Origin of the sequence: Niveispirillum sp. (assembly GCF_052437035.1) — a bacterium.
GTDB lineage: Bacteria > Pseudomonadota > Alphaproteobacteria > Azospirillales > Azospirillaceae > Niveispirillum.
Genome location: NZ_JBQVOH010000001.1, coordinates 338,430 through 394,289, shown reverse-complemented (window position 1 = coordinate 394,289; position 55,860 = coordinate 338,430). Strand labels below are relative to the sequence as shown.

The following is a 55,860-nucleotide window of genomic DNA, read 5'->3' as shown; positions in this document are numbered from 1 at the left end:
GCCGGGCCAGCGTATCGATATCCCCATGCCGAACCAGTCGCAGACGGCACAGGCCGGATATTTCCACGCGTTCGGTGAAACCCCAGCCAGTGCGGCGGATGAGGGGGAGTTGGCGCGGCTTTATTTCAATGTCGCCGCCGAACAGGCACCGGCCCTGCTCCACCTGCTGACCCTGGGCCTGAACCGTTATTTCATCCCGTTCAGCCTGAAATGCCCATCATCGCCGGCGCTTTACGACCGGATCGACACGCTGGTCCTGTACCCGCCACGCCGGTACCTGCCGCTGGTGCTGGAGGTGCTGGACGAAGCCGTGCCCGTGCTGTCGCCCCTGCTGCGTCCGGGGGAGCCGCTGTTCACGCGCCGGTTGCTGCCGGGGCTGGGCGGGGCGGATGATCCGGGAACGGGTGAAAGCTTCGGCCAGTCGCGATGCCGGCAGGTGGCGGCGGGCATCATCGATGCCTGGACCGGCGGCGGGGCGCTGATGGATTGCATCGCGGCGCGGCTGACGGGGGCGGGCCTGCGGCTGGATGCGCTGCATCTGTCGCCGGGGATGGCCGATCTGTACCGGCCCTTGGCGAGGGCGGCATGAACCAGATGCTGGCCAGTGCGCCCCTGGTGGAAGGACGCGGACATTTCCTGCGCTGCGCGGATGAGATCGGCCGTCGCCTGTGCCGCGACGCGCTGCGCACCGGGGACGGCACGCTGAACTGGCTGCGGACCCAGACGGAGCGGCGGGAGAACCTGACGCAGTTCCTGCTGCGGCCCGTGGGTGGTGATCTTTATCAGGGGGCCGCGGGCATCGCCCTGTTCTTGTGGCTGCTGCATCAGCGGACGGGCGACCGGGTGGTGGCGCGCACCGCCGAACAGGCGCTGACCCTGGCCGAAGAACAGGCCGGGGGGCTGGGTTTCTATACCGGTGCCGCCGGCACGGGCGGCGTGATGATCAGCATCGGTCTGGCGCAGGGGCGGCAGGACCGGGTGGAACGCGGGCTGGATCTGGTGGCCCGCGCGGCGGCGGCGGTGACGGGGGTGGACCTGTTGTCGGGGGCCGCCGGTCTGGTGCCCGTCCTGCTGACCCTGGCGCGCACGCAGGCGCGGGCCGACTTTACCGACATGGCCGTCAAGGCCGGGGAGATGATCCTGGCCGCCGCACAGGCGGGGCCGGACGGTCTGTCCTGGCCGGCGGCGGATGCATCGGGGCCAGCCCCGACAGGACTTGCCCATGGCGGCAGCGGCATGCTGCCGGCCCTGGCCAGCCTGCATCTGGCCACGGGTGAGGCGCGCTGGGCAGAGGCGCTGACGGCGGCCCTGCGGTATGAACGGGCGCGGTTCGATCCGGTGCAGGGCAACTGGCCGGATTTCCGCGATGCCAGCGGAAACCCATCCGCCACCCCGGCCTTCGGCGCCTCCTGGTGCCATGGCGCGGCGGGGATCGGGCGGTCGCGCCTGTGGCTGCTGATGGCCGGCGCGCAGGACCCGCTGCTGGAACAGGAGTTGGAGGCGGCGATGGCAGCACTGGTTGCCTTCCTGTCGCGCCCCATGGGGGCAGAGGCGCCGGACCAGAGCTATTGCCACGGGCTGGCCGGGATGGGCGATCTGCTGCTGGATGCCGGGCTGTGGCGCAACCGTGCCGACTGGACCGCGCTGGCCGCCGGCATCGGCTATCGCGGGATCGAACGGCACGGGCTGCCGCGCACCCCCTGGCCCTGCGGCGTGCGGGACGTGGGCGAGGTGCCGGGCCTGATGACGGGCCTGGCCGGGATCGGCCATTATCATCTGCGCCTGCATGACCCGGTGACCACTGGCAGCATCCTGCTGCCCGATCCGTTCCTGGGCACACGCACTATTCCAACGGGAGGAACCACACCATGAACGCCCCCAGACATGGCGCCCGCTTTCCCGGTTCCCCGACAGAAGGCGGCGGCACGGCACGGCTGGTCGTGTCGCACCGCACGGCGCATCTGCTAGATGATGAACAGCGCAAGCGGGCGCGGGAAAAGTTCGATACCTATGTCGACAAGGTGCTGTCCCCCATCACCAACCTGAAACGTCAGAAGCAGGCGCCGGGCGACCATGGCCGCCGCATCCTGGTGGTGGAGGGCGATGCCGGGGAGCTGGAAGCCAAACTGACGGAACGGCCCGACCATCTTCTGGTGGAACGCGAACTGCCGCGCGATATTCCGCACCCCCTGCCCCCCGTGCTGCGCGACCTGCACCGCCGGGTAAAGCCGGAACCCGCCCCCCGGACGGCAGCGGAGAAGAAGGCACAGACGGCCCTTCGCATGACCGTCCTGGCCGATGGGCAACCGGCAGAAGGCGCGCAGGTCGGCGTCTGGTTCGAAACAGGGGGTGAGGATACCAAGCTGGTGCAGGTGGTGGCCGACGCCAAGGGTGTCGCCGTGCTGCCCCATAAGCAAGGCTGGACCCCATCCAAGGGCCTGATCCTGCCCTATGGCAGGGCGTGGAGCATGCTGGTCCCCGCCCCCCATGACGGGCAGGTGGTGCATCTGCCGGCCCTGCCGCAGGGGCCGGTCGGGTGGTGGCAGGCGCTGACCGGCCATCCCAGCTATGATCCGCATCGCGGTGCGGGGCTGCGCATCGGGGTGATCGATACCGGCGTGGGGCCGACCCCGCTTCTGTCGCATGTGCAGGGGCTGGGTGCCTTCATCAATGGGGAGTTCATTCCAGGGACCGCCGCCGCCCATGATGTGCAGGATCATGGCACCGCCACGGTCGGCCTGCTGGGGGCACGTCCGCCGGTGGACAGCCGGGATTTCTGCGGGCTGGTGCCCGGTGCCGATATCGGCGTCGTCCGCGTCTATCCGGAAAATGGCGGGGCCAGCCAGGTGGATATCGCGTCCGCCATCGACCTGCTGTCGCTGGATTTCAAGGCCGACCTGATCAATCTCAGCCTGGGCGGGGCGCCGTCGGCCATCGAGCATGACGCCATCATCGCCGCACGCCTGCGCGGCACGCTGTGTCTGGCATCGGCGGGCAATGGGGAGGGCGGGGCCGTCACCTATCCCGCCGCCTATCCCGAATGCGTGGCCGTATCGGCACTGGGCCTGCTGGGCACCCTGCCCGTGGGCAGTTTCGCGGCCAGCTGGATCCCCGACACGCCCGACCGGTTTACAGCCGGTGGCCTCTTCGTGCCGGATTTCATCAGCGTCGGCTGGCAGATCGATGTCATCGCGCCGGGGACGGGCCTGATCTCCACGATCCCGTCGCGCTATGGTCAGGCCAGCCCCTATGCCGATATGAGCGGAACCTCGCTGGCGGCCCCGCTGACCACGGGGGTTCTGGCCTCCATCCTGTCACGCGACCCGGTCTATGGGGCGCTGCCGCGCGGCATGGGCCGGGCCGATTACGCGCGCTATGCCCTGACCCGGCAGCTGGTCAATCTCGGCCTTGCCCCCTGGTATCAGGGTTGCGGCGCCGCGCACGCGCATCCGGTGTTATGAGGGGCGGCGGCCTGCGCCACCACCTGGGACAGGGCCTTGTGGCCCTGCTGTTCCTGCTGACCCTGGCACAGGGGGCGGGTGCGCAGGGGGCCGGGGGGCCGGATGCGCGCAGCCATCGCCTGCTGGAGGAAAAGCGGGTGGTGATGGCCGCCGACAATATCTATCCCCGCACCCATTTCGCGCAGATCATCACCCAGCCGCAGGCCACCCTGTTCCGCCTGACCCAGGGGGTGATCGGGCGCATGCATGGCGAACTGATCGCCTGTTCGCTCTGTACCCAGTTGCCCAACGCGCTGGACGGGTCGCTGGTCACCTACACGGATGAGGCCGGGCGATTGGTGACGCGGGCCGTGTTTGACCTGCTGCCCAATCTGCGCTGGGGAGATGGCACGCCGCTGGAACTGGGCGATCTGGAATTCGGTCTGACGGTGGCCAAGCGCTACCCGCCCCTGATCCTGGACCCGACAGGCATCACGTCGCGCATCCGGTCGATGCGGATGACGGGGGAGCGCCGGCTGGAGGTAGTGTATGACGGGGTGCTGTGCAAGGAACAGCTTTTCGTGCCCCCGCCCCTGCCCCGCCGGCTGGAGGAACCGCTCTACACGGCCGATCCCGCAACCTATTTCCAACGCACGCTCTATTTTACAAAGCGCACCCATCCAGGCCTGTATTTGGGACCCTATGTCATTGAGGCCGAGACGGCGCCCAGCGTGATCCGGCTGCGCCGCAACCCTTACTATGCCGGCCCTGCACCGTATTTTGAGCATATCGACATGCTGTTCGGCGACCCCGCCGCCGCTGAACAGGGGCTGCTGGACGGGACCATCGATATCCTTCTGCCCAAGAGCGTGCGGGAGGATGCGCTGATCCGGTTCACCAAGGAACGGCGCGACAATTTCAAGGTGATCTGGTCGCCCTCCTCCACCCTGACCTGGCTGACCCCCAATTTCGATCATCCGGCCCTGGGCGACCGGCAAGTGCGCGAGGCGCTGTATCTGGCGCTGGACCGCGAGGCCATGGTCCGCGACCTGACGCTGGGCACCTCGCTGGTGGCGCCGGGGTACCTGCATCCGGGTCTGCCGGCCTATACGGCGGGGTTCCCGCGCTATGGTCATGACCCGACACGGGCGGCCTATCTGCTGGACATGGCGGGATGGCGCCAGGACAAGGCAGGGCAGCGCCGCAATGCCGCCGGACAGCCGCTGGAAATGACCGTATCCTATCGCGCCGGCGACCGCAGCGTGGGGCAGGCACTGGCCGCCGCCTGGCGCGCCGCCGGTTTCGCCATCACGCTGAAGGAAGAGACGGACATTATCGGCACCTTCCGGGCGCGCAAATTCGACATGGTGTTGAGCAGCATCACCTATGTCGCCAACTCCCCCTCCATGCCGCTCTATTTCCTGTCCAGCAGCATTCCGACGGCGGAAAATGGCATGCAGGGCCTGAACTTTGCCGGCAACCGCACCCCTAATCTGGACCGGGCGATCGAGCGAATCGACCGTGCCGGATGCACGCGCGAGGACCAGCGGGAAGCGTGGCTGGGCTTTCAGAAGGAACTGATGACCGAATTGCCGCGCATGCCGATGTGGTTCAACAGCGTCGGCACCGTCTTTACCAACCGGCTGGAGGGGGTGGGCAACCCGCCCTTTGGCGATCCGGTGCTGACCGTGCAGCGCTGGCGGCCGAGAATGGCTGCCGCCCCGGCGCGGCCCTGACCAAGCCGCAAGTACATGTGGTTGAATATCTGCAAAGTTTGGGCAATCCTGCTTGATGATGCTGTGCGATGGATGAAAGACTGGGAATGAAGGATCAGGACTGGTCCGGATCGGGCAAGGATAGCCCGTCCCGGTGGCGGGTCAGATGGTGAGCATGATTGATGCCCGGCGCCAGGGACTGACATTGCGTTGGCAGGGCCGTCGCCTAGGCCCGATCCTGCGCGCGCTGATCCCGACCCTGGTCGTCGTCATCCTGATGGCCGGCCTGTACAGCCGCGGCGGACAGACGGTGCAGGACCTGTCGGGCGACAATGCCCTGATTCTGCGCAATATGGAGGCCAGCGTAAGGCTGGCCGATATCGGCAACCGCATGCAGGGGCTAAGCGCGCGGTTCAACTGGATCCTGGTGCTGAAGGCGGCGGAGCGTGAAGGCATCGATGTCCGCGCGGAGCTGGAGAATGCCACCGCCGCGCTGGACAGCGTCATCACCGATATGGAGGCCTATCGCCGCAATGATGCGCGGCCAGAGCAGATCCCCGCCATCAACGACATGCTGAACGAGCTGTCGGATTACCGCAGCGCCGTAACCTGGGTAGGGTCGATGGTCGATCTGGATTATCCCAGCGCAGTCGCCTACCTGGAATCCTTCGGCCAGATGTTCAACCGGGTGCAGAGCCAGCTGGACCGCATGGTCAGCGAGCATGGCAATCAGGCCCGCGAACTGGCCGCTGCCGCTGCGCACCGCGCCGACAATACCATCCAGACCTTCCTATACTTCGCCATCGCCATGTCGGCGGGCGTGGCCCTGGTTTCCTGGCTGATCGGTCGGTATCAGCAGCGGCTGCGCATCGATACCGAGATTTTGCAGGAAAAGGTGGATGCCCGCACCGCCGACCTGCGCCGCGCCAATGCAGAGCTGGAGGCGTCGGCCACGACCTTGAGCCGGCTGGGCCATGTCGGGCGCGACCTGACGGCCACGCTGGACCCGGCGGCGGTCTATGCCGCCCTGGCGCAGAGTGCCGCAGATCTGCTGCCCACCGATGCGTTCGGCATCGCCCTGCTGAACGAGGCGGCGGACGAGGTGGGGTATGTGCTGTTCACGCTGGACGGCGTGGACAAGCCGGACCTGCCCCGCTATCCGCTGAGCCACCCCACCTCGCTGACCGTCAAGGCGCTGAGCAATGGCGCCGATGTCCTGGTGCTGGACGGGGCGGCGGCGGCAACCGCCCCCACCTTGCAGGAAGGCGGGGATGCGCGCATGGCCTCACTGGCCTTCTGCACCCTGGCCTTTTCGGAAAAGGTTCTGGGCGTCCTGACGGTGCAGACGCGACGGGCCGGCGCCTATGGCCCGCGCGAACAGGATATCCTGCGCACCCTGGCCGCCAGTGCGGCCATCGCCATCGCCAATGCCCAGGCCTATCGCCGGCTGGACACCACCTTGACCGAACTGCGCGCCACGCAGGCGCGGCTGGTGCAGCAGGAGAAGCTGGCCTCGTTGGGCGGGCTGGTGGCCGGTGTGGCGCATGAGATCAACACGCCGCTGGGCGTGGCCCTGACGGGCGCCAGCTTCATCGGCAGTCAGTGCGAGGAACTGAGGGAACGGGTCGATGGCCGCACCCTGAAACGCAGCGATCTGGAAGAATTCATCACGATCACCAGCGAAGGCATGCATGTGGTCCTGACCAACCTGACCCGTGCCGCCGATCTGGTTCAAAGTTTCAAGCGCGTGGCAGCCGACCAGTCCAGCGAGGATGCGCAGCTGATCGATCTGGGCCAGTATCTGCGTGAAACAGTGCGTAGCCTGGAACCGCTGCTGCGGCGCAGCCGGATCGGCATGGTGCTGGATCTGGCGGACGGCGTCACGCTGCTGGTGGCGCCGGGGCCGGTGGCGCAGCTGATCACCAATCTGGTGCAGAATGCCGCTGTGCACGCCTTTGCCGACATCGCCGAACCGGTGATCACCATCCGCCTGGCCCCCGTACAGGGCCGCGACGAACCCGTGCGGTTCAGCGTCAGCGACAATGGTGTGGGTATGACGGCAGAGGTGGCGGCCCGCGCCTTTGACCCGTTCTTTACCACGCGGCGCGGCAGCGGCGGCACCGGTCTGGGCCTGCATATCGTCCATAATCTGGCGCAGGCCGCCTTGGGCGGGGATGTAGAACTGACCACGGCGCCGGGGGCCGGCACCCGTTTCACCATCACCCTGCCCCGCACCCCGCCCGCCCGCGCCACCGCCGCGCAATAATACCCTTCGGCGTACAACCCGCGCGGTGGCTTGCCGGAAACTCCCTCTTCTGTTTGGATGATGCTCCTTGTTCACGGGGCAACGTGACAGGAAACCCAACCAGAAGAAGGACGAGCATACGTGACCACACGGAAACTGCCCGCGCTGCTTGGCAGCAGCCTCCTGGCCATCACCCTGGCCACCACCCTGTCAGCCTGTGGCAAGAAGGAAGAGGCCGCGACCGCGCCCGCCGCCACGCCGGCCCCGGCCGAACTGATCGCCCGCAAGGACCTGTTCGGCAATCCCAGCCGTACCGGCGCCAGCATCAGCCCTGACGGCCAGTCCATCGCCTTTCTGGCCCCGCGCGACGGGGTACTGAATATCTGGGTCGCCCCCATCGGGCAGATCGACGCCGCCAAGCCCCTGACCGCCGACAAGGAACGCCCCATCCGCCGCTTCTTCTGGGCGCCCGCCGGGGACCAGATTCTGTATTTGCAGGACAAGGGCGGGAACGAGGATTTCCTGCTGTATGGCGTCAATATCGCCACGGCGGAAACCAAGCTTCTGACCCCGTTCGAGAAGACGACGGTGGAAATCGCCGCCATCTCCACCCAGGTGCCGGACGCCATCCTGATCGGGGTCAACAACCGCAACCCGAAATGGCATGACATCCACAAGCTGGATCTGAAGACCGGCAAGCTGGAACTGGTCATGAAGAATGAGGGCTATGGCGGGTTCGAGGCCGACCGCAGCCTGACCCTGCGCCTGGCGTCCAAGCCGCTGCCCGATGGCAGCCTGCAGATCGAGCCGATCAAGGATGGCAAGATCGGCAAGCCGATCCTGACCATCGCCGCCGAAGACGTGCTGACCAGCGGCGTCACCGGTATCCCGCTGGACGGCAATGTCGCCTATCTGCAATCGACTGCCGGGCGCGACAAGTCGGCCATCTATACCCTGGACCTGGACAGCGGCGAAACCAAGCTGCTGGCCGAAAGCGACAAGGCGGATATCGGCGGGGCCATGACCAACCCTGTCACCGGCGCGCTGGAGGCCTATAATGTCAATTACCTGAAGGATGAATGGCTGCCTGTGGGTGATGCGGTCGCCGCCGATATCGCGTTCCTGAACCAGGAGGCCAAGGGCAGTTGGAACGTCACCAGCCGGTCGCGTGACGATAATCTGTGGACGGTCATCATCGACCGGGTCACCGAACCGGCGGCCTTCTGGCTGTATGACCGCAAGGCCAAAAGCCTGACGCGCCTGTTCACCGTGCGCCCGAACCTGGAGGGCAAGACCTTGGCCCCCATGCAGGCGCTGGAAATCCCGTCGCGCGATGGCAAGGTGCTGGTCAGCTATTTGTCGCTGCCGCCGGGTGCCGATGCCAATAGCGACGGCAAGCCGGAAAAGCCCGTGCCGATGGTCCTGAATGTCCATGGCGGCCCATGGGCGCGCGATGGTTTCGGCTATAACAGCGAGCATCAGTGGCTGGCCAACCGTGGTTATGCGGTGCTGTCGGTGAATTTCCGGGGATCGACCGGGTTCGGCAAGGGCTTCACCAATGCCGGCGACAAGCAATGGGGCCGGACCATGCATGACGACCTCATCGACGCTGTCGACTGGGCCGTCAAGAATGGCATCACGCCCACCGACAAGGTCGCCATCTATGGCGGGTCCTATGGCGGCTATGCCACGCTGTGGGGCATGACCAACACGCCGGAGCGGTTTGCCTGCGGCGTTGATATTGTCGGCCCGTCCAACCTGAACACGCTGCTGGCCAGCGTGCCGGAATATTGGGCCGCCTTCTTTGAACAGTTGGCCCGCCGCGTGGGCGACCCGCGCACCGAGGAAGGCAAGGCCCTGCTGACGGAGCGGTCGCCCCTGACCCATGTCGACAAGATCGCCAAGCCGCTGCTGATTGCCCAAGGCGCCAATGACCCGCGCGTGAAGCAGGCGGAATCCGATCAGATCGTGACGGCGATGAAGGCCAAGAACATCCCAGTCACCTATGTCCTGTACCCGGATGAAGGCCATGGCTTTGCCCGGCCTGCCAACCGCACCAGCTTCTATGCGGTGGCCGAAGGCTTCCTGTCGCACTGCCTGGGCGGGCGTCAGGAACCGGTGGGCACGGACTTCAACGGCGCCTCCATCCAGGTGCCAGAAGGGGCCGATTATGTGCCGGGCCTGAAGGACGCGTTGGCGACGAAGCAGTGACGATAAGGCCCCTACCCGGCTGTTCGCGTCGGGGAGGGGCCTCTTTTAAGGACAGGTCATGACCACCGAACCGCCCTTCCGGTTTCGTCACCGCGTGCGCTATGGCGAATGCGATCCGCAGCAGGTGGTGTTCAATGCCCGTTATGGCGATTTCATCGATATCGGCATCACCGAATATCTGCGCCATCTGATGGGGGGTATCCAGGGGCTGAACGCCTTGGGCCTGGATATGATGGTGGTCAAGCAAACCAAGGAATGGAAAGGCCCGGCGCGGTTTGATGATGTGCTGGAACAATCCATCCGCACGGGGCGGGTGGGCACCACATCCTTCACCATCCTGACGGATTTCACCCTGTGGCCCGATGGGGGCCCAGTGATGGTGGCGGAGACGGTTTATGTGATGACGGCGTTCGGGGTGGCGGAAAAGCGGGCCATCCCCGGCGACCTATCGGCAAGGCTGCTGGCCGGTGTGCCGGGCCGAATAGTCGATCATGCAGGAACGGACGGCGATATTTAGCGGCTGGACGCCGGGGGCAGCCATTCCACGTTCGACACGTCCAGATAATCGCGCATATAGACAGCCAGACGGTCGGCAATGCGGCGCAGGTTCGCCGCCTCTTCCGGCTGTGACTGTTCCAGACGCGCGGCCTCGGCCTGCATCTCGTCTGCTTTGATCAGGATGTCCTGGCGCAGGTCGTTCAGATCCTGGATCGTCATCATGATACCCATAATGAAGCCCGCCTTCTCATCCGGCATGATGGCACAAAAGGCGTCTTTGTAACGCCACAACTATGCAAGGTTGCCGCGAAATGATGAAGTTATGCTTAAGGCATGGATAGTTTCCCGCCGGAACCAGCCGCACCCGCACAAGGGACCTATGCGCAATCAAGGCCTTAGCCCGAAAGGCCTATGCTTAAAGGCAGGGGTCGGCGCCGGCTTCGTCCTGGATTTCGGCGCGTATCTTCGCCTCCAGATTGTCGATCCGGGCCTTCAACGCGTCGATACGGGCCAGCAGGTCGGGCAGGCCCAGGGCGCTGGCGGTCGACAGGGCGGCCACGCTTTCCGACAGGTCGGCGGCGATGGCGGCCAGATCAGGCTCCGGTGTGTCGCCCGGCCCGGTCATTGACCGCCCGCGTAATAGGTGAACAGCGCGATGGAGGCGGCGACGGTGGCGTTCAGGCTTTCGACCTGACCCGTATTGCCGATGGTAAGACGCTGCGCCGGCACCTGCGCCGGCACCCCCTGCCCTTCCTCGCCTAAGATCAGGCGGGCATCTTCGGGCCAGGGGAAGGTGGCGAGATCATCACCACCGGAATCCAGCGCCAGCAGCGGCCCCGCCGCCTGATCCAGCGCCGCCCAGCGCCCACCGCGCACGATGTTCAGCGTGAAGACGGCGTTGCTGGCGGCGCGCAGGCATTTCGGGTGGAACGGGTGAGCCGCTTCTTCCAGCAGGATGACCTTGGACGCACCAAAGGCCGAGGCACTGCGCAGCAGCGCACCAAGATTGGCGGGGTCACCCAGGGCGCAGACCAGTTCCAGCCCCTTTGGCGGGGCGGACAGGTCGGCCTGACCGATGTGCGGCAGGGTGCCCACCAGGATCGGGTAATCCGTCCCCGACACATCCAGTTCCCGGAACAGCTGGCTGGACAGCACCACGGGCTGAATATGCGCGGGCAGCGGCCAGTCGGCGATCCATTCCGGGTGGCGGATCAGGATGCGGGTGAAAACCTCCGGCCAGCGGGTCAGCGCCTCCGGCACGGTCTTCAGGCCCGCCAGCAGGAATTGGCCTGCTTTCCGGATGCCACGGCTTTCCAGCAGCCCGGACCAGGACTTGAATTGCGGGTTCTGGTGGCTGTCGATGTTGTGCATAATCAAAGATGCCTATTTACGCAATGCTACAGAAGATGTTTCGACTGGGGTCTTTAGTCCGTTAGCTTCAAGAAAAACCTCTATGCTTTTCTGAACAAGATCAACACTAGGACCTGGACCGACAGTAAAAATATCAAATACGCCAGACCTATTCATATCCAAAGGCAACTCATAGTACGGTATTATTACACCGCCGCGTTCACGAAATTTTACACCAGCCTTCTTGGTATGCACATATTTATTTGAGAAAGCCCTTATCTCCCCTTCCTCGGAAAAAGCTGGGTCCTTAAATATAGCCAATGCCTTTTCAAAATAATAAGAAGCAGAGATCACAAAATCAAACTCTTCACCAAATTCGTTGTCTTTTTCAACTCTAGAGCCAAATTTATCGACAAACATATTGGCATAAGCTAGCAGCATAGCTTCCAAGATACCCTCTTGGTCCGATCTATCATAAACAACCCTCAATAGATCGTAATTCGACAGCTCAGATATATATTTACTAGAAACGCCTATTGATACTCCCTGATCACCACCATAACCCCGCCATTGGCTAAGTAAATCCCTATTAAAGCAAAAGCTGACCGCACAGACACCCACTTTATCCCCTACAAAATCACACAGGTAATTTATTGCATGTCTAAATTGTTCATTTCTGGATTTATCTTTCACCAGACTATTGGCTTTCCCTTTGAATAAATCCGCCCCATACGCGACTTCCCTCGCATCATTAAGGTACATAACATCGCTAGCCCAAAACGAGCGACTCTCGACAATGGACATCAATGCTTTAACCGAGGTGTAATGATAAACGTAGGGAGCAATATCAGTGTCTATTTTTGCCTTAGCGATTAATGCCTGCTCAACAGGATCAATTTTGCTAATCATTCGCGCCTCGTCGCACATAGGCTGCTGTTCTGTCAGAACCTCTTTACAAGATATACTATTCAGAGGCGCAATCAATAGACATAACTCACTCTCCCAAGACTTCAGCTAAGGAGAGTGAGCATAAAAGAATAGCCCTCACCCCTGGCGATAATTCGGCGCCTCGTTGGTGATGGTGATGTCGTGGACATGGCTTTCGCGCAGGCCGGCATTGGTGATACGCACGAATTTCGGCTTGGTCCGCATCTCTTCCAGCGTGGCACAGCCCGTGTAGCCCATGGAGGCGCGCAGGCCGCCGATCAGCTGATGCACCACGGCACCGATCGGGCCCTTATAGGGCACGCGGCCTTCCACGCCCTCGGGCACCAGCTTCAGGGTGTTGGACACTTCGGCCTGGAAGTAACGGTCGGCGGAGCCACGGGCCATGGCGCCGACGGAGCCCATGCCGCGATAGGCCTTGTAGGAGCGGCCCTGGAACAGGATGACCTCACCGGGGCTTTCATCGGTACCGGCGAACAGGCCGCCCATCATGGCGCAGGAGGCACCGGCGGCGATGGCCTTGGCCAGATCGCCAGAATATTTGATGCCGCCATCGGCGATGACGGGGATGCCGTGCTTCTGGCAGGCCTCAACCACGTCCAGGATGGCCGTCAGCTGCGGCACGCCCACGCCGGCCACGATGCGGGTGGTGCAGATGGAGCCGGGGCCGATACCGACCTTGATGGCATCCGCACCGGCATCGATCAGGGCCAGCGCCGCGTCGGCGGTGGCGACATTGCCGGCGATGATCTGGGTATAGTTCGGCAGGTTGCGGGCGGCGCGCACCTGATCGGCCACCTTCTTGGAATGGCCATGGGCCGTGTCGATGACCAGGACGTCAACGCCGGCATCGAACAGGGCGGCAGCGCGTTCCAGGCCATCGGGACCCGTGCCGGTGGCGGCGGCGGCGCGCAGGCGACCGGCGGCATCCTTGGCGGCATGCGGATGGTTCTGGGCCTTTTCGATATCCTTGACGGTGATCATGCCGATGCAGCGATAGGCATCGTCCACGACCAACAGCTTTTCGATACGGTTCTGGTGCAGCAGGCGCTTGGCCTCTTCCTTGGACACGCCCGGCTTGACGGTGACCAGACCGTCCTTGGTCATCAGCTCGCTGACCGGCTGGTTCGGGTTGCTGGCAAAGCGCACGTCGCGGTGGGTCAGGATACCGACCAGCTTGCCGTTCTCATCCACCACGGGGAAGCCGGAGAAGCGGTAACGGCGCTGAAGCTCCTGCGCGTCGGCCAGCGTGTTGTCGGGGCGCAGCGTGTAGGGGTTCACCACCATGCCCGATTCGAAGCGCTTGACGGCGCGCACTTCGTCAGCCTGACGGCTGATATCCATGTTGCGATGGATGACGCCGATGCCGCCCGACTGCGCCATCGCAATCGCCAGGGCCGATTCCGTGACCGTATCCATGGCCGCCGACAGCAGCGGAATGCCCAACTGGATCGACTTGGTCAGCCAGGTCTTGGTGTCGACCTCTGCCGGCATAACCTCCGACGCGGCCGGCACCAGCAGCACATCGTCAAAGGTCAGGGCTTCGCGGAAACGGTCATTGCTGGACATGAACCTGGCTCTCCCATGGGCGGGCCGGCGGGGCCGCCAAGAAACGGGTTATGGGACACCGAGCCCGCCCGCACCCAATGGCGCAAGCCGGTTCCATGTCCCAGATCAAAAGGTTCGCCGCACTATACACATGCGGGTGCCGTTGGGAAGCTACCAGGGATGGGGGGCCAGGGTTGCCATTTGGGCAAGTCATTGGATGGGGGCGGCATCGGCATCTGCCCTCACCCTCCCAAACGCTGGCGCGTTCGGGCCCCTCCCTCTCCCACTTCGTGGGCGAGGGGCGGAATTCGGGCGTACTTCTATATTTAGCCCCTCGCCCGCTGGCGGGAGAGGGAGGGTGAGGGAGCCACGCCCCAGCTCACACCAGCAACAGCAGCCCGTCGCTTTCCTGAGGGACGCCCAGCGCCGACAGGGCAAGGCCGGCGAAGGTGACGGAAATGTCGATGCGTCCGTCGGCGTCCAGATCGGCATGCAGGGTCGCCCCCTTATACCCGGCGGTGCCGTCATCGGCGGTCCAGGTGAAGCGGCTGGTGCCGGGGCGCCAGCCCCAGATATTCACCTGCTCCCCCTTTTCAAAATCGACGATGGTGGTCCAGGCCACCTGACCGCCGCGCCCGTCGGCAAAGAAGATGTCCTGCCCCGCCCCGCCGATCAGGAAATTGGAGCCGGTGCCGCCATCCAGCACATCGTTACCGGCCCCGCCATTGGCGGCGTCATTGCCGCCGCCTAAGTTGACGAAATCATCCTGCTCGCTGCCGGCGACATTATCGGCACCCACCGTCCCCAGCATCTGCCAGTCCAGATGCGCCACGGGACCGGTATAGGCCGTGGGCGTGGTGGCGACGAAGCTGTTGGTGGTGCTGTTCCAGGCCTGGAAGGTGACGGGTGCGAACAGGGCGGCCTTGGCATCCACCCCGACATTCAGGCCGCTCATGCTGACGGTCTGATGATAGCTGCCGGTCAGGCCACCACCGCTGAACCCCAGGGTCCAGGTGCCGTTGGTCATGGCGATGGCATAGCCGCCGGCGGCACTGGTCTGCCCCAAGACATTGCCATTCACGGCGATCGACACGCCGCCCACCCCTTCGCCGGGATTGTAATAGCCATCGCCGTTCAGATCGTTAAAGACCACGCCGGTGGCATAGCGGGCCTGTCCCGTGGCCGCGAAATTCTGGGTGATCATGGAGGCGTTGTAGCCCGTCATCTCCCCCAATTGCTGGCTGATCCCGATCTCCCGGTAATTGTCGCCCAGGATATTGACGCGGTGGCCGGGACTGAGGAACAGGCCGCGATGCTGCTGCTCGATATAGGCGGCGAGCTGACTGGTGCGGATCTGGCCCGTCGTCCCGCTCCACGAAATATTCTCCCCCCAGGTATAGGCACCGGTGAAGCGGTAGCCGGCGGCGGCCATCCGGTCGCCAGGGCTGGAGCCGTTGATACCGGTATGGCTGAAATTATCGGTCGCCAGCATCCAGTCGCTATGCGCCTCTGCCGCCGCCGCCAGCAGATTGTTGGGGGCCAGCGGCTGCTTAGCGGTGGCGGAGATGGTGCCGGGGTTCAGCCCCTGGTTCAGGTCGATGCCGAAGGCGGCAGCCGCCGCCACGGGATCGGCCCGCGCCCGGTTGATCAAGGTCAGCATGTACAGTTCGTAGGCGTCGAACTCGGCCATCACATCTCTCCTTACCTGCCAATATTGGAAGGGAAGGCAGCGGAAAGGCACAATGGCTCTTTCGGGTGGGAGGTGTGACAAGTGCCGACCTGAGGGCATATCCCAGGCGCGCATTGCAGGGTGGCAGGCTGCGCGTTCGCCATTGTTGCCGGTGAAACGATAGTTTTGACAGCCAACCTGTTGAGGAAGCGGCGGATGAGACCGGTTCATATGCTGGGCGCGCTGTTCGTGATGGCGCTGTGGGGGACCAATTTCGCGGTCTCACGCTATGCGCTGCGCGAATTTTCCCCGATGCTGATGATGGCGATCCGGTTTGCCATCGTGGCGGCCATCCTTCTGCCCTTCGTAAAATTCCCGCGCAACCAGCTGCGCCAGGTCCTTGCCTATGCCTTCGTCCTGGGCGGTGTTCACTTCCCCCTGATGCTGCATGGCATGGTGGGGGCGGAGGCATCGACGGCCAGCATTGTGATCCAATTGCAGGTGCCGTTCGCCAGCCTCTTGGCCGCCTACTTCTTTAAGGATACGCTGGGCTGGCGCCGGGGGATCGGCATGGGCATCGCCTTTGTCGGCGTGGCCGTCATCGCGCTGCGCGGCGGCGGCGGGCAAAGCGACCCGTTCCATCTTCTGCTGATCGTGCTGGCGGCGGCGGCGTTCAGCTTCTCCAACATCCAGGTGAAATGGATGGGGACGGTCGATCCCTATCAGCTGAATGCCTATATGGCGCTGTTCGCAGTGCCGCAGCTGCTGCTCTATTCCTTCGTGCTTGAAAGCGGACAGGTGGAGCAGGTGCTGAATGCCAGTTGGGGTGCCTGGACCGGTATCGCCTATATGGTCATTGCCTCCACCATCATCGCCTATGCCATCTGGCAGCCGATGGTGCGCAGATATGATGTGAACCAGACGGTGCCCTTCCTGATGCTGGTGCCGGTGTTCGGGGTGGCGTCGGGCGTGCTCTGGCTGGGCGAGGCGATGAGCTGGGCATTGATCGTCGGCGGCGTGCTGGTGATCGCCGGCGTCGGCATCATCCTGATCCGCCGGCCCAAGATCGTGGTGGCGCGCAACACGGTGTGAGGCATACAGTGCAAGGCAATAGTGCCTTACAGGGGGGGCATCATGGGCATCATCCTGACCGTCACCGCCAAAGGGCAGGACGAAGGTGAGCGCCAATCACGCCAGCCAGATGGTCGTGCGCTGCCGATGGGCAGGCTTTTCGGGCGACTTCACCGTGAGGGCGAGAGAGCGTTGAGCATCGAGGAATTGAACGAAATCGCGGCAGCCTGTTGGGCCGGCGAACGGTGAGGTTTGACGTGCAAGGGAATTGGCCACTCAACCCATCATCCCGGCGAAAGCCGGGACCCAGGGGCCGCAAACTCAATAGTTTTGCAGAGTCTGGCCAAAATATCGAAAAGCACGGCGCACTTGGCCCCTGGGTCCCGGCTTTCGCCGGGATGACGATAAAGGGATCGTTGGACAGCATGGTCGCCGTATGACCTCTCCCCCCCTCATCCCCTATCCCAGCCCCAACCATGGCCCGCGCCGGACCGACGGGCCGCCGGATATGCTGGTGATCCATTATACCGGCATGCAGGATGGGCCGTCGGCCCTGGCCCGCATGTGCGATCCAGCGGCAGAGGTCAGCGCGCATTACATGATCGAGGAGGATGGCCGCATCTTCCAACTGGTGCCCGACGACCGCCGCGCCTGGCATGCGGGTGCCTCCCGCTGGGCCGGGCAGGATGATATCAACAGTCGCTCCATCGGGATCGAGCTGGTCAATCCCGGCCATGAATGGGGATACCGGCCCTTCCCGGAGGCGCAGATGCGCGCCCTGGCCGATCTTTCCACACATCTTCTGACGCTTTATCCCATCCCGGCCCATCGCGTGCTGGGCCATTCCGATATCGCGCCCTTGCGAAAGCAAGATCCGGGCGAGTTGTTCGACTGGCTGGGCCTGGCCATGGCGGGGGTGGGATTGTGGCCCGACCCGCGCCCCGCCGATGGGACGGCATGGGAAAAGGACGAGATTGCCCGGCTGCTGGAACGTTTTGGCTATCAGGTCGCCCCGGATGGGATTTCATGGGACGAACACCGCGCCCATGGGAAAACATGGGACGACAGCACCGAAGCGGCCCTGTCGGCGTTCCAGCGGCATTGGGTGCCGGCCAGCACAGGCAAAGGCATGGATCGTGAGACGGTCGCGGCGCTGCGCGCCCTGGTCCGAGACTCGGGCATCTGATCGCGGTTGCTTTCCAGACCTCAAGCGCCTACAACCCGCCGGCCAGACGGTCGGATGGTCGCTCTCATGCAATGGGGAAACCCGCATGGGGGAGGAAAGTCCGGGCTCCACGGAAGTACGGTGCCGGGTAACGCCCGGCGGGGGTGACCCCAGGGAAAGTGCCACAGAGAGCAGACCGCCGACGCCAGCAACCCCTTGGGATTGCTGGATTTCGGTAAGGGTGAAAGGGTGCGGTAAGAGCGCACCGCGACCCTGGCGACAGGGTTGGCATGGTAAACCCCACCGGGAGCAAAACCGAATAGGGACGGCACGGGCGGCAACGCCCAGGCGCACTTCCGCGCTGTCGTCCGGGTGGGTTGCGCGAGGTGTCCAGCAATGGGCATCCCAGAGGAATGACCATCCCCCGGATACCATCCACACGTGGGATATGGTCCGGTGGACAGAACCCGGCTTACAGACCGTCTGGCCCTTTACCTTGCATCGCGGCATGATTTATTTACGAATGGTTTACAGGTGTGCGCGCCATCACAGCGGCAACCCGCTGCCACACCTCCCCCTCGGCCCCAAAGCCGCCCAGATTTAGGGCCAAAATCGGCCCCAACCCCACAATATCTAGGCACAAGAACGGGTCGGAAAGCGGGTTTGAAATTTAAATATCACGGTTTTCGAGATATCGCCCAAATTCCCAGGATATTTCGAATTTCTAGTTAACAGAAAAACACCCTGTCCATTCGGGTTATTTTTAAGAAAAGGCAGGCATAGATTGCCTATGCCTTTCAGTCCGCCGCCCAGCGCGAATCAAATCGGAACAAGAAAAACCAAGCATATCTTGGCAGATGGACTTGTTTTTCATCTTTGGGAGCGACTTATCCACAGTTCAAGACTCCCGCTGTGGAAAAACGCCGAATCAGGGCGAGACATTACTATCTCCCCTTTTCTCCCATAAATTCCCATGGTATCCCATAAAGACCCAAAGACAGGGACCATCAGCCCATCCATGCCCAGATGATGCCGCCTTCGAGGCTGTATCGGAAGGGGTGATCGACAGGGCGTTGGAGGGGTCGGCGGGAAATCCGGTGCCGGGGTGGCACCAACAAGGTGGGGCGTGATGGGCTTGTTCCTGTCCACATATGTCAACAAGGTTGATAAGAAGGGTCGGGTCTCCATCCCCGCTCCCTTCCGTGCGACCTTGTCGGCGGGACTGGTGGCAGGCACGCCCACGGAAATGGTGATCTTTCCCTCGCTGAAGGCCCACGCCCTGGATGCGGCTCCGCTCTCCTATCTGGAGAAGCTGTCCGACGCGCTGGACAATCCGTACATGCCGGATGATGAGCGGGAATTGATCGAAACCACCGTATTCGGCCAGTCGGCGCAACTGACGCTGGACCCCGAAGGCCGCGTGATCCTGCCCGACCACCTGATGGGCTTTGCCGGGATCACCGAGAATGTGACCTTCATCGGCCGCCGCAACACCTTCCAGCTTTGGGACCCGGTGGCGTTTGCGGCGCATGAGGCAGCGGTGCGCGAACAGGCCCGCAACAACAACATCTCCCTCTCCACCGTGCTGGCCAAGGCCAAGGGCCTGGCGAAGGGGGAATGATGACCGCACAGCCCGTTCACATCCCCGTCCTGCTCACCGAAGTGCTGCATGACATGGCCGTTGCCGATGGGCAGACGGTCGTGGATGGCACCTTTGGCGCCGGCGGGTACAGCCGCGCCCTGCTGGACAGTGCCGCCATCCGCCTGTTCGCCATCGACCGCGACCCCGCAGCGCATGAGCGCGCCCGGCCCATCATCGAGGCCTATGCCCCGCGCCTGTCCCTGCTAAACGGCTGTTTTGGGGATATGGAGGCGCTGCTGGCCGCCGCCGGTGTTTCCAGGGTGGATGCCATCGTCTTGGATATCGGGGTGTCGTCGCCACAGATCGATACGCCGGAACGCGGGTTCAGCTTCCGTTTCGACGGGCCCTTGGACATGCGCATGGGCGATACCGGCCCGACCGCCGCCGATGTGGTGAACAGTGCCGAGGAAGAAGATCTGGCGAATATCTTCTATCGCTATGGTGAGGAACGGCTGTCGCGCCGTGTGGCGCGCGCCATCGTCCTGCGCCGGGCGGAGAAGAAGTTTGAGCGGACGGGCGATCTGGCCGATGTCATCCGGTCCTGCGTACCGAAATCCAAGGACGGGATCGACCCCGCCACCCGCAGCTTCCAGGGCCTGCGCATTCATGTGAATGACGAGTTGGGTGAGCTGGAGCGGGCACTGGCCGCTGCCGAGCGGCTGCTGTTGCCCGGCGGGCGGCTGTGCGTCGTCACCTTCCATTCGCTGGAAGACCGGCTGGTCAAGGAATTCATGCGCGAACGGTCGGGCAATCTGCCGGGTCCGTCGCGCCATATGCCGGGCCCGGCAGCATCCGGCCCCGCCCCCACGTTCCGCCTGCTCTCCAAATCCGGCACGGGTCCGGGTGCGGAAGAACAGGCCCGCAATCCACGCGCCCGGTCCGCCCGGCTGCGTACCGCCATCCGTACCGAGGCACCGGCCTGGGCACAGGGAGAAGCCGCATGATCGGGAAGTCCACCATCGTCTGGATCGCCGTTTCCTGTGCCGCCAGCGGCATCCTGTACCAGACCAGCTATAAGGCGCAGGAGCAGGAGCGTGAGTTGAACCGCCTGAACCGCGCCATCGTGACGGAGCAGGAGGCAATCCAGGTCCTGAAGGCCGAATGGGCGTATCTGAACGATCCGACGCGCCTGGAAAAGCTGTCGGCCGAACATCTGCTGTTGCAGGCGACCGGTGCCGCGCAGATCGCGCGCCTGTCCGACCTGCCCGAGAAGGACCCGAACCAGCCGCCCCCCTATACCCCCATTCCCGGCCGCAAGCCGGGCAGCCGCGCGCCGGACGTGATCGAGCGCGCGCCGATGCCCAAGCCCGTCCCTCCCGCCCCGTCGCGACGCCAGCCTGAAGGCCCGGTGATCCTGGCGAAGTATGGAGCCACGCGATGACCGACATCAATTACAGCCTGACGGGTTTCGATCTGGCCGGCGGTGACCGGTATGGCCAAGGCGGGCGGACGGAACCGCGCATCCGCGTCAATGGCCGTGCGTCCACCGCGCTGGCCATGGGCAAGTCGCGTCTGGTCGTCATGATGGCGGCCTTCACCGTCGGTTTCGGTGCGGTCGGGGCCAAGCTGGTGGATGCCACGGTCAGCTTCGGCGGGGCCAAGGAACCGTCGGTGGCCCGCGCCGCCACGCGCACCATGACCAACAGCCGCGCCGACATTGTGGACCGCAACGGGGTGCTGCTGGCCACGTCCCTGCACACGGCCTCGCTGTTCGCCGATCCCAAGCTGATCCTGGATGCCCGCGAAGCGGTGCAGCAGCTGTCAACCGTTCTGCCCGAGCTGGACCCGGTGACGCTGCTGGCCGATCTGAAGTCGGACAAGCGCTTTGTCTGGATCAAGCGCAACCTGTCGCCGCGCCAGCAGCAGGAAGTGTTCCGCCTGGGCATCCCCGGCCTGAATTTCCAGCGCGAAGAGCGCCGCGTCTATCCGCAGGGCAATCTGGCCGCCCATGTCGTGGGTTTCAGCGGCGTGGACAATAACGGGCTGATGGGGATCGAGCAGGCGTTTGACACAAGGCTGAAGGAAAGCGACGAGCCGCTGCGCCTGTCGGTCGATGTCCGGTTGCAGCATGTGCTGCGCAAGGAACTGGTCAACGCCGTGGACGAATTCAACGCCATCGGGGCCGCCGGCATGGTGATGGATGTGCGTACCGGTGAGATCCTGGGCATGGTTTCCGTGCCCGATTTCGACCCGCACGCCCCGCCGCCGCCCACGCAGGAGCAGGATACCGATCCGCGGTTCAACCGGAACACGCTGGGCGTGTACGAAATGGGCTCCACCTTCAAGATCTTCAACACCGCCATGGCGTTGGAGTCCGGCAAGGTGCGTTTGCAGGACAGTTTCGACACCACCCGCCCCATCAAGATTGGCCGCTTCCTGATCAAGGATTACCACCCGGTCAATCACTGGATGGATGTGGCCGATATCTTCAAGGAAAGCTCCAATATCGGTTCCATCAAGATGGCCGAACAGGTGGGGCCGAACGCGCAGAAGGAATTCATGGGCCGCCTGGGCCTGCTGCGTCAGGCCAGCCTGGAAGTGCCGGAACGTGGCTGGCCCATGATCCCGAACCCGTGGCGTGAAGTGAACATGATGACCATTTCCTTTGGTCACGGCATGTCGGTCAGCCCCGCGCATCTGGTGCAGGCCGTGGGCGGTGTCGTCAATGGCGGCATCATGCACCCGGCCACCCTGCTGAAACGCGAGAACCCGAACGAGGTGCCCGGCACCCGCATCGTCAGCGAGCAGACCTCCATCACCATGCGCAAGCTGATGCGGCTGGTGGTGACGGAAGGTACGGCCAGCAAGGCCGATGTGCCGGGTTATGTCGTGGGCGGCAAGACCGGTACGTCGGACAAGGTGAAGGGTCGAGGCTATGTCACCAACGCCCGAATCTCCAGCTTTGCCGGCGTCTTCCCCGCCAATGACCCGCGCTACGTCGTCTATGTCCTGGTGGATGAACCCAAGGGCAACAAGCGGACCTTTGGCTTTGCCACCGGCGGCTGGGTCGGCGCGCCGACGGCAGGTGCCATCATCGCCCAGATCGGGCCGCTGCTGGGTGTGAAGCCGCAGGACAATAACTCGCCCGAGATCATCCAGGCCATGGCCGTGCATCCGGGGGCGGTGGCCCCGCCGGGCGCGCAGGTGGCGGCGGTACCGGCATCGTTGCAGGCCGGGGGTGAAGAGGATTGATGAAAAGGCTGTCGGAGATCATGGCATCACGGACCGAACTGGCGGTATCAGCGCTGGCACTGGAACGCGACCCACCCATCACCAACCTGACGGCGGATAGCCGCAAGGTCGTGCCCGGAACGCTGTTCGCAGCGTTGCCGGGCACGCTGCGTGATGGGCGTGATTTCATTCCCCAGGCCATCGCATCCGGCGCCGTCGCCATCCTGGCGCCCAAGGGCACCACCCTGCCCGCAGGGGCAGACCATGTGACCCTGATCGAGGATGCCAATCCCCGTCGGCGTCTGGCCCTGCTTGCCGCCAGCTTCAGCGGCGAACAGCCGGAGAAGATCGCCGCCGTCACGGGCACCAATGGCAAGACCAGCACGGCGCAGTTCACGCGCCAGATCTGGGCCGGCCTGGGCCATAAGGCCGGTGCCATGGGCACGCTGGGCCTGGTCGCGCCTGGCTTTCCGCAGACAGACAGCCTGACCACGCCCGACCCGGTGGCCCTGCACGCCACGCTAGCCGATGTCGCCCGCGCCGGTGTCACGCATCTGGCGCTGGAAGCGTCCAGCCACGGGCTGGATCAGTTCCGCCTGGACGGGGTGCTGGTGACAGCATCCGGTTTCACCAATCTGACGCGCGACCACCTGGATTATCACGGCACCATGGAGGCCTATCTGAAGGCCAAGCTGATGCTGTTCGACCGTGTGATGCCCAAGGGGGCAACCGCTGTCGTCAATGCCGACATCCCGGAATTCGAACAGATCGCGGCTACCGCCCATGCCCGCAAGCAGAATGTCATCGGCTTTGGTGAGGCAGGCAAAGAACTGCGCGTCATTGAGGTGAAGCCCCTGCCCCATGGTCAGCGGCTGGAGCTGGAGCTGTTCGGGCGTCGCCGGACGGTGGAGATGCCGCTGGTCGGGCGGTTCCAGGTGTGGAACGCGCTGTGCGCCCTGGGGCTGGCCATCGGCACCGGTGAGGATGCGGAAAAGGCCGCCAACCAGCTTTCCATGCTGACGGGCGTGCGCGGCCGGCTTGAGATGGTTGCAACCCTCAAGAACGGCGCGGCGGTCTATGTGGATTACGCCCATACGCCGGACGGGTTGGAGACGGTGCTGCACGCGGCCCGGCCCCATACGAATGGCAAGCTGTCGGTCGTGTTCGGCTGTGGCGGTGACCGCGACAAGGGCAAGCGGCCCATGATGGGCGCCATCGCGGCCCGTCTGGCCGACCGCTGCATCGTTACCGACGATAACCCGCGCAGCGAGGTACCGGCGACGATCCGCGCGGCCATCATGGCGGCCTGCCCCGGCGCCCTGGAAGTGGATGACCGGGCCAAGGCCATCGCGGTTGCCATCGGCGAGCTGGGGCCCGGCGATGTGCTGATCATCGCCGGCAAGGGGCATGAACAGGGGCAGATCGTGGGGACCGAGGTCCGTCCCTTCGATGATGCCAGCGTGGCCCGTCAGGTGGTGGCGGGCCTGTGAGTTTGGGTTTAGTGCGTTTTTGAAGGGTGGGTGTGGGATGTCAGACATCCTGTGGACGGGCAAGGAAGTGGCGGCGGCCTGCAATGGCAAGGCGCTGGGCGATGCTGCCTGGACCGTCATGGGCGTGTCCATCGACAGCCGCACCATTGCCAAGGGCGACCTGTTCATCCCGCTGAAAGGCCCGAATTTCGACGGCCATGCCTTTGTCGCCCAGGCCCTGAACCAGGGGGCCGCCGGCGCCATCGTGGCCGACATCCCCGCCGGCATGGAAAGTGATGCTCGCCTGATCAAGGTGGATGACACGATGCTGGCCCTGCAGGACCTGGGCCGCATGGGCCGGGTGCGGGCGGGCGGCAAGATCATCGCCGTCACCGGGTCGGTCGGCAAGACGGGCACCAAGGAGGCGCTGAAGGTCGCCCTGGACAGCCAGGGCAAGACCTTCGCCACCGTCGGCAGCTTGAACAATCACTGGGGCGTGCCCCTGTCCCTGTCGCGCTGTCCCGCCGAGAGCCGGTTCGGCGTGTTCGAACTGGGCATGAACCATGCCGGGGAGATCGGCCCCCTGTCGCGCATGGTGCGGCCTGACATCGCCATCATCACGACGGTGGAAGCCGTCCATATCGAGTTCTTCGCCAGTGTCGAGCATATCGCCGACGCCAAGGCCGAGATTTTCGAGGGCATGGACGCATCCGGCACGGCCATCCTGCCGCGCGACAATGCCCATTATGCCCGCCTTCTGGCCGCTGCCCGCACGCAGGGACTGACGCGGATCCAGTCGTTCGGCGCGCATGAGGGTGCGGATGGGCGGCTGTTGAAGTATGAGCCGCATGCCGACCATGGCGTGGTCACGGCCCACATTGATGGCATTGACGTCACCTACACCATCCCCCTGCCGGGCAAGCACCATGCGGTCAATTCGCTGGCGGTCCTGCTGGCCGTGAAGGCGGCGGGCGGCAATGTGGCAGAGGCGGCGGAAGCGCTGGCCGGGCTGGCCCCCATCAAGGGACGCGGGCAGCGCCGGGCGATCGAGCTGGAAAGCGGCTCCTTCACCCTGATCGATGAAAGCTACAACGCCTCGCCCGTGTCCGTGGCCGCCGCCGCCGGTGTGCTGGGTCAGGCGGAAGTCGGCGCGGGCGGGCGGCGCATCGCCGTTCTGGGTGACATGCGCGAACTGGGCGATCACGCGCCCGTCCTGCATGCCGGTCTGGCCGATCCGTTCGTGAAGGCCGGCACCGATCTGGTTTTCTGCTGCGGTCCCAATATGCGCCATCTGTTTGACGCATTGCCCGCCGACAAGCGCGGCGCGCACACGCCCGACAGCGCCACCCTGGCCCCCATCGTCACCGCCGCCGTGAAGGCAGGCGACGCCGTGATGGTGAAGGGGTCCGCCGGCAGCCGCATGGCGCTGGTGGTGGACGCGCTGAAGGCGCTGGACCGCGCACAACAGGACAATAACCCGCAAGGGACGACCGCCGGCAACAAGGCGGGGAAACCGAGAGATAACGATGCTGTATAACCTGCTCTATCCCCTGGCGGACGAATTCCAGATTTTCAACCTGTTCCGGTACATCACGTTCCGGACAGGCGGGGCCGTGATGACGGCGCTGATCATCAGCTTCGTCATCGGGCCGCGCGTCATTCGCTGGCTGAAATCCAAGCAGGGCGAAGGTCAGCCGATCCGTACCGACGGGCCGGAAACGCATCTGAAGAAGAAGGGCACGCCCACTATGGGCGGCCTGATGATCATGATCGCCGTCATCGTCTCCACCCTGCTGTGGGTGGACCTGACCAACACCTATACCTGGATCGTGCTGCTGGTAACGGTCGGTTTCGGTCTGGTCGGGTTTGGCGATGACTACCTGAAGCTGACCAAGCGCAATACCAAGGGCCTGTCGTCCAAGGTGAAGCTGGTGGCCACCCTGGTGGTCGCCGCCGTCGCCACGGGCTGGTACCTGATGGTCACGCCGTGGGAGATGGGCACCGGTTTGGCCCTGCCCTTCTTCAAGGACCTGCTGATCCATCTGGGATGGTTCTATGTGCCGTTCGCCATCATCGTCATCATCGGGTCTTCCCATGCCGTGAACCTGACGGACGGGCTGGATGGGCTGGCGACCGTGCCGATCATGATCGCGGCCTCCTGCTTTGGCCTGATCGCGTATCTGTCGGGCAATGCCATCTTCTCCAACTATCTGGGCATCCATCATGTGCCGGGCACGGGCGAGCTGGCCGTGTTCTGCGGCGCGCTGGTCGGGGCCGGCCTGGGCTTCCTGTGGTTCAACGCGCCGCCGGCAATGGTGTTCATGGGCGATACGGGGTCGCTGTCGGTGGGCGGGGCGCTGGGCGCCATCTCCGTCATCACCAAGCATGAACTGGTGCTGGCCATTGTCGGCGGGCTGTTCGTGCTGGAGGCGCTGTCGGTAATGATCCAGGTCGCGTCGTTCAAGCTGACGGGCAAGCGGGTGTTCCGCATGGCGCCCATCCATCATCACTTTGAAAAGAAGGGCTGGTCGGAACCGACCGTCGTTATCCGGTTCTGGATCATCGCCGTCATCCTGGCGCTGGTCGGCCTGTCCACCTTGAAGCTGCGTTGAGGGCTGGAATGATTGATCTTGGCCATCTGAAAGGTCGCAGGATCGCAGTGATGGGTCTGGCCCGGTCAGGCCTGACGGCGGCGCGCGCCCTGAAGGCGGCCGGGGCCACGCTTCTGGCCTGGGACGATGGCGCTGGCGGGCAGAAGGCGGCGGCAGAGGCCGGGATCGACCTGACCAACCTGCACGAAACCGACTTTGCCGGCATCGACGCCCTGGTCCTGTCGCCTGGCATCCCGCACACCTACCCCACACCCAACCCCATCGCGGCCAAGGCCAAGGCCGCCGGCGTGGCGATCATCAGCGATATTGAGCTGCTGCGTCAGGCATGCCCCAAGGCCACCTATGTCGGCATCACCGGCACCAACGGCAAATCCACCACCACCTCGCTGGTCGCCCATATCATTGCCGGCACGGGCAGGCCGACACAGGTGGGCGGCAATCTGGGCATTCCGGCCCTGTCGTTTGACGCCTTGGGCGCGGACGGCGTCTATGTCCTGGAAATGTCCAGCTATCAGTTGGAAATCACGCCCTCGCTGGGCTTTGACGCGGCCGTCCTGCTGAACATCACGCCCGACCATCTGGACCGGCATGGCGGCATGGATGGCTATATCGCGGCCAAAAAGCTGATCTTCCAGAAGGGGATGGCGACGGGCGCGCAGGTGGCCGTGATCGGCATTGACGATCCGCATTGCGCCCGGATGGCCCTGGAACTGGACGCCGAATTCCCCGGCAAGGTGATCCGCATCAGCGCCGAAGGCCCCGTCAGCGGCGGGATCGGGGTGGAAAACGGGGTTCTGGTGGATGATCGGGGTGGTCACCATCATCCCGTCACCGACCTGCGCAGCCTGCCCGCCCTTCCCGGGACGCATAATTGGCAGAATGCCGCCGCCGCCTATGCCCTGGCCCGCGCGGTTGGCATCAACCATGCCGACATCCTGGACGGGTTGCGCACCTTCCCCGGTCTGGCCCACCGCCAGAGCCTGGTGGGCAGCATCGACGGTGTCCGCTTCATCAATGACAGCAAGGCCACCAATGCCGACGCGGCGGCCAAGGCGCTGGCCTGTTACCAGCCCATCTACTGGATCCTGGGCGGCAAGGCCAAGGATACGGGGCTGGACGGGCTGGACGGTTTCATGCCGGCGGTGGCGCATGCCTTCCTGATCGGTGATGCGACGGAGGCGTTTGCTGAATGGCTGTCGGCGCGCGGCGTGGCGCATACGCGCTGCGGCACCATGGATGTCGCCGTTGGTGCCGCGTTTGCCAAGGCCAAGGAAGAGGGTCGGGAGGCGCCGGTGGTCCTGCTGTCACCGGCCTGCGCTAGCTTTGACCAGTATCCGAATTTTGAAGTGCGCGGCGATGATTTTGCAGGCCACGTCCGGGCCTTGTCCAATGGGGGGATCGTCTGATCATGGTTTCATTCTCCCGCACCGATCATTCGATCCTGGGCCGCTGGTGGTGGACCGTTGACCGCTGGACCATGGCGGCGGTGATCCTGATCGCCACCATCGGCGTCGTGCTGGTCCAGGCGGCCAGCCCTGCCGTGGCGACGCGGATCGGCACCGACAGCTTCCACTTCATCGAAAAGCATCTGCTGGTCCTGATCCCGTCGCTGGGCCTGATGTTCGGCGTATCGCTGCTGTCGCCGCGCGGCGTGCGGCGGCTGGCGGTCATACTGTTCCTGGCCGCCACGTTCGGCGTGTTCCTGACCCTGTTCATCGGGATGGAGATCAAGGGCGCCACGCGCTGGTTGCAGCTTCCGGGCATCTCTGTTCAGCCGTCAGAATTCCTGAAGCCCGCCTTTGCGGTTGTTGCCGCGTGGCTGTTCGCCCTGCATCGCACGCAGGAGAATGTGCCCGGTATCCCCGTGGTGGTGGGGCTGTATGGCCTGATCGTGGTCCTGCTGATGAGCCAGCCCGACCTGGGGCAGACCTTTGTCATCACCTGCATCTTCTTCGGCCAGTTCTTCCTGGCGGGCCTGCCCATCGTCTTCGTGGCGTCCTGCGTGGTGATGGGCATTGGCGGTCTGGTCAGCGCCTATTTCCTGTTCCCGCACGTGCAGAGCCGTATCGACCGGTTCCTGGACCCCGCCGCCGGCGACAATTATCAGGTTGCCCGCTCCCTTGAAGCGTTCGAGAAGGGCGGCATCTGGGGCACCGGACCCGGCCAGGGTACGGTCAAGATGTCCATCCCCGACAGCCATGCCGACTTCATCTTCTCCGTCGCGGGCGAAGAGATGGGGATGATCACCTGTATGATCATCATCTGCCTGTTCGGCTTTGTGGTCCTGCGCAGCTTTGCCCGCGCGTCGAATGACCAGAGCCTGTTCGTGATGTTGGCGGCCAGCGGCCTGACCATGCAGTTCGGCCTGCAGGCCCTGATCAATATGGGTTCGGCCCTGCATCTGATGCCGACCAAGGGCATGACCCTGCCCTTCATTTCCTATGGCGGCTCCTCGCTGATCGCCTTGGGCATCGGCATGGGCATGGTGCTGGCCCTGACCCGCAAGCGGTTTGGACCGGGAGAGGCGCTATGACCGCATCTCGCCCCATCATCCTGGCCGCCGGGGGAACCGGCGGCCACATGTTCCCGGCAGAGGCGCTTGCCCGCACGCTGATCGCGCGCGGGCATTCGGTCATTCTGGTGACCGACAAGCGCGGCAAGGCCTTTGGCGACAGCCTGCCCGACGTGCGCGTCGAACGTATCCGCGCCGCGACCGCTGCCCCCGGCATTTGGGCCAAGCTGCGCATGGTGGTGGAACTGGTGGTGGGCACGGCACAGGCACGTTCCCTGCTGCGGCAGTTGCAGCCGGCCCTGGTGGTCGGGTTCGGCGGCTACCCGTCTCTGCCGACCGTGTTTGCGGCGCAAAGCGCGAGCATCCCCACCCTGCTGCATGAACAGAATGCCGTCCTGGGGCGCGCCAACCGGTTGCTGGCCGCCAAGGCGCGGATGATCTGCACCAGCTTCCCCAGCGTTGCTGGACTGCCGGCGGTGGATGGCAAGCGTATCATCCGCACGGGCAACCCCGTCCGCCCCGACATCCTGGCGCTCCGCGACGCGCCCTATCCCGCGCCTTATGCCGGTGGTTCACTGAACCTGCTGGTCACCGGTGGCAGCCAGGGTGCGGCGATCTTTGGCGAAGTGCTGCCGCGGGCCGTGGAAATGCTGCCCGAGGATGTGCGGTACCGCCTGAAGATCGTGCAGCAGGCACGGGCGGAAAATATTGAGGCAGCCCGCAGCGCCTATGCCCAGATGGGTGTGGAAGCGGAACTCGCCACCTTCTTCAAGGATATGCCGGCCAAGCTGGCGGGATGCCACATGATGATCGCCCGTTCCGGTGCCGGAACGGTTGCCGAATTGTCTGTGGTTGGCCGCCCCTCCCTGCTGGTTCCGTACCAGTACGCCATGGATGATCACCAGACCGCCAATGCACAGTCGCTGGTCGGCGCCGGTGGCGCCTGGCTGCTGTCGCAGCAGGATTTCACACCTGTTTCGGTATCAGAACAGTTGGCTTCTTTCCTGGCTGATCCGGGCCGTTTGGTCAGTGCGGCAAAGGCCGCCGCCGGCTGGGCCATCCCGGACGCCGCCGACCGGCTGGCCGATGCCGTTGAACGCGTGGTGAAGGGGGATGCCGCATGAGCATGATTGATACCACCGCCGAACCCACGCTGGCCGAACTGGAGCGCGCCTTTCCTTTGCTGCTGAACGGGTTGACGCGCCGGCGCTTCACCCTGCCGCAACCGCAGAGCCCTTTGAAAGGCGGGTTTGTTTCACATATGGAACAAAAAATCGCCCCGCGCCTGCACCATGATTATTCCACCATCACCCGTCGCCTTGGAGTTTGACCCATGCGGGCTTTGCCGCTGAATATCGGAACCCTGCATTTCGTCGGCATCGGCGGTATCGGCATGTCCGGCATCGCCGAGGTGCTGCACAATCTGGGCTATGCCGTGCAGGGCAGCGACATGGCCGATAATTACAATGTCCAGCGGCTGCGCAAGCTGGGCATCAAGGTGGAGATCGGGCACCGGGGCGAAAACCTGGGCGATGCCGCCGTCCTGGTCATTTCCTCCGCTGTGAAGAAGGACAATCCGGAGGTCGTGGCGGCACGGGCGGGCATGATCCCCGTGGTGCGCCGGGCCGAGATGCTGGCCGAGTTGATGCGCCTGAAATGGTCCATCGCGGTGGCCGGCACCCATGGCAAGACCACCACCACCAGCATGGTCGCGGCCTTGCTGGAAGGCGGGGCCATGGACCCGACCATCATCAATGGTGGCATCATCAATTCGCTGGGCACCAATGCCAAGCTGGGCAGCGGCGAGTGGATGGTGGTGGAGGCAGATGAAAGCGATGGCACCTTCACCAAGCTTCCATCCACCATCGGCATCGTTACCAATATGGACCCCGAACATCTGGACCATTACGGGACGTTCGAGGAGGAGCGGAAGGCCTTCGACCGGTTTGTCGAAAACATCCCCTTCTATGGCTTTGCCGCGCTCTGCATCGACCATCCCGAGGTTCAGGCCATGCTGGGCCGGGTGGACCGCCGCGTTGTGACCTATGGTTTCAGCCCGCAGGCCGATGTGCGCGCCGTCAATATCGTGACCAACACGTCCGGCTGCTATTACGACGTGGAACTGACCGACCGGGCCGCGTCGGAGGCACGCACCATCACAGGCGTGCATCTGCCCATGTACGGCCTGCACAATGTCCAGAATTCCCTGGCGGCCATCGCGGTGGCCATCAGCCTGGGCATCAGCGACGACAGCATCCGCGCCTCCTATGCCAAGTTCATGGGCGTGAAGCGCCGCTTCACCAAGACCGGGGAGAGCAACGGCGTCGTCGTCATCGACGATTACGGCCACCATCCCGTGGAGATCGCCGCCGTATTGAAGGCGGCGCGCATGGCCGGCACGGGCCGGACCATTGCCGTTGTACAGCCCCACCGCTACACCCGCCTGCAAAGCCTGTTCGCGGAATTCTGCACCTGCTTCAACGATGCCGACGCGGTTGTCGTGGCCGATGTCTATGCGGCGGGTGAGCAGCCCATTGAGGGTGCGGCCAAGGATGATCTGGTGGAAGGCCTGCGCGTGCGCGGCCACCGCAATGTCACGGCCCTATCCAGCCCGGCGGCCCTGCCCAGCCTGATCGCCGAGATAGCGAAGCCCGGCGACATGGTGGTCTGCCTGGGCGCCGGTACCATCACGCAATGGGCCAATGCCCTGCCGGGCGAGTTGGACAAGCTGGCCACCCTGAATAAGGGAGGCGACTGACATGGTGCAGGTGCTGGATGGACAGGCGCTGACCAACCGGTTGAAAGAGGCCGCCCCCGATATCCGGGGACGGCTGACCCCGGATGCGCCGATGGGCCCCAGCACCTGGTTTCGTGTGGGCGGCAAGGCAGAGGCCCTGTTCCGCCCGGCGGACGCGGATGATCTTTCCTACTTCCTGGCCCATTGCCCCGCCGATGTGCCCGTCACCGTCATTGGTGTGGCCAGCAATCTGCTGGTCCGGGATGGGGGCGTTCCCGGTGTGGTGATCCGGCTGGGCGGTCCGTTCGCGGAGGTTTCGGTGGACGGGGACCGGATCACCGCCGGTGCCGGCGCGCTCGACCTCAATGTCGCCCTGACGGCACAGGCCGCCGGTCTGGCGGGGCTGGAGTTTCTGTCGGGCATTCCCGGCACCATTGGCGGAGCGGTCCGCATGAATGGCGGCGCCTATGGTGCCGAAACGGTGGATGTCATCCTGTCCGCCGACGGGGTGGACCGGCAGGGTGTGAAGCACAGCTACACGCGTGAGGACCTGCACCTGACCTACCGCCATTGCGGGGTGCCGGACGATGTGATTTTCACCAGCGCCATCTTCCAGGGGCGGCCCGACGATCCCGCCGCCATCCAGGCGCGCATCGACGCCATTCAGCAGGCCCGCGCCGACAGCCAGCCCGTGCGCGCCCGCACCGGCGGATCGACCTTTGCCAACCCGGAAGGGCACAAGGCCTGGCAGTTGATCGATGCCGCCGGATGCCGGGGTCTGACCATCGGCGGCGCGCAGATCAGCGAGAAGCATTGCAACTTCCTGCTGAATTTGGGCGACGCAACCGCCCATGATATCGAATCGCTGGGTGAAGAGGTCCGGGCGCGTGTGAAGGCGAAGAGCGGCGTGGATTTGCGCTGGGAAATACGCCGGATCGGACTACCCCGTTCGAACGGGGGTGAGTCATGAATGCCACCCTGGCCGACAAATGTGAGTCTCCGCTGCAACAGGTCGCAGCACCCCGAGTCGCTTTTTTAAAAGCGCTTCATTTTGGCGCTTGCAGCCCCGTAATCCGTCGCTTACACCGAATCTTGTGGGAAGGCTGGGGCTGCCTCACACAACATCTTGCGATAGCGCAGAATTTGCCGGAAGGGCCGGCAGGAATGGCGACGCGTCACCACGCGTCAGCCAAAGGGGGAACTGTTGTGATGGGCACCGAGAACCGTTCGAAGCATGTCGCCGTCCTGTTGGGCGGATGGTCTGCGGAGCGGGAAGTGTCCCTGGTCAGCGGGTCCCGCATCGCCGAGGCGCTGGAGAGCAAGGGCTACAAGGTCACGGCCATTGATGTGCAGCGTGATCTGGCCGGCCTGATCGCAGCATTGACCCCGCATCCCGACGTGATTTTCAACGCCCTGCATGGCAAGGGCGGCGAGGATGGGTTGATCCAGGGCGTTCTGGAATATCTGGGTGTGCCCTATACCCATTCCGACGTGATGGCATCCGCCGTCGCCATGGACAAGGCCCTGACCAAGCGCATCCTGGCGACCGTGGGCATGCCCGTGGCCGATGGCGTCATCGCCACCAAGGAACAGGTCCTGGCCGGCCATGTCCTGCCCCCGCCCTATGTCGTGAAGCCCGTGGATGAGGGTTCCAGCGTCGGCGTGCGCATCGTGCGCGAGAGCGACAATTTCACGGTCCTGGAAGAAGACAGCTGGGTCTATGGCCGCCGCGTGCTGGTGGAGAAGTTCATTCCGGGCCGCGAACTGACGGTCGGCGTCATGGGCGACCGCGCCCTGGCCGTCACGGAAATCGTCCCCCGCACCGCCTTTTATGATTATGAGGCGAAATACGCCGATGGCGGTTCGGTCCATGTCTGCCCGGCTGAGATCCCGGCGGACGTGGCCGAGGAGGCCAAGCGTCTGGCGCTGCTGGCGCATCAGGTGCTGGGCTGCTCCGGCGTGTCGCGCACCGATTTCCGCTGGGATGATGCCAAGCCGGGAATTACCGGCCTGTGCTTCCTTGAAACCAATACCCAGCCCGGCTTCACGCCGACCTCCCTGCTGCCTGAACAGGCGGCATCGCTGGGCATCAGCTACGCCGATCTGTGCGCCTGGATAGTGGAGCATGCCCGATGCCACGCGTGACGCCCACCGCCCCGCCCACCACCGATAATCCCCGCGCGCGCTTTGCCGAAACGCAGAAGCGCGCGACGCTGCGTGCCGCCCAGGAGGCGAACCGCCGCCGTGCCCTGCCCCGCTGGGCCGAACCGGCGATGAAGATCGCGCGGCGGTCGGCGCCGCTGGTGGCACTGCTGGCTGTGGGCGGCTGGGTCTGGGGCTCGGGCTATGGCGAACTGCTGGTGCATGCCGCCACCGACAAGGTCCTGACCGCCAGTGTCGAGGCCGGCCTGTCGGTGCAGGATGTGACGGTGGTCGGGCGCGAGAAGGCGGCGCAGGCCGACCTTCTGAACGCGCTGGCGGTGCAGCGCGGCACGCCCATCCTGGCCTTTGACCCGCACCATGCGCGCACGTCGCTGGAACAGATCCCCTGGGTTCGTCAGGCACGGGTGGAACGCCGCCTGCCCGACACCATCGCCATCACCATCACCGAACGTGAGCCGATGGCCCTGTGGCAGCATGACCGGCAGATGCGCCTGATCGACGCCGACGGCATCGTGCTGACGGCCAATGACCTTTCGAAATGGCCGAACCTGCCGCTGCTGGTGGGCCCGGACGCGCCCAAGCGCGGGCCGGCCCTGCTGCATATGCTGGCTAAGCAGCCCGCCATCGCACAGATGGTTGAGGCAGCGGTGCTGGTCGGTGGTCGCCGCTGGGACCTGCGCCTGAAGAACGGCATCGATATCCGCCTGCCCGAACATGATGTGCCGGAAGCCCTGCATCAACTGGCCATGATTCAGCAGACAAATGACGTGCTGAACAAGGATGTGGTCGCCATCGACCTGCGCATCCCGGACCGGTTGTCGGTCCAGACCTCCGCCGCTGCGGCCGATTTGCGCCGCAAGCCCCCCGAAAAAAAGCAGAAGACCTGAGGGCACGCGATCATGGCATTTCCCGGCGCCCTCAATACCCGTACCAAGGCCCGCAAGGTTCCGCGCGGCGGCACCATCGCCGCGCTGGATGTCGGCTCGTCCAAGGTTGTCTGCTTCATCGCCAAGGTCGATGATCCGGGCAGCATCCGCGTGGTCGGCATCGGCCACCAGATCAGCCGGGGCGTGCGCTCGGGCGGGATCGTCGACATGGAAGCCGCCGAAACCGCCATCGGCACCACGGTCCATGCCGCCGAGACCATGGCAGGCGAACAGATCCGCGAGGTTCTGGTCAGTCTGTCGGGCGGGCAGCCGGAAAGCCAGACCCTGATCGCCGAAACGGCGGTGACGGGGGCGGAGATCGGTGACAGCGACGTGCGCCGCGCCCTGACGGAGGCGCGCAAGCTGGACGTGTCGCCCGATGCCGAACTGATCCATTCCATCCCCGTCGGCTATGCCATTGACGGGGTGAAGGGCATCCGCGACCCACGTGGGATGGTGGGCGAACGGCTGGGCGTGCGCACCCATGTGGTGACCGCCGCCGGCGGCCCGGTGCGCAACCTGTCCACCTGTGTCGGGCGTTGCCATCTGGGTGTCGAAAGCTTCGTCATGAGCCCCTATGCCGCCGGCCTGTCGTGCCTGGTGGAAGATGAGATGGAACTGGGCGTCACCGTCATCGACATGGGCGGCGGCACCACCAGCATGGCCGTGTTCAATGACGGCAAGATGGTCTGGTGCGACAGCATCCCGCTGGGCGGCGGCCATGTCACCAACGACATCGCCCGTGGCCTGACCACGCCGGTGGCCCAGGCCGAGCGGTTGAAGACCCTGTACGGTTCCGCCGTGTCCGCCGTGTCGGACGAGCGGGAGATGATCGACGTGCCCCAGGTGGGCGAGGAGGAGCGCGGCCAGACCAACCATGTGCCGAAATCGCTCCTGGTCGGCATCATCCAGCCGCGCATGGAAGAGATTTTCGAACTGGTGCATGGCCGCCTGGACCAGTCGGGCTTTGCCAAGGCCGCCGGTCGCCGCGTCGTCCTGACGGGTGGCGCCAGCCAGTTGTCGGGCGTGCGCGAACTGGCCGCCAATGTGCTGGACAAGCAGGTGCGCCTGGGCCGTCCGCTGCGCATCGGCGGGCTGGCCACCAATGTTTCCGGCCCGGCCTTCGCGTCGGCTGCCGGTCTGCTGGCCTATGCCATGCAGCAAAACCACGAGATGCCGGCGCTGGCCCCCATGCCGGAAAAGTCCACCGGGCTTTGGGGCCGCGTCAATGGCTGGCTGCGGGAGAATCTATGACCCGAAGACCATGCCACAGGCCCCGCGCCCGCCGACGAGCAGCCAAAGCCTGAACCACCCGTTCCCGCCGCCTTTCCCGATTTCCCTCCCCCGCCAGAGGAGCCCACAGCGATGAGCATCAAACTCGGTATCCCCAGCGTCGAAGTGCAGACCAAGCCCCGTATCACCGTGTTCGGTGTCGGCGGTGCCGGCGGCAACGCCGTCAACAACATGATCCGTTCCGCGCTGGAAGGGGTCGAGTTCGTGGTGGCCAATACCGACGCGCAGGCGCTGCAGGGCAACCTGGCCTCCAAGCGGGTTCAGTTGGGCTCCACCATCACCCGCGGCTTAGGCGCAGGGTCGCGCCCCGATGTGGGCCGTGCGGCGGCGGAAGAACAGCTGGAAGAAATTCTGGGCCATCTGTCGGGCACCAACATGTGCTTCATCACCGCCGGCATGGGCGGTGGTACCGGTACGGGTGCGGCCCCCGTCATCGCCCGTGCGGCGCGTGAACAGGGCATCCTGACCGTCGGCGTGGTGACCAAGCCGTTCAATTTCGAAGGCGCGCACCGCATGCGCACCGCCGAAAGCGGCATTTCGGAACTGGCGCAGTATGTCGACACGCTGCTGATCATCCCCAACCAGAACCTGTTCCGCATCGCCAACGAGAAGACGACGTTCGCCGACGCCTTCAAGATGGCCGACGATGTTCTGCATGCCGGCGTGCGCGGCGTGACCGACCTGATGGTCATGCCAGGATTGATCAACCTGGACTTCGCCGACATCCGCACCGTCATGAGCGAGATGGGCAAGGCCATGATGGGCACCGGCGAGGCCGAGGGCGACCGTCGCGCCATCGACGCCGCCGAAGCCGCCATCAACAACCCGCTGCTGGACGATATCAGCATGAAGGGTGCACGCGGCGTGCTTATCAACATCACGGGCGGTCATGACATGACCCTGTTCGAGGTGGATGAAGCCGCCAACCGCATCCGTGACGAGGTCGACCCCGAAGCCAACATCATCTTCGGTTCCACCTTCGACGAACATATGTCGGGCAAGATGCGCGTGTCGGTCGTCGCCACGGGCATCGACAATGCCGTGCAGCAGCGTCCGCCGATCGGTCAGCCGCAGTTGCAGGTCGTGTCGGGCCGCCGTGTCGCCCCCGCAGCGGCCCCGGCTGCTGCGCCGGCCGCCGCCGTCGCCGGCATCCCGCCGGTCCCGGCCAACCCGATCCCGGCCCGCCCGGCCCTGCAGCCCGCCGCCATCCCCGGAGTCGCGGCTGCCGCCCCCGCCTTTGCCCCGATGCAGCCGGCCCCGATGCCGGGTGCCGCTGTGGCCATGACGGAGGAAGCCGCCCCGGCCATGACTGATGAAGGCACGGCGGAAGCCCAGGCCGCTGTTGCCATGGCCGCCGCCACGGCACCGCAGCCGCATCATGAGCTGCGCCCGTCCGACATGCGTCCCGCCGCCCCGGCCCGCCGCGACGATGCCTTCATCCCGCCGCGTGCAGCAGAAGGCGCCCCACGCAGCAGCCAGCCGGCAGCACCGGAGCGGTTCACGCCGCCGGCCCCGCAGCCGGAAAAGCGTGGCCTGTTCGCCAAGCTGTTCGGCGGCGGCGCCCCGCAGCCGGCACCGGCCGCCCCGCGCATGCCGGCCCCGGCCCCCCAGGCCCCGGCACCGCAGTTCAACGCCCAGGCCCGTCAGGCCGCCCCCGCCCCGGCCCCGCAGCCGGTGGCACAGGCTGCCCCGCAGGCCCCCCGCCCCAAGACCGCGCAGAGCGACGAGGAGATGCTGGACATCCCCGCCTTCCTGCGTCGTCAGGCGAACTGAAGCGTATTCCTCAGTCGCCGGCGCTGTTTTCGGTTTGCCAAAAACAGCTCCGAGCATCTGAACTTCGTTCAAAATCAAACGCTTATCGCAGTGCACAAGGGGCCGGTCCGGCGGGGACCGGCCCCTTTCTTTTTGTTTGTTGCCACAATTAAGACAAAATTATGAAAGTGTTTCAGACACTTACCAACACTCTCCGTAACAATCGGTAACAAAGAGTGATTTGAAGCTGGACGCGCACTCTGTCATTTTCACGATGCGGCGATCAGCGATACCGCATTGCAACGCAGGTGGGATGGCGTTGCACTCCAAATTGGCCCCCGGCCAAGGTCGGGACTGCCATTCGGAGCCGGTGGCTGGATTTCCGCATCAGGGGGCGTTACTGTCGATTTATCGGAAAGGGACAAGCCCATGTCCTGGCAACAGACGCTCAATACGACCATTCACTGCGCTGGCGTCGGCCTGCATTCGGGCCGCCGCGTCCGCATGACCTTGCGCCCGGCCCCGGTCGATCATGGCATCTGCTTCATCCGCACCGATGTGCCCGCCGACCGCGCCGTGATCGCGGCCCGCTGGGATCTTGTCGCGGATACCCGTCTGTGCACCCTGCTGAAGAATGAGCAGGGCACGACCATCGGCACGATCGAGCATCTGATGGCCGCGCTGCGCGGCCTGGGGATTGATAATGCCGTGGTGGAGGTGGACGCACCGGAACTGCCCATCATGGATGGCAGTTCGGCCCCGTTCGTCTTCCTGATCGAATGTGCTGGCATTCAGCAGCAGGACCAGCCGCGCCGCATGATCCGCGTGCTGAAGGAGGTGCGTGTTCAGGACGGTGACAAGATCGTCAGCCTGTCCCCCGCCCCGGTCAGCAGCTTCCGCGCCGAGATCATTTATGACAATACGGCCCTGATCCGCCGTCAGGAAGGCTTCCTGCGCCTGACTGACGGTGCCTTCAAGGCGGAGGTTGCCGATTGCCGCACCTTTGGCTTCGCCCATGAGGTGGAGGCGATGCGCAAGGCTGGCCTGGGCCTGGGCGGCTCGCTGGACAATGCCATCGTCATTGATGGCGACCGCGTGATGAATCCGGGCGGCCTGCGTCATGCGGATGAGTTCATCCGTCACAAGATCCTGGACGCTGTCGGCGACCTGTATCTGGCGGGCGGTCCCATCCTGGGCCATTACCAGGGCCTGCGCCCCGGCCATGCCATGAACAATGCCATCCTGCGCGCTCTGTTCGCCGACGCCGCGGCGTGGCGCCGCGAGGATGCGGAAACCTGGGACAGCCGGGCCGCCGTGGCCTGATCGGGCTGTATCGCTGAAAGCCGAAGGGCGCCGGATTGTCCGGCGTCCTTTTTTTCATTTTACTGTCACTGGTATTCACGGGATCATCGGGCAGTATCCACATCGTTCCGAGGGCGAGCGATGATGCGACGGCCAGTTCCCAGCCTGCCTCCTGCCACCCTGCGGGGCTTGGCCATGGTCCTGTTGTTGGCTGTGGCAGCCGTGATGATGGCCCGCGCCGGCACCGCCCCTGATGGCGCATCGGCCACCGTCCGGCTGTCCAGCCTCGACTGGCCGCCTTTCAGCGGTGAGGGTTTGCCGAACCGGGGGCTGACGACGGCCATTGTCGAACGCACCCTGGCGCGCGCCGGCCTTTCGGCGGAAGTCACGTTCCTGCCCTGGCAACGGGCTGTGGCCACGGGCCTGAAGGCGCCGGGCCACGCCGGCTATTTCCCGGAATACCGGACCGCCGCCAGTCAGGCACAATGCCTGCTTTCCGCCCCCATCGGCAGCAGCCCGCTTGGCTTCGCCGAACGTGTGGCGGCCCCCGTCACCTGGCGCACCCTGAAGGACCTGGCGGGCCGGCGCATCGGCACCGTGCGCGGTTATGTGAATACCGACAGTTTCGACCGCGCCGCCGCCGACGGCACCCTGACCGTGGAACCGGCGGTCGATGATGCGGCCAACCTGCGCAAGCTGGCGGCAGGCAGGCTGGACATGGCGGTGATCGATGCCAACGTCCTGGCCCATCTGTTATCGGCGGACCCGGACCTGCGACCCTTGCGCGCGGGCCTGCGCTTCAATGCCCGGCTGTTGGAGGATAAAAGCCTGCATGTCTGTTTCCGCCCCGGCCCGGAAGGCGAAACCCTGCGCCACCGCTTCGACAAGGCGCTGGCCCAGGACAGGCCGGATTCCATGCTTCAGGCCTCGCGGCCCGCGCCGGAGCGGTGATAACAGGCCCCCGCCTGCCATGGTTCCGCCAGGATTCACCGCCATCTTCCGCGAAAAGCGCCTTTGCGTGCGTGCCCGTGACGTTTGCCGCTTGGCGGTGGCGGTCCCGTGCGTGCTATAAGGCATCCCGCATTCATGCTTGCTGCTTGGTTGTCCTTGCCGATGCTCCGCACCGAACGTCCGAACCGCCGCGCCCGTGTCCTTCGCCATCTGGCGCCGGTCGCCCTCATGTTCCTCGCCGCCTGCTCGGGCAAGAAGGATGAGCTGCCCTATGTCGAGCGGCCGGTAGAGCAAATCTACTCCGAGGCGTCCAACGCCATCGACAACCGCAACTATACCAAGGCGGCGCTGCTGTTCGACGAGGTCGAGCGCCAGCACCCGTACAGCCAATGGGCCGTGCGCGCGCAGCTGATGGCCGCCTATTCGCACTATCAGGCGCTGCGGTACGATGACGCGATCACGACGCTGGATCGTTTCATCGCGCTGCATCCGGGCAACCGCAATGCGGCTTACGCTTTCTATCTGAAGGCCCTGTGCAATTATGAGCGTATCAGCGATGTGCGCCGCGACCAGGGCACGACGTATGAGGCGCTGAAGAACCTGCAGGAAGTGGTCCGCCGCTTCCCCGCCAGCCCCTATGCCCGTGATGCCCGCCTGAAGATCGACCTGACCCGCGATCATCTGGCCGGCAAGGACATGGAAGTGGGCCGATTCTATCTGGCCACGGGCGAGTATATGGGGGCCATCAAGCGCTTCCGCCGCGTGGTCGATGAATATCAGGCCACCAGCCACGTTCCTGAGGCCCTGCATCGTCTGGTCGAAAGCTACCTCGCCCTGGGCATCCGGGAAGAGGCGCAGGCCCATGCCGCCTTGCTGGGCCATAACTATCCCGGCTCCGTCTGGTACCAGGACACCTACGCCCTGATGAACCGCAGCGAACGTGGCGAGAAGCCGTCGCTGTTCCAGCGGGCTGTCGACTGGCTGTTCTGATCTAGATTTAACATACCCTGACCCTATCGCCCCGGCTGCGCCATGCTTGTCACCCTGTCGATCCGTGACGTCGTCCTGATCGAACGCCTGACGCTGGCGTTCCAGCCGGGGCTTTGCGTTCTGACCGGGGAGACCGGTGCCGGCAAATCCATCCTGCTGGATGCGTTGGGGCTGGCGCTGGGGGCCAGGGGCGACAGCAGCCTCGTCCGCCATGGCTGCGAACAGGCCAGCGTCACCGCCGAGTTCGACCTGGGCAAGCGCGGCGACCACCCCGCCTTCGCCATCCTGCGGGAGCAGGAGCTGGAGGTGGAGGACACGCTGGTCATCCGCCGCACCCTGACCAATGACGGGCGCTCCCGCTGCTTCGTGAATGATCAGCCGGTGGGCGTCACCCTGCTGCGCCGGCTGGGCGAAACGCTGGTCGAGGTGCATGGGCAGTTCGACACCCATGGCCTTCTGGACCCGCGCACCCACCGCGACCTTCTGGACGATTACGCCCAGCTATCAGTGCAGGGGCAGAAGGTGGCAGCAAGCTGGCGGGCCTGGCGGCAAGTGGAGCAAGCAAGGCTGACCGCCGCCGCTGACGCCAACCGCGCGCGGGCGGAGGAAGATTACCTGCGCCACGCGGTGGAGGAGCTGGACCAGCTATCGCCCGAGGAAGGCGAGGAAAAGGCGCTGGCCGAACAGCGCATCGTGCTTCAGCACCGCGAGAAGCTGATCGAGAGCCTGACCCAGGCGTCGACCGAACTGTCGGGCGAGCGCGGGGCGGAACGGGCCCTGGCATCGGCCCTGCGTACATTGTCGCGCATCGCAGACAAGGCCGGCGGCAAGCTGGACCCCATCATCTCCGTCCTGGATCAGGCGGCCAGTGAGGTGGGCGAAGCATCGCGCGCCATCCAGGGCTTTGCCGCCGATATGGATGGCGATGGCGGCAATCTGGACAAAATCGAGGAACGCCTGTTCGCCCTGCGCGGTGCCGCGCGCAAGCATGGGACCGATGTCGACGGTCTGGTGACCCTGCGCGCGTCGATGGCCGCCAAGTTGAACCTGATCGAGGATCAGGGCGACCTTCTGTCGAAGCTGGCAGCGCAGGCGGAAACGGCCAAGGCCACGTATCTTGAGGCGGCCAAGGCCCTGTCGGCGGGCCGGTCCAAGGCGGCTGGCAAGCTGGATCAGGCGGTGGCGGCGGAGCTGAAGCCCCTGCGCCTGGAAAAAGCGCGCTTCGCCACCAAGGTGGAACAGCTTGGCGAGGAAGGGTGGAGTGCGTCAGGCATCGACGACATCGCCTTCCAGGTCGCCACCAACCCCGGCACACCGCCAGGGCCCCTGGCCAAGATCGCATCGGGTGGTGAGCTGGCGCGCTTCATGCTGGCCCTGAAAGTGGTGCTGGCGCAGGTGGGAACCGTGCCGACCCTGGTGTTCGACGAGGTCGATACCGGCGTGGGCGGGGCCGTGGCCGATGCCATCGGCGAACGCCTGGCCCGGCTGGGCCAGCATGACCTGCAGGTCCTGGTCGTCACCCACAGTCCGCAGGTGGCCGCGCGCGGCGCACATCACTGGAACGTGCGCAAGAAGGTCAGCGCCGGCCGCACCGCCACAGAGGTCGTGGCCCTGTCGGTGGAAGAACGGCTGGAGGAAGTGGCCCGCATGCTGTCGGGTGCAGAGATCACTCAGGCAGCCAGGGCAGCGGCGGAAAGTTTGTTAGCCGGGCGGGGGTAAACTGCCTACGGTGCGATCAGGCCCAGATGGACCGCCATGGCGATGGCGTGGGGTTTGGTGTGGACGCCCAGCTTCTGCATCGCGTTCTCCACATGGAACTTCGCGGTGCGGTCGGAAATATTCAGGATGATAGCCGTCTCCGCGATGGTCTTGCCCCGGCAAGCCCAGAGCAGGCAGTCGCGCTCCCGTCCCGTCAGGGGCGGCGGTGGCGTCAGGCCATCGCGCACACCACGCAGCGCCAAGGCGCGTTCGTGATAGGCCAACGCCGCCAGCCGCAGCCAGCGCGGCGTGCCGGCGGCCAGTTCGTCGGGCCGATCCGTCCAGTACATGGAGATCAGGGAGGAAGCGGGCCGCCCGGCGGCATCCAGTGCATGGACCGGCAGCACATAGCCCTGGGTGTAACCATGATCATAGGCCGCCTCTAGCACCCGGCGCGGCTTCGTCCCCCGTGCCGTGGCGGCGAAATCGGGCAGGTCGGTCCACAGGAAAGGCGTGTTGGTGCTGGCGGCACGGGCAAAGACCGGATCATGCAGGATGAAGCCCTCATCCTCATAGGTGCGGGCGAAATCCGCCCGCACACTGGTCTGATAGAAGGGCAGGCCGTCGCCCGCGCGCAGCTCGCGGATATCGATATAGGAGAAGCTGGCAAAACCAAGCCGTGACAACAGGGCGTTGAACGCGGCATGAAGGCCGTCGAGATCGCGGCTTCCCTCTATCGCACCTAAGGCATCGTCCAGGGTCGGCATCCGGCATCACACGAAAGAGGGAAAGGCCATATGACCCCGTCATCCTGTCTGAACAGACAGTGTCGGGCAAAGGCAAAAACTGTCCTACTATTTTCATGTCGATGAAGACCCGCCCCATCGCCCACCCCACTGCCCCTGCCGGCCCGCTGGCCGATCACGGGTTGCGTCTGGCCCATGCCATGGACAAGGTGGGATGCGGGATGCCGCGCCGTCAGCGATCTTTCCTGATCGGGGGGGAGATGCGGGCCGTGCGGATGCCGCCCGATCTGTGGCTGGCGCTGGATGGGATCGCCCTGACGGAAGGGGTGATGACCGCCTTCATCGTGGAGCAGGTGGCCCGCCGCCGTGCCGCAGGGGTCGGCCTTGCCGCTGCCCTGCGCTGTTTTATCCTGGCCTATCACCGCCGGGATTAGGAAAGGGCAAGGCGGACCGCCTGCCCTCTCCCCCGCCCGCCCTTTGCGGGGGACGGGGGGATGGGCGGCCCGCCTTTCCCGATCACAGCACCTTCAGAATGTGCTCGGCGCTCGACACCTCAAAGGCGCCGGGCTTTTCCACTTCCAGGCGGGTCACGACGCCATCTTCGGCCACCAGGGCGAAGCGCTGGCTGCGGTGGCCCAGATTATAGGCCGTGCCATCCATTTCCAGGCCCAGGGCCTTGGTCAGGGAGCCATTGCCATCGGGCAGCATAGTGACCTTGCCGGCCACGTTGTTCTGCTTGCCCCAGGCCTGCATGACGAACGGGTCGTTCACGGCCATGCAGACGATGTCTTCCACGCCCTTGGCCTTGAACGCCTCGGCATTGTCAACGAAGCCCGGCAGGTGCTTGGCCGAGCAGGTCGGGGTGAAGGCGCCGGGGACGGAGAACAGGACGACCTTCTTGCCCTTGAACAGGTCGTCGGTGCTGACCTCCTGCATGCCGGACTCGGTCAGGTGCTTCAGGGTGACCGACGGGATGCGGTCGCCAACCTTCACGCTCATCTGGATATCCTCCACAAAGGGGATGTTGATTGAACCTATGTGCCGTTTCTAGGCCACACCCGGCCCCGCGACAAGCAAAAGGGACCTCTAGAAAAACCGCCCACCTTGGCGGCACGGGCTGCTATGATCGGTTTCCAGGATGAAAGCCACGCCACAGCCCATGCCGACATCGTCCAAGAAGCCCCTGAATTCATTGACCGGTCAGTTCCTGATCGCCATGCCGCAGATGCCCGATCCGCGGTTTGAGAAAAGCGTGATCTATATCTGCGTCCACAATGCCGAAGGGGCGATGGGGCTGGTGGTGAACAAGCTGTTCGAGGGGATCAGCTTCACCAGCCTGCTACACCAGCTGGATATCGAGGTGACGCAGCCGGCCCGCGAACTGACGGTGCATTTCGGCGGCCCGGTCGAATCGGGACGCGGTTTCGTGCTGCACAGCGCCGACTATAACCGCGAAGGCAGCGTGCCGGTCAGTGATGGGGTGGTGCTGACCGCCACCGTCGATATCCTGCGCGCGGTCGCGGAGGGCCAGGGGCCGCAGGATGCCATCCTGGCGCTCGGCTATGCCGGCTGGGGCCCCGGACAGCTGGATCAGGAGATGCAGCAGAATGGCTGGCTGCACGCGCCCGCCGATAACCGCATCCTGTTCGATACCGATCAGGAGCGGAAATGGGAACGTGCCCTGGCCAGCCTGGGCATCAACCTGTCCATGCTGTCCGCCGATATCGGCCACGCTTGACGCGTTGCCTCAGGCGCCGGCGCCGCGTCCGCGGCTTGGCTTTACGCCCGCATGGGCGGGCGCGGCGGCAGTCGCCGCCGGAGCGGCTTTCCGGGTTGCCGGAAAACCGCTCTCGGGTGTCCCGGTTCCATGGCATGGTGCCCTCTGCTCGCGCCGACAGCCATATGCCAAACACAGGCCCGGCTTTCGTCCAAGTCCCGCCGCAATCGCAGGGCTGGATGATGGGGGGCCACCGGTCTTCCCGACCGGCGGAAAACATCTGGGAATGAGAGATACAAGATGAAACGCACCAACCTTTTGCTGCTGGCACCCGTGATGCTGCTGGCGGCCTGTTCCTCGGTCAGCGACCGCGACAAGGATGCCAGCAGCAGCGGCGGCGGTTACACCACCCCGTTCCCCGGCGCGGGCACGCCCGCCACCGGCGTCGAACAGTCGAACCTGAATTCAAACCTGTCGCCGCAGCAGCAGCTGGCGCAGATCGGCGACCGTGTGTTCTTCGGTCTGGATCAGTTCGAAGTATCGCCGGAATCGGCGGCCACCCTGGACCAGCAGGCACAATGGCTGCGCGGCAACCCGGCCATCACCCTGACCATCGAGGGTCATTGCGACGAGCGCGGCACGCGTGAGTACAATCTGGCGCTCGGCCAGAAGCGCGCCGACAGCGTGCGCCGCTATCTGGTGGCCGCCGGCATCGATGGCAGCCGGTTGCAGGTCATCTCCTTCGGCAAGGAACGCCCCGCCGTGGCCGGTTCGTCCGCCGATGTCTGGGCCCAGAACCGCCGCGCCGTCAGCATTGTGAACTAATCCCTTCCCTGCTTTGCGGGCCATCGCCAAGATGAAACCCGCAAGGTGGGGATGCAACCGCGACACTTATACTTGTTCATGTACTATTGCTTGAATGCTCGTATACTATTTCACGATGAGCATCGGATGCAGTGGGGAATGAATGAACAAGCTTCTGGGGCGGTTGACGGGACTGTTGATGATTGCGCAGGTATCCGTAGCGGGTGTTGCCCATGCGCGGGATATCACGGCAGACAATAATCAGCCCGGACTGTTCGTCGGAGCCAAGGTCACCATTCCCTTAGGCACGCATCGCAAACAGCCGCAGCAGCCACAGTTGGGCCTGTCCGCCGGCCTGCGCGTGCAGAATCCGGATTTCGGCTGGATGAAGCCGACGACGGAGGCCCGCCTGGCCCCGCCCCGCCAGATGGATCTGGTTGGCCTGCATATGCGAGGATCAACGGATGTCCGATTGAGCGCAGTGGGTCAGGAAATGCGCTTCCAACAGGGCGAAATTCATCTGAATGCTGATGAGGCTGAAGGGGGCAATGGGGGCTGGTGGCTAGCGGGCGGTTTGCTGGCCGGTGCAGCCGTGGCCGGAGTGGTTGTCCTCTCACGAGCTGTGGATGATTCAGGCGGAGAGTAAACCGCCCTACGCCACCACCACCGGTGCCCACAGAACGTCATCGATACTGCCGGCGCCTGCGATGATCATGGCCAGACGGTCGAAGCCCAGGGCGATGCCGGCGCTGTCGGGCATCATCGGCAGGGCCGCCAGGAAATCCTCATCAATCGGGTAGCGTTCGCCGTAGAGCCGTTCCTTTTCGGCCATGTCCGCCTCGAACCGCGTCCGTTGCAGCACCGGGTCGGTCAGTTCGCCGAAAGCATTGGCCAGTTCCACGCCGCAGCCATACAGCTCAAACCGTTCCGCGACGCGCGGATCATCCGGCTTGGGACGAGCAAGGGCCGCCATGGAGACGGGATAGTCGGACAGGAAAGTGGGTACATCCATGCCCAGATGCGGCTCAATCCGGTCCAGGCTGACGCGGAAGAACAGGTCTTCCCAGGTGTCAGTCTCCGCCACGCGGATGCCGATGCGCGCCACCTCCGCCGCCAGACGGTCACGGTCGGGGCGTAGGGGATCGGGCGCGGTGGCCAGCAGGTCGATGCCGGCATAGTGCAGGAAGGCATCCTGCACCGTCAGCACGCGCCAGTCGGCAAACGGATCGCATTCAATACCCCGGAAGCGCAGCTTGTCCTTGCCCGCAGCCATACAGGCCGCGCGCACCAGCGCCACACAATCATCCATCAGGTCGCGATAGCCGGCCCCGGCCCGATACCATTCCAGCATAGCGAATTCCGGGTGATGCGTGCCCGACCGTTCACCATTGCGATAGACATGCGACAGCTGAAACAGCCGGGTTACACCCGCCGCCAGCAGCTTTTTCATGGTGAATTCGGGGCTGGTGTGCAGATAGAGGCGGCGGCGATCATCCGGGTGCGGGCCGATAAGGTCGGTCGCAAAGGCCATCAGATGCACCTCCAGCCCCGGTGAGACCTGCAGAGCCGGCGTCTCCACCTCGTCGAAGCCCTGATCCTCAAACCAGCGGCGCAATGTGCGCATCACGGTCTGGCGCACGGCCAGATGCGGGCGTTGTTTCTGGAAATGGTCGGGGTGCCACCAGGGGGGCGAAACGGTGCGGCGCATGATCACTCGACAGCGGGCGGGCAAGACGGGCACTCTCGCCTTCCCGCCCGCGACTTGCAATCCCCGATGACCGACCAAGAAAGCCTCCCCAATCTGCGCATCGTCTGGGACGTGGGCCGTCTGTCGGAATGGTCCCGGCTGCTGGCCGAATGCGGGCAGAGCAGCCTGACCCAGGGGTTCGGCTATAATCAGGCCATGCTGACGGTGGAGGGCTGGCGGCCCCGGCTGGGCATTATCGAGCTGTCCGACCGGCCCATCGGTCTGGTGGTGATGAGCGAGCGGCGGGTGTTCAAGCTGATCCGCGTAGCCCGCCTGCACCGGGGGCCGATGCTGCGGCCAGAGGCGCGCAAGCCCGCCGTCTTCGCCATGGTCATGAAGCTGATCCGCAAGGAATATCCCAGCGGTCCCCTGAACTGGACCGCCGTGGTGCCGGAATGGCCGGCCGGGGAAGAGGCCGAGGCCATGATGCGCTGGGCCGGGTTCCGGCGCGACAAGGCGCCGGGATACCGCACCCTGTGGGTCGATCTGCGCCGGGATGAGGCGGCGCTGCGCGCGCGGCTGGCGCAGAAATGGCGCAATGCGTTGAACCAGGCCGAACGCGCGGGCCTGAGCATCGAGATCGACCGCGACGGCAAGACACAGCTTCCCTGGCTTCTGGAACAGTACCAGAAGGACAAGGCGGCCAAGCGCTATCGCGGGCCGTCGCCCAAGCTGGTGATCCGCATGCGCACCGGAATGCACAAGGATGGCGACATCCTGCTGCTGCGCGCGGTCAAGGACGGGGTGCCGGTGGCGGGCATCCTGATCCTGGGCCATGGTAAGGCGGCAACCTATCAGATCGGCTGGTCCGACGGGGCGGGCCGCGCGGCGCGGGCGCATAACCTGCTGCTCTGGCGCGCCATGCAGGAACTGAAGCGGCAGGGCCGGGACTGGTTTGACCTGGGCGGCATCCTGCCCGATGAGGCACCGGGCGTGACGGCGTTCAAACGCGGCATGGGTGGGGAAGAGGTGGAACTGGTCGGCGCGTGGCGGTGAGCCGTCAGGCGTTGCCGGCCAGCCCCACCAGATGGCGCAGCTTGTCCGGGTTGCGGGTGATGTAGATGGCGGTGATACGGTCATCGTCGATGGCAAAGGCGGTGCTTTGCACCTCTCCATCCGATGCCAATGTGACATAGCCGGGCAGACCGTCGATCAGGCCCGTCCACAGCACAGGCGGCAGCGTGTGGCCGTGTTTGGCGGCCAGACCCGCGAAGAAGCGGGACACCTTGTCCTGGGTTCTGACCGGGTTCATCACGGCGATGCGCTTGCCGCCGCCATCGGCATACAGCACCACATCATCGGCCAGCAGGCCGCGCAGGCCCGACAGATCGCCATTATGGCTGGCGGCCAGAAAGGCAGCGGCGATTTCCCGGCCACGTTCCGGGGCCACGGGAAAACGCGGGCGCGACGCGCGGACATGGGTGCGGGCGCGCGTGGCCAGCTGCCGGCAGGCCGCGACGTCGCGGTCCAAAGCGGCGGCCACCGCCTCAAACGGCTGGCCGAACACGTCATGCAGCAGGAAGGCGGCCCGTTCCAGGGGTGACAGCCGTTCCAGCGCCAGCATCAGGGCAAGCGTCACCTCCTGCCCCTGTTCCAGGCTGTCATCCGGATCGATGATCGGTTCGGGCAGCCAGGGGCCAATATAGGTTTCATGCCGGGCGCGGGCGGAGCGCATCTGATCCAGGCACAGCCGGCTGACCAGCCGGACCAGATAGGCATCCGCATCCGCCACCCCGGCATGGTCCACACCGGCCCAGCGCAGCCAGGCCTCCTGCACCATGTCGTCCGCTTCCGCCTGTGACCCCAGCATGCGATAGGCGATGCGGGACAGGCGGGGACGCAGACGAGTGAACGCGGCCAACGGGTCAGGCGGCGGCACGGGCCGGGCCCTTGGGGTGCTGCGACCGGAAGCCGATGGCAAAGCGGTTCCAGGCATTGATAGTGGTGATGGCCAAGGTCAGCTTTACCTGCTCCTCCGGCGTCAAATGCGCCTGGAGCAGAGCGTAATCCTCATCCGCGGCGCCGGTGCGGGCCACCTCCGTCAAGGCTTCGGTCCAGGCAAGCGCCGCCCGCTCCCGCGCCGTATAGAGCGAGGATTCGCGCCACGCGTCCAGCAGATAAAGCCGTTCCTCCGTCTCGCCCAGGGCGCGGGCCTCACGCGTATGCATATGGATGCAGAAGGCGCAGCGGTTGATCTGCGACGCGCGGGTCTTCACCAGTTCCAGCAGGCTCTGTTCCAGGCCGCTGCCTTCAAAGGCAACAGCGCTCAACTCCACCATTGCCTTCACGGCGGCGGGGGCGGCGGCATAGAAATTCAGGCGCATGTTCATATCCATCTCCGTCAGGCCGGTAATGGCCCCCGGATATCCGGGGGCCTTCACAGACAGGACGGGATGGGATCGGTCAGTGTGACATGGGTCCCTGAATTATTTTCAGGGTGCGTCGCCAGCCCGCTTCCAGGTCCAGCGGAAACGGCGTACGCCGCCATTGCCGTCAGGCCCTTCCAGCGCCGCCACAACATTGCCGCCATAGCGGTTGAAGACGATGCGCTGTGGATAGGCGATGTCGGTATTGGCGAACACCGCCATATTGTCCCCGGACTCGATCAGCTTGTAGGCAATGATCTCATTGCTGCCTAGCGGCTGACCGTAATAGGTCACGGTTCCGTCAGGTTCCGCGACAATGCGCATGAACTCCGTATCGGCCCCGCGGGAGGGGGACATGGACCGGCGCATGCCCAGCATCACACCGTCGCCGGGCTGCATGAAATGCTGCTCGGTGCGGGTCGGTCCTTCGCGGCCCACCCATTGGCCCGACAGCCAGGTGAGTGATTTCAGGGGATCGTTGCCGGCCTGTGCCGACGGGGGTAGCGCCACGAGCAAGCCCAGCAGCAGCAGGGCGGACACGCGGACCGCAGAGAGGGTGAACATGGGCACTCCTCCATACTGTTTTGTTTTGAATATGTTACGCCTTTCCTCCGGCCCCGTCCCCTGGCGGCGGCGATTTTGACGATTTTGCAGCAGCCCGCATGGGGTAGCTTTCAAGGTGCGGCCCCGACCAGCCGCCAGGACCAGCCGAAGCGCTTCACCTGCCCATCCTTGTCCGGCCCCTCGATGGTTGCCGACAGGGTGTCGCCCTCGCGGCGATAGGTGATCTTCTGCGGGAAGTCGTGGGCCGGGTTCGTGAAAACTGCAAGGCCAGGGGCAGACTCGACCAGGGCGAAGCTGGCCGGGGCCTGCCCCTGCGGATGGGCGTGATAGGCCAGTTTGCCGTCTGCACCGGGGCCGATGCGGATGAATTCAACCGATGGTGGCTTGCCGGGCCTGACCGTCCGGCTCATGCCCACGATGATGCCGGCGGCGGGGCGCATATAATGCTCCTCCATCCGCCGCTCCCCCTCCCCACCCAGCCATTGGCCGGACAGCCAGGCCAGATCCTCAATCACCGGGTCGGCGGCGCGGGACGGCAGGGTAAGCGACAGTAGCAGCAGCAAGGACAGCAGGCGGCGCATGGGCAATCCTCCATCACGATTGCCCAGCATAGCGCGTCAGCGCGGGTCCGTCGCGCGCAAGGAGGGCCGGTCGATCACCCCGGCGAACCAGCCGGCCAGCGCGGGGCAGCCGGCCCGCCAATTCAGGTCCCCATGCCGGAAATCCAGATAATCCAGCGCACAGGCCACCGACAGACCGCCCAGGCCGAAGCCTTCCGCCGTCAAATCGTCCAAAGCCGCCTCCAGCACCGGCAGGGTGCGGGCGATGGCTGCCTTCTGCCGCGTCACCCACGTGGGGGAGCGTTCGCCGGCGGGCCGCCGCCCCTCAATCACCGCGCTGAAGGCTGCATCCAGCAGCCCCTGGGCCAGGGCCGACAGGCGCAGGCCGCGCCAGCGGGCGGGACCGTCGGCGGGCAGCAGGCGGCGGCCCGGCAGGGTGGCGTCCAGATAATCGGCAATGGCCCAGCTTTCGCCCAGGCACCAGCCATCATCCGTCACCAGGGCCGGCACCTTGCTGGACGGCACGGCGGATTGCAGGTCGGCGGGGTCGATCCAGGGGTCCAAGGTCACGACATCGACCGACGCGCCCTTTTCATAGATCAGGGCCAGCACCTTGCGCGCATAGGGGGAGGTCTTGGCGATATAGAGCTTCATGATAAGGCTTCCTTTTTCATCAAGGACAGACCGGCAAACCCCGCCACGGCACCACAGGCCAGCAGGGCGGCACCCGCCGCGAACAGGGGAAGATGGCTGCCCGTTGCGGTGAACAGGGCGGTCAGGGCGTAGCCGCCCGCCGCCTGAAACAGGGCATAGAGCGCCGTCATCCGGCCCCAGGCCGCCGTATGCCCCGCCGCCCCGGCCAGTTGCCCCGCGACACCCGACGCCAGTGCCACGGCACCGGGCGTCAGCACCCCGACCAAAATCGCCGACAGGCCCAGCGGCAAGGGCGCCGATGACAGCAGCGGCAGCGCCACGGCCAGCGCCTTGACGCCCAGCACCAGCACCAGGGCCGGCGCAAAGCCCATGGCGCGGGCCAGCCGCGAGACGATCAGCGGCCCGCAAAAGGCCCCGATACCGAACAGGAACCAATAGGCCCCGCCCATCGCCACCCCCTGCCCCAGGCCGCGGGCCACAAAGTCGGACAGGAACAGGGTATGCGGCAGAAAGCCCATGCCGTCGGTCGCATAGGCCAGGGTGAAAAGCCAGAGCGGCCAGGACCGGCCCGCAACCCCCGTGCCCGCCGGCAGTGACCGCGCACCGGGCGGCCACTGCCCCCAGGCCAGCCCTGTCAGCAGCAGCGAGAACAGCCCGATCCCGGCCCAGGCCGCCGCCAGCCCATAGGTGGCAAGCCAGGGTAAGGCCGTGCCCGTGACCATCACCCCCATGCCAATCCCGGAAAAGACGATACCCGCCACCAGCGGCTTCTTCTCCAGCGGCACCTGCGCCATCAGAACGGGGGCGGCCAGGATCATCAGCATGGCACCCGCCACACCGGCCACGAACCGCCAGACGCCCAGCCAGAGCAACCCGCCATTCCAGGCGCAGGCCAGCAGCGACAGCGCCACCAGCAGCATGGCCGCGCGCAGGACCGGCACCGGCCCCAGCCGCCGCCCCGCCCGCGCGGCGGTGACAGCGCCCAGCAGATAGCCGGTCAGATTGGCGGCCCCCAGCAGGGCACCGCCGGCGGCATCCACCCAGCCATCACCGATCAGGGCCGGCAGCAGCGGGGTGTATGCAAACCGCCCCAGACCGACACCCAGCAGCGTTCCCGCCAGGCCCGCAACGGCCAGCCGCCAGACAGAGGCCATCATTCACCCCGCAATCCATCAAGGATGCTGACGATGACATGCCATTGACATCATGAAAAATGAATTGTCAGGATAAAAGAAATCGATCTGATTGATGGATGCGACGATGGACAGCACCGATCTTTCCTTCTTCCTGGCCGTGGTGGAGGAAGGGGGCGTCACGGCGGCGGCGCGGCGGTTGAACTGTGTGCAGTCGAACGTGACGGCGCGCATCCGGTCGCTGGAGGCCGACCTGGGCGTGCCGCTGTTCCATCGCAATGGGCGGGGCGTGGTGCCGACACGGGCCGCGGAGCGGTTGTTGCCACATGCAAGACAGGTGGCGGCGGCGCTGCGGGCGGCCCGCGACAGCCTGTGGGACCTGCTGAACCCCGATCGGCCCGGCGGGCAATTGACCATCGGCAGCATGGAGACGACGGCGGCCTGCCGGCTGCCGCCCGTTCTGGCCGCCTATCATGCGGCCTTTCCCGATGTGGAACTGAGCCTGCGGACCGGCGGTACGGGGGTGCTGACGGAGGAAGTGCTGGCCTATCGCCTGGATGCCGCCCTGGTCAGCGGCCCCATCGACCATCCCGACCTGATCGCCGCCGATGTGGGCGTGGAGCAGATGGTGGTGGTGACGGCAGCCGGCGCCGACTGGGTAGCGCTGCAGACGCGGGCCAGCCTGTCCGCCCTGTGCTTCCGGCGCGGCTGCGCCTATCGCGAGCGGCTGGAAAGCCTGCTGGCGGGCATGGGTCTGGCCCGGACACGGATGCAGGAGTTCGGCACCTTGGAAGGTATTATCGGCGGGGTGGCCGCCGGCATCGGCATCTCGCTGCTGCCGCTGGCCGCCGTGGAACGCTCTCCCCTGCGCGCGTCGCTGTCGCTGCACGAGGCACCGGACCCATGGGCCGTGGCGCCGACGCAGCTGATCCACCGCCGCGACAGCGTGATGACGGCTGCCCTGTCCCGCTTCATCGCGCATGCAAGGCTGGGGTGGCAAAGCGATTTGCAAAATGCAGTAACTGCATAATGCAAATCCATTCGCCTTACCAGACCAGGGAGACGGCGGGGCGGTAGGGCGCCTGCTCGAACATGCCATTCACCAGCCCCTGCAATTGCAGGCGCGCGCCTTCCGGCTCGTTCGAGGGGACGGACGCCTTGGAAAGGGCCTTGATCATGAAGCCGCCGCTGCGCAGCTTTTTAAGGGTGACGCGGGCATCATCCGCACGGGACGGATGGATGGCGGCGACAGTGGCCACACCTTGCGGCGGGCGGACGATAAACAGGCCGAAGTCGGTCATGGAAACCCCCTATGCCAATGGATAGGGAGCTTAAAAGCAAATGCGATGCCAAAGGCTTGGGCGTGCTTAAGAGGTAGAACGGCGCGGCAGGATCAGTCCACGGCCCAGGCGCGCATGGGACCTTCCGCCTGATCCATGAATTCGGACAGGGAGACGACGCCATCGCCATTCTTGTCCATGATGGCATGGCGGCGCGCGGCCTCCGCCATCAGTTCATCGGGCGTCACGCGGAAATCGGCATTGCTGTCGGCGGACATCACGGGATCGATGCCCATGCGGTAATCGGGCCGGCCACGCCCATCGGTGCGCACCGTCGCCGCCTCGTCCGGGGTCATGTCGATGCGGCCGGGGCGCAGGCGGCGGCCACTATCGGCGGGGGCCGAATGGGTGGGCAGGCTGACGCGGTACTGCGTCAGTTCGTAGGAGGTGACGAAACCATCATGGTTCAGATCGTACAGCGGAAAGACGCGCGCCGCCTCGGCGGTGAATTCTGCCAGCGACAGCTTGCCGTCCTTGTTGCTGTCGGTGCGGGCAAACCAGTCGCGCATAGTGGCGCGATAGGCCTCGGCATCACGGGTCGGGGCGCTGAGCGGTTCGCCCAGCGGGCTGACGGCGCTGTAGCGGATGCCGGGCCGGTATTTATCCCCGCCGCCGCAGGAGGCCAGAACCAGGGCCAGCGCCAGACCACCCGCTATCCGCCACGCCATCGCCCGCCGCATCCGCCGCTCCGTCATCAACCCACCCCTTGATTAGCCGGTGGGCGAAATCCTTGCCAGCCGAAAAAGGCGGAATGGCGGCGGATCAGCGGGGCGGGCCGCCGCCGGGCGGACCACCACCACCGCCGCCACGCCGGCCACCCATGCCGCCGGGACCGCCCCGCATCGGGCGTTCATTATAGGCAACCACGGCACCGGCCCGGATTTCCTCCAGGCTGGTCTTGCCATCGCGGTTGCTGTCCAGGGCACGCAGACGGTCGAAGGTCAGGAGTTCCAGTTCTTCCCGCGTCACCCGGAAATCAAGGTTGCGGTCAGCCTCCATCACCTTGTCGGCACCGCCGCCGGCCATCATGCCCATGCCGCCACCGGGCCGCTGACCAGCGCCAGCCGGCGGTGGCGGGCGGTTACCGTCCGCTGGCGGCGGCCCTTCCGGCGGCGGATTTCCGTCAGGACCGGGGCCTTGACCACCGCCCGGCG

General features: G+C 65.2%; 55 protein-coding genes and 1 other RNA gene (2 of these 56 running past the window's edge). 38 read left to right on the top strand and 18 right to left on the bottom strand.

The annotated features are described in order from the left end of the window. The 7 genes from ACT6Q8_RS01895 to ACT6Q8_RS01865 form a co-directional block, all read left to right on the top strand. A protein-coding gene (locus ACT6Q8_RS01895; RefSeq protein ID WP_444732455.1) for a T3SS effector HopA1 family protein crosses the window boundary here: on the top strand, window positions 1–589 show its 3' end. It extends 1,562 nt beyond the left edge of the window; 589 of the gene's 2,151 nt are visible here — the last part of the coding sequence; the start codon falls outside the window, past its left edge; the stop codon is at window positions 587–589. Beyond that, the gene (locus tag ACT6Q8_RS01890) at window positions 586–1,872 is read left to right on the top strand and encodes a lanthionine synthetase LanC family protein (protein ID WP_444732454.1); all 1,287 of its coding nucleotides are present in this window, start codon (window positions 586–588) and stop codon (window positions 1,870–1,872) included. Before ACT6Q8_RS01895 ends, ACT6Q8_RS01890 begins: the two co-directional genes overlap by 4 nt. Continuing rightward, window positions 1,869–3,461 carry a S8 family peptidase gene (locus ACT6Q8_RS01885; protein WP_444732453.1) on the top strand — a complete coding sequence of 531 codons (1,593 nt, stop codon included), beginning with the start codon at window positions 1,869–1,871 and terminating at the stop codon, window positions 3,459–3,461. The genes ACT6Q8_RS01890 and ACT6Q8_RS01885 overlap by 4 nt, the downstream gene beginning before the upstream one ends. Then, entirely contained in the window at window positions 3,458–5,176 is a 1,719-nt protein-coding gene (locus ACT6Q8_RS01880) for an ABC transporter substrate-binding protein (RefSeq protein ID WP_444732452.1), read from the top strand. The genes ACT6Q8_RS01885 and ACT6Q8_RS01880 overlap by 4 nt, the downstream gene beginning before the upstream one ends. 145 nt (window positions 5,177–5,321) lie before the next feature. Then, window positions 5,322–7,421 (top strand): sensor histidine kinase, encoded by a 2,100-nt coding sequence (locus ACT6Q8_RS01875; RefSeq protein ID WP_082371925.1) that lies wholly within the window; start codon window positions 5,322–5,324, stop codon window positions 7,419–7,421. A 120-nt stretch (window positions 7,422–7,541) separates the two neighbouring features. Continuing rightward, window positions 7,542–9,611, top strand: a complete 2,070-nt coding sequence (locus tag ACT6Q8_RS01870) for a S9 family peptidase (protein ID WP_444732451.1) — start codon at window positions 7,542–7,544, stop codon at window positions 9,609–9,611. A gap of 58 nt (window positions 9,612–9,669) precedes the next feature. Beyond that, window positions 9,670–10,128 carry an acyl-CoA thioesterase gene (locus ACT6Q8_RS01865; protein ID WP_054165951.1) on the top strand — a complete coding sequence of 153 codons (459 nt, stop codon included), beginning with the start codon at window positions 9,670–9,672 and terminating at the stop codon, window positions 10,126–10,128. Here the strand turns inward: ACT6Q8_RS01865 and ACT6Q8_RS01860 are convergent. The 6 genes from ACT6Q8_RS01860 to ACT6Q8_RS01835 form a co-directional block, all read right to left on the bottom strand. Beyond that, window positions 10,125–10,331, bottom strand: coding sequence for a hypothetical protein (locus ACT6Q8_RS01860; RefSeq protein WP_156344386.1), 207 nt, complete (start codon window positions 10,329–10,331; stop codon window positions 10,125–10,127). The two genes, ACT6Q8_RS01865 and ACT6Q8_RS01860, sit on opposite strands and share 4 nt — an antisense overlap. A 193-nt stretch (window positions 10,332–10,524) precedes the next feature. Then, window positions 10,525–10,734, bottom strand: coding sequence for a hypothetical protein (locus tag ACT6Q8_RS01855; RefSeq protein WP_444732450.1), 210 nt, complete (start codon window positions 10,732–10,734; stop codon window positions 10,525–10,527). Further along, on the bottom strand, window positions 10,731–11,480 hold the full coding sequence (locus ACT6Q8_RS01850) for a TrmH family RNA methyltransferase (protein ID WP_444732449.1): 750 nt from the start codon (window positions 11,478–11,480) through the stop codon (window positions 10,731–10,733). Before ACT6Q8_RS01850 ends, ACT6Q8_RS01855 begins: the two co-directional genes overlap by 4 nt. A 12-nt stretch (window positions 11,481–11,492) precedes the next feature. Next, window positions 11,493–12,368 carry a DUF2971 domain-containing protein gene (locus ACT6Q8_RS01845; RefSeq protein WP_444732448.1) on the bottom strand — a complete coding sequence of 292 codons (876 nt, stop codon included), beginning with the start codon at window positions 12,366–12,368 and terminating at the stop codon, window positions 11,493–11,495. A gap of 135 nt (window positions 12,369–12,503) precedes the next feature. Next, a complete protein-coding gene (gene guaB, locus ACT6Q8_RS01840) occupies window positions 12,504–13,973 on the bottom strand; it encodes an IMP dehydrogenase (RefSeq protein WP_444732447.1) in 1,470 nt (489 codons plus the stop codon). A gap of 358 nt (window positions 13,974–14,331) precedes the next feature. After that, window positions 14,332–15,642: a CAP domain-containing protein gene (locus ACT6Q8_RS01835; protein ID WP_444732446.1), complete on the bottom strand. Its 1,311-nt coding sequence runs from the start codon at window positions 15,640–15,642 to the stop codon at window positions 14,332–14,334. Between the two features lie 195 nt (window positions 15,643–15,837). Between ACT6Q8_RS01835 and ACT6Q8_RS01830 the strand changes: the two genes are divergently transcribed. From ACT6Q8_RS01830 to recN, 25 genes are all read left to right on the top strand, one after another. Beyond that, entirely contained in the window at window positions 15,838–16,713 is an 876-nt protein-coding gene (locus ACT6Q8_RS01830; RefSeq protein ID WP_054165945.1) for a DMT family transporter, read from the top strand. A gap of 42 nt (window positions 16,714–16,755) precedes the next feature. Then, window positions 16,756–16,941 carry a hypothetical protein gene (locus tag ACT6Q8_RS01825; RefSeq protein WP_054165944.1) on the top strand — a complete coding sequence of 62 codons (186 nt, stop codon included), beginning with the start codon at window positions 16,756–16,758 and terminating at the stop codon, window positions 16,939–16,941. A gap of 187 nt (window positions 16,942–17,128) precedes the next feature. Next, the gene (locus ACT6Q8_RS01820; RefSeq protein ID WP_444732445.1) at window positions 17,129–17,878 is read left to right on the top strand and encodes an N-acetylmuramoyl-L-alanine amidase; all 750 of its coding nucleotides are present in this window, start codon (window positions 17,129–17,131) and stop codon (window positions 17,876–17,878) included. 42 nt (window positions 17,879–17,920) lie between these two features. Beyond that, window positions 17,921–18,348, top strand: an RNA gene (gene rnpB / locus ACT6Q8_RS01815) — RNase P RNA component class A. Window positions 18,349–18,986: 638 nt separating this feature from the next. Then, window positions 18,987–19,478, top strand: coding sequence for a division/cell wall cluster transcriptional repressor MraZ (locus tag ACT6Q8_RS01810; protein ID WP_054165942.1), 492 nt, complete (start codon window positions 18,987–18,989; stop codon window positions 19,476–19,478). After that, complete coding sequence (gene rsmH / locus ACT6Q8_RS01805) at window positions 19,478–20,443, top strand: 16S rRNA (cytosine(1402)-N(4))-methyltransferase RsmH (RefSeq protein WP_054166018.1); 966 nt, start codon at window positions 19,478–19,480, stop codon at window positions 20,441–20,443. The genes ACT6Q8_RS01810 and rsmH overlap by 1 nt, the downstream gene beginning before the upstream one ends. Then, window positions 20,440–20,880: a cell division protein FtsL gene (gene ftsL, locus ACT6Q8_RS01800; protein WP_054165941.1), complete on the top strand. Its 441-nt coding sequence runs from the start codon at window positions 20,440–20,442 to the stop codon at window positions 20,878–20,880. Before rsmH ends, ftsL begins: the two co-directional genes overlap by 4 nt. After that, complete coding sequence (locus ACT6Q8_RS01795; RefSeq protein ID WP_054165940.1) at window positions 20,877–22,691, top strand: peptidoglycan D,D-transpeptidase FtsI family protein; 1,815 nt, start codon at window positions 20,877–20,879, stop codon at window positions 22,689–22,691. Before ftsL ends, ACT6Q8_RS01795 begins: the two co-directional genes overlap by 4 nt. Window positions 22,692–22,711: 20 nt before the next feature. Then, window positions 22,712–24,160: a UDP-N-acetylmuramoyl-L-alanyl-D-glutamate--2,6-diaminopimelate ligase gene (locus ACT6Q8_RS01790; RefSeq protein WP_444732444.1), complete on the top strand. Its 1,449-nt coding sequence runs from the start codon at window positions 22,712–22,714 to the stop codon at window positions 24,158–24,160. 37 nt (window positions 24,161–24,197) lie between these two features. Beyond that, a complete protein-coding gene (locus tag ACT6Q8_RS01785) occupies window positions 24,198–25,676 on the top strand; it encodes a UDP-N-acetylmuramoylalanyl-D-glutamyl-2,6-diaminopimelate--D-alanyl-D-alanine ligase (protein WP_444732443.1) in 1,479 nt (492 codons plus the stop codon). Next, on the top strand, window positions 25,666–26,751 hold the full coding sequence (gene mraY / locus ACT6Q8_RS01780) for a phospho-N-acetylmuramoyl-pentapeptide-transferase (protein WP_102111794.1): 1,086 nt from the start codon (window positions 25,666–25,668) through the stop codon (window positions 26,749–26,751). Before ACT6Q8_RS01785 ends, mraY begins: the two co-directional genes overlap by 11 nt. A gap of 8 nt (window positions 26,752–26,759) precedes the next feature. Continuing rightward, the gene (gene murD, locus ACT6Q8_RS01775; protein WP_444739330.1) at window positions 26,760–28,157 is read left to right on the top strand and encodes a UDP-N-acetylmuramoyl-L-alanine--D-glutamate ligase; all 1,398 of its coding nucleotides are present in this window, start codon (window positions 26,760–26,762) and stop codon (window positions 28,155–28,157) included. Between the two features lie 2 nt (window positions 28,158–28,159). Then, window positions 28,160–29,284: a putative lipid II flippase FtsW gene (ftsW, locus tag ACT6Q8_RS01770; protein WP_444732441.1), complete on the top strand. Its 1,125-nt coding sequence runs from the start codon at window positions 28,160–28,162 to the stop codon at window positions 29,282–29,284. Then, window positions 29,281–30,387, top strand: coding sequence for an undecaprenyldiphospho-muramoylpentapeptide beta-N-acetylglucosaminyltransferase (gene murG / locus ACT6Q8_RS01765; protein WP_444732440.1), 1,107 nt, complete (start codon window positions 29,281–29,283; stop codon window positions 30,385–30,387). Before ftsW ends, murG begins: the two co-directional genes overlap by 4 nt. Window positions 30,388–30,389: 2 nt before the next feature. Then, window positions 30,390–30,593: a hypothetical protein gene (locus ACT6Q8_RS01760; RefSeq protein ID WP_054165933.1), complete on the top strand. Its 204-nt coding sequence runs from the start codon at window positions 30,390–30,392 to the stop codon at window positions 30,591–30,593. A gap of 3 nt (window positions 30,594–30,596) precedes the next feature. Further along, window positions 30,597–32,021, top strand: coding sequence for a UDP-N-acetylmuramate--L-alanine ligase (murC, locus tag ACT6Q8_RS01755; protein WP_054165932.1), 1,425 nt, complete (start codon window positions 30,597–30,599; stop codon window positions 32,019–32,021). 1 nt (window position 32,022) lies between these two features. Beyond that, window positions 32,023–32,970: a UDP-N-acetylmuramate dehydrogenase gene (murB, locus tag ACT6Q8_RS01750; protein WP_444732439.1), complete on the top strand. Its 948-nt coding sequence runs from the start codon at window positions 32,023–32,025 to the stop codon at window positions 32,968–32,970. Window positions 32,971–33,209: 239 nt separating this feature from the next. Further along, window positions 33,210–34,145 (top strand): D-alanine--D-alanine ligase, encoded by a 936-nt coding sequence (locus ACT6Q8_RS01745; protein ID WP_444732438.1) that lies wholly within the window; start codon window positions 33,210–33,212, stop codon window positions 34,143–34,145. Beyond that, window positions 34,133–35,050, top strand: a complete 918-nt coding sequence (locus tag ACT6Q8_RS01740; RefSeq protein ID WP_444732437.1) for a cell division protein FtsQ/DivIB — start codon at window positions 34,133–34,135, stop codon at window positions 35,048–35,050. Before ACT6Q8_RS01745 ends, ACT6Q8_RS01740 begins: the two co-directional genes overlap by 13 nt. A 12-nt stretch (window positions 35,051–35,062) precedes the next feature. Next, window positions 35,063–36,343, top strand: coding sequence for a cell division protein FtsA (ftsA, locus tag ACT6Q8_RS01735; RefSeq protein ID WP_054165928.1), 1,281 nt, complete (start codon window positions 35,063–35,065; stop codon window positions 36,341–36,343). A gap of 111 nt (window positions 36,344–36,454) precedes the next feature. Beyond that, window positions 36,455–38,155 (top strand): cell division protein FtsZ, encoded by a 1,701-nt coding sequence (gene ftsZ / locus ACT6Q8_RS01730; RefSeq protein WP_444739329.1) that lies wholly within the window; start codon window positions 36,455–36,457, stop codon window positions 38,153–38,155. 408 nt (window positions 38,156–38,563) lie between these two features. Next, on the top strand, window positions 38,564–39,457 hold the full coding sequence (gene lpxC / locus ACT6Q8_RS01725; protein WP_444735071.1) for a UDP-3-O-acyl-N-acetylglucosamine deacetylase: 894 nt from the start codon (window positions 38,564–38,566) through the stop codon (window positions 39,455–39,457). Window positions 39,458–39,631: 174 nt separating this feature from the next. Continuing rightward, window positions 39,632–40,387 (top strand): substrate-binding periplasmic protein, encoded by a 756-nt coding sequence (locus ACT6Q8_RS01720; RefSeq protein WP_444735070.1) that lies wholly within the window; start codon window positions 39,632–39,634, stop codon window positions 40,385–40,387. A 228-nt stretch (window positions 40,388–40,615) separates the two neighbouring features. Continuing rightward, a complete protein-coding gene (locus tag ACT6Q8_RS01715; RefSeq protein WP_054166017.1) occupies window positions 40,616–41,377 on the top strand; it encodes an outer membrane protein assembly factor BamD in 762 nt (253 codons plus the stop codon). 42 nt (window positions 41,378–41,419) lie between these two features. Then, complete coding sequence (gene recN / locus ACT6Q8_RS01710) at window positions 41,420–43,096, top strand: DNA repair protein RecN (protein ID WP_054165924.1); 1,677 nt, start codon at window positions 41,420–41,422, stop codon at window positions 43,094–43,096. 5 nt (window positions 43,097–43,101) lie between these two features. Here recN and ACT6Q8_RS01705 read toward each other — a convergent pair whose 3' ends face one another. Further along, a complete protein-coding gene (locus ACT6Q8_RS01705; RefSeq protein ID WP_054165923.1) occupies window positions 43,102–43,842 on the bottom strand; it encodes a helix-turn-helix transcriptional regulator in 741 nt (246 codons plus the stop codon). A 95-nt stretch (window positions 43,843–43,937) separates the two neighbouring features. On the opposite strand from ACT6Q8_RS01705, the gene ACT6Q8_RS01700 reads away from it, so the two are divergent. After that, the gene (locus tag ACT6Q8_RS01700; RefSeq protein WP_082371923.1) at window positions 43,938–44,255 is read left to right on the top strand and encodes a ribbon-helix-helix domain-containing protein; all 318 of its coding nucleotides are present in this window, start codon (window positions 43,938–43,940) and stop codon (window positions 44,253–44,255) included. Between the two features lie 82 nt (window positions 44,256–44,337). Here the strand turns inward: ACT6Q8_RS01700 and ACT6Q8_RS01695 are convergent, their stop codons facing one another. Further along, the gene (locus tag ACT6Q8_RS01695; RefSeq protein ID WP_054165921.1) at window positions 44,338–44,820 is read right to left on the bottom strand and encodes a peroxiredoxin; all 483 of its coding nucleotides are present in this window, start codon (window positions 44,818–44,820) and stop codon (window positions 44,338–44,340) included. Window positions 44,821–44,959: 139 nt separating this feature from the next. Here ACT6Q8_RS01695 and ACT6Q8_RS01690 point away from each other — a divergent pair, with 139 nt between their 5' ends. The 3 genes from ACT6Q8_RS01690 to ACT6Q8_RS01680 all read left to right on the top strand — a co-directional run bounded on the left by ACT6Q8_RS01690 (window position 44,960) and on the right by ACT6Q8_RS01680 (window position 46,988). Then, entirely contained in the window at window positions 44,960–45,559 is a 600-nt protein-coding gene (locus ACT6Q8_RS01690; protein WP_444735069.1) for a YqgE/AlgH family protein, read from the top strand. A gap of 279 nt (window positions 45,560–45,838) precedes the next feature. Beyond that, a complete protein-coding gene (pal, locus tag ACT6Q8_RS01685) occupies window positions 45,839–46,363 on the top strand; it encodes a peptidoglycan-associated lipoprotein Pal (protein ID WP_054165920.1) in 525 nt (174 codons plus the stop codon). 142 nt (window positions 46,364–46,505) lie between these two features. Beyond that, a complete protein-coding gene (locus tag ACT6Q8_RS01680) occupies window positions 46,506–46,988 on the top strand; it encodes a hypothetical protein (protein ID WP_444735068.1) in 483 nt (160 codons plus the stop codon). A gap of 6 nt (window positions 46,989–46,994) precedes the next feature. Here the strand turns inward: ACT6Q8_RS01680 and epmA are convergent, their stop codons facing one another. Further along, complete coding sequence (epmA, locus tag ACT6Q8_RS01675) at window positions 46,995–48,050, bottom strand: EF-P lysine aminoacylase EpmA (RefSeq protein WP_444735072.1); 1,056 nt, start codon at window positions 48,048–48,050, stop codon at window positions 46,995–46,997. Window positions 48,051–48,116: 66 nt separating this feature from the next. Here epmA and ACT6Q8_RS01670 point away from each other — a divergent pair, with 66 nt between their 5' ends. Then, window positions 48,117–49,085, top strand: coding sequence for a lipid II:glycine glycyltransferase FemX (locus ACT6Q8_RS01670; protein ID WP_444735067.1), 969 nt, complete (start codon window positions 48,117–48,119; stop codon window positions 49,083–49,085). A gap of 4 nt (window positions 49,086–49,089) precedes the next feature. Here the strand turns inward: ACT6Q8_RS01670 and ACT6Q8_RS01665 are convergent, their stop codons facing one another. The 6 genes from ACT6Q8_RS01665 to ACT6Q8_RS01640 all read right to left on the bottom strand — a co-directional run bounded on the left by ACT6Q8_RS01665 (window position 49,090) and on the right by ACT6Q8_RS01640 (window position 53,390). Then, complete coding sequence (locus tag ACT6Q8_RS01665) at window positions 49,090–49,968, bottom strand: sigma-70 family RNA polymerase sigma factor (protein WP_444735066.1); 879 nt, start codon at window positions 49,966–49,968, stop codon at window positions 49,090–49,092. After that, window positions 49,955–50,419, bottom strand: coding sequence for a carboxymuconolactone decarboxylase family protein (locus tag ACT6Q8_RS01660; protein WP_054166015.1), 465 nt, complete (start codon window positions 50,417–50,419; stop codon window positions 49,955–49,957). The genes ACT6Q8_RS01665 and ACT6Q8_RS01660 overlap by 14 nt, the downstream gene beginning before the upstream one ends. 102 nt (window positions 50,420–50,521) lie before the next feature. Then, window positions 50,522–51,019: a DUF6265 family protein gene (locus ACT6Q8_RS01655; protein ID WP_054165915.1), complete on the bottom strand. Its 498-nt coding sequence runs from the start codon at window positions 51,017–51,019 to the stop codon at window positions 50,522–50,524. Between the two features lie 110 nt (window positions 51,020–51,129). Next, window positions 51,130–51,600 (bottom strand): DUF6265 family protein, encoded by a 471-nt coding sequence (locus tag ACT6Q8_RS01650; RefSeq protein WP_444735065.1) that lies wholly within the window; start codon window positions 51,598–51,600, stop codon window positions 51,130–51,132. Between the two features lie 36 nt (window positions 51,601–51,636). Next, window positions 51,637–52,233 carry a glutathione S-transferase family protein gene (locus tag ACT6Q8_RS01645; RefSeq protein ID WP_444735064.1) on the bottom strand — a complete coding sequence of 199 codons (597 nt, stop codon included), beginning with the start codon at window positions 52,231–52,233 and terminating at the stop codon, window positions 51,637–51,639. Then, complete coding sequence (locus ACT6Q8_RS01640; protein WP_444735063.1) at window positions 52,230–53,390, bottom strand: YbfB/YjiJ family MFS transporter; 1,161 nt, start codon at window positions 53,388–53,390, stop codon at window positions 52,230–52,232. The genes ACT6Q8_RS01645 and ACT6Q8_RS01640 overlap by 4 nt, the downstream gene beginning before the upstream one ends. 103 nt (window positions 53,391–53,493) lie before the next feature. Here ACT6Q8_RS01640 and ACT6Q8_RS01635 point away from each other — a divergent pair, with 103 nt between their 5' ends. Beyond that, window positions 53,494–54,396 carry a LysR family transcriptional regulator gene (locus ACT6Q8_RS01635; RefSeq protein ID WP_444735062.1) on the top strand — a complete coding sequence of 301 codons (903 nt, stop codon included), beginning with the start codon at window positions 53,494–53,496 and terminating at the stop codon, window positions 54,394–54,396. Window positions 54,397–54,412: 16 nt separating this feature from the next. On the opposite strand, the gene ACT6Q8_RS01630 is transcribed toward ACT6Q8_RS01635, so the two are convergent. The 3 genes from ACT6Q8_RS01630 to ACT6Q8_RS01620 form a co-directional block, all read right to left on the bottom strand. Beyond that, window positions 54,413–54,667, bottom strand: coding sequence for a hypothetical protein (locus ACT6Q8_RS01630; RefSeq protein WP_054165911.1), 255 nt, complete (start codon window positions 54,665–54,667; stop codon window positions 54,413–54,415). Window positions 54,668–54,759: 92 nt separating this feature from the next. After that, on the bottom strand, window positions 54,760–55,401 hold the full coding sequence (locus ACT6Q8_RS01625) for a hypothetical protein (RefSeq protein ID WP_444735061.1): 642 nt from the start codon (window positions 55,399–55,401) through the stop codon (window positions 54,760–54,762). A gap of 67 nt (window positions 55,402–55,468) precedes the next feature. Then, window positions 55,469–55,860: the 3' portion of a hypothetical protein gene (locus ACT6Q8_RS01620; RefSeq protein WP_444735060.1), read on the bottom strand. 352 nt of this gene lie beyond the right edge of the window; only the last 392 of its 744 coding nucleotides appear in the window; its start codon lies beyond the right edge, outside the window — the gene reads right to left on this strand; the stop codon is at window positions 55,469–55,471.

Coding starts and splice junctions, on each gene's coding strand:
- ACT6Q8_RS01890 (WP_444732454.1), top strand. CDS start 586: ATGAACCAGATGCTGGCCAGTGCGCCCCTGGTGGAAGGACGCGGACAT.
- ACT6Q8_RS01885 (WP_444732453.1), top strand. CDS start 1,869: ATGAACGCCCCCAGACATGGCGCCCGCTTTCCCGGTTCCCCGACAGAA.
- ACT6Q8_RS01880 (WP_444732452.1), top strand. CDS start 3,458: ATGAGGGGCGGCGGCCTGCGCCACCACCTGGGACAGGGCCTTGTGGCC.
- ACT6Q8_RS01875 (WP_082371925.1), top strand. CDS start 5,322: ATGGTGAGCATGATTGATGCCCGGCGCCAGGGACTGACATTGCGTTGG.
- ACT6Q8_RS01865 (WP_054165951.1), top strand. CDS start 9,670: ATGACCACCGAACCGCCCTTCCGGTTTCGTCACCGCGTGCGCTATGGC.
- ACT6Q8_RS01860 (WP_156344386.1), bottom strand. CDS start 10,331: ATGATGACGATCCAGGATCTGAACGACCTGCGCCAGGACATCCTGATC.
- ACT6Q8_RS01855 (WP_444732450.1), bottom strand. CDS start 10,734: ATGACCGGGCCGGGCGACACACCGGAGCCTGATCTGGCCGCCATCGCC.
- ACT6Q8_RS01850 (WP_444732449.1), bottom strand. CDS start 11,480: ATGCACAACATCGACAGCCACCAGAACCCGCAATTCAAGTCCTGGTCC.
- ACT6Q8_RS01845 (WP_444732448.1), bottom strand. CDS start 12,368: ATGATTAGCAAAATTGATCCTGTTGAGCAGGCATTAATCGCTAAGGCA.
- guaB (WP_444732447.1), bottom strand. CDS start 13,973: ATGTCCAGCAATGACCGTTTCCGCGAAGCCCTGACCTTTGACGATGTG.
- ACT6Q8_RS01835 (WP_444732446.1), bottom strand. CDS start 15,642: ATGGCCGAGTTCGACGCCTACGAACTGTACATGCTGACCTTGATCAAC.
- ACT6Q8_RS01830 (WP_054165945.1), top strand. CDS start 15,838: ATGAGACCGGTTCATATGCTGGGCGCGCTGTTCGTGATGGCGCTGTGG.
- ACT6Q8_RS01825 (WP_054165944.1), top strand. CDS start 16,756: ATGGGCATCATCCTGACCGTCACCGCCAAAGGGCAGGACGAAGGTGAG.
- ACT6Q8_RS01820 (WP_444732445.1), top strand. CDS start 17,129: ATGACCTCTCCCCCCCTCATCCCCTATCCCAGCCCCAACCATGGCCCG.
- ACT6Q8_RS01810 (WP_054165942.1), top strand. CDS start 18,987: ATGGGCTTGTTCCTGTCCACATATGTCAACAAGGTTGATAAGAAGGGT.
- rsmH (WP_054166018.1), top strand. CDS start 19,478: ATGACCGCACAGCCCGTTCACATCCCCGTCCTGCTCACCGAAGTGCTG.
- ftsL (WP_054165941.1), top strand. CDS start 20,440: ATGATCGGGAAGTCCACCATCGTCTGGATCGCCGTTTCCTGTGCCGCC.
- ACT6Q8_RS01795 (WP_054165940.1), top strand. CDS start 20,877: ATGACCGACATCAATTACAGCCTGACGGGTTTCGATCTGGCCGGCGGT.
- ACT6Q8_RS01790 (WP_444732444.1), top strand. CDS start 22,712: ATGGCATCACGGACCGAACTGGCGGTATCAGCGCTGGCACTGGAACGC.
- ACT6Q8_RS01785 (WP_444732443.1), top strand. CDS start 24,198: ATGTCAGACATCCTGTGGACGGGCAAGGAAGTGGCGGCGGCCTGCAAT.
- mraY (WP_102111794.1), top strand. CDS start 25,666: ATGCTGTATAACCTGCTCTATCCCCTGGCGGACGAATTCCAGATTTTC.
- murD (WP_444739330.1), top strand. CDS start 26,760: ATGATTGATCTTGGCCATCTGAAAGGTCGCAGGATCGCAGTGATGGGT.
- ftsW (WP_444732441.1), top strand. CDS start 28,160: ATGGTTTCATTCTCCCGCACCGATCATTCGATCCTGGGCCGCTGGTGG.
- murG (WP_444732440.1), top strand. CDS start 29,281: ATGACCGCATCTCGCCCCATCATCCTGGCCGCCGGGGGAACCGGCGGC.
- ACT6Q8_RS01760 (WP_054165933.1), top strand. CDS start 30,390: ATGATTGATACCACCGCCGAACCCACGCTGGCCGAACTGGAGCGCGCC.
- murC (WP_054165932.1), top strand. CDS start 30,597: ATGCGGGCTTTGCCGCTGAATATCGGAACCCTGCATTTCGTCGGCATC.
- murB (WP_444732439.1), top strand. CDS start 32,023: ATGGTGCAGGTGCTGGATGGACAGGCGCTGACCAACCGGTTGAAAGAG.
- ACT6Q8_RS01745 (WP_444732438.1), top strand. CDS start 33,210: ATGGGCACCGAGAACCGTTCGAAGCATGTCGCCGTCCTGTTGGGCGGA.
- ACT6Q8_RS01740 (WP_444732437.1), top strand. CDS start 34,133: ATGCCACGCGTGACGCCCACCGCCCCGCCCACCACCGATAATCCCCGC.
- ftsA (WP_054165928.1), top strand. CDS start 35,063: ATGGCATTTCCCGGCGCCCTCAATACCCGTACCAAGGCCCGCAAGGTT.
- ftsZ (WP_444739329.1), top strand. CDS start 36,455: ATGAGCATCAAACTCGGTATCCCCAGCGTCGAAGTGCAGACCAAGCCC.
- lpxC (WP_444735071.1), top strand. CDS start 38,564: ATGTCCTGGCAACAGACGCTCAATACGACCATTCACTGCGCTGGCGTC.
- ACT6Q8_RS01720 (WP_444735070.1), top strand. CDS start 39,632: ATGGTCCTGTTGTTGGCTGTGGCAGCCGTGATGATGGCCCGCGCCGGC.
- ACT6Q8_RS01715 (WP_054166017.1), top strand. CDS start 40,616: ATGTTCCTCGCCGCCTGCTCGGGCAAGAAGGATGAGCTGCCCTATGTC.
- recN (WP_054165924.1), top strand. CDS start 41,420: ATGCTTGTCACCCTGTCGATCCGTGACGTCGTCCTGATCGAACGCCTG.
- ACT6Q8_RS01705 (WP_054165923.1), bottom strand. CDS start 43,842: ATGCCGACCCTGGACGATGCCTTAGGTGCGATAGAGGGAAGCCGCGAT.
- ACT6Q8_RS01700 (WP_082371923.1), top strand. CDS start 43,938: ATGTCGATGAAGACCCGCCCCATCGCCCACCCCACTGCCCCTGCCGGC.
- ACT6Q8_RS01695 (WP_054165921.1), bottom strand. CDS start 44,820: ATGAGCGTGAAGGTTGGCGACCGCATCCCGTCGGTCACCCTGAAGCAC.
- ACT6Q8_RS01690 (WP_444735069.1), top strand. CDS start 44,960: ATGAAAGCCACGCCACAGCCCATGCCGACATCGTCCAAGAAGCCCCTG.
- pal (WP_054165920.1), top strand. CDS start 45,839: ATGAAACGCACCAACCTTTTGCTGCTGGCACCCGTGATGCTGCTGGCG.
- ACT6Q8_RS01680 (WP_444735068.1), top strand. CDS start 46,506: ATGAACAAGCTTCTGGGGCGGTTGACGGGACTGTTGATGATTGCGCAG.
- epmA (WP_444735072.1), bottom strand. CDS start 48,050: ATGCGCCGCACCGTTTCGCCCCCCTGGTGGCACCCCGACCATTTCCAG.
- ACT6Q8_RS01670 (WP_444735067.1), top strand. CDS start 48,117: ATGACCGACCAAGAAAGCCTCCCCAATCTGCGCATCGTCTGGGACGTG.
- ACT6Q8_RS01660 (WP_054166015.1), bottom strand. CDS start 50,419: ATGAACATGCGCCTGAATTTCTATGCCGCCGCCCCCGCCGCCGTGAAG.
- ACT6Q8_RS01655 (WP_054165915.1), bottom strand. CDS start 51,019: ATGTTCACCCTCTCTGCGGTCCGCGTGTCCGCCCTGCTGCTGCTGGGC.
- ACT6Q8_RS01650 (WP_444735065.1), bottom strand. CDS start 51,600: ATGCGCCGCCTGCTGTCCTTGCTGCTGCTACTGTCGCTTACCCTGCCG.
- ACT6Q8_RS01645 (WP_444735064.1), bottom strand. CDS start 52,233: ATGAAGCTCTATATCGCCAAGACCTCCCCCTATGCGCGCAAGGTGCTG.
- ACT6Q8_RS01640 (WP_444735063.1), bottom strand. CDS start 53,390: ATGATGGCCTCTGTCTGGCGGCTGGCCGTTGCGGGCCTGGCGGGAACG.
- ACT6Q8_RS01635 (WP_444735062.1), top strand. CDS start 53,494: ATGGACAGCACCGATCTTTCCTTCTTCCTGGCCGTGGTGGAGGAAGGG.
- ACT6Q8_RS01630 (WP_054165911.1), bottom strand. CDS start 54,667: ATGACCGACTTCGGCCTGTTTATCGTCCGCCCGCCGCAAGGTGTGGCC.
- ACT6Q8_RS01625 (WP_444735061.1), bottom strand. CDS start 55,401: ATGACGGAGCGGCGGATGCGGCGGGCGATGGCGTGGCGGATAGCGGGT.